57 protein-coding genes (1 of these 57 cut by a window edge) are annotated in these 56,518 nt (G+C 59.5%); 40 read left to right on the plus strand and 17 right to left on the minus strand.

The annotated features are described in order from the left end of the window. Both acnA and B2P82_RS10815 read left to right on the plus strand, forming a co-directional pair. A partial coding sequence (gene acnA / locus B2P82_RS10810) for an aconitate hydratase AcnA (RefSeq protein WP_290497022.1) occupies positions 1–1,997 on the plus strand: 1,997 nt, incomplete at its 5' end. A gap of 129 nt (positions 1,998–2,126) precedes the next feature. Further along, positions 2,127–2,765 carry a DUF1223 domain-containing protein gene (locus tag B2P82_RS10815; RefSeq protein ID WP_290497023.1) on the plus strand — a complete coding sequence of 213 codons (639 nt, stop codon included), beginning with the start codon at positions 2,127–2,129 and terminating at the stop codon, positions 2,763–2,765. Here the strand turns inward: B2P82_RS10815 and B2P82_RS10820 are convergent, their stop codons facing one another. From B2P82_RS10820 to purE, 7 genes are all read right to left on the minus strand, one after another. Then, positions 2,766–3,818: a DUF4340 domain-containing protein gene (locus B2P82_RS10820; protein WP_290497024.1), complete on the minus strand. Its 1,053-nt coding sequence runs from the start codon at positions 3,816–3,818 to the stop codon at positions 2,766–2,768. Next, positions 3,815–5,707 (minus strand): Gldg family protein, encoded by a 1,893-nt coding sequence (locus tag B2P82_RS10825; RefSeq protein WP_290497025.1) that lies wholly within the window; start codon positions 5,705–5,707, stop codon positions 3,815–3,817. Before B2P82_RS10825 ends, B2P82_RS10820 begins: the two co-directional genes overlap by 4 nt. 1 nt (position 5,708) lies before the next feature. Further along, positions 5,709–6,464 (minus strand): ABC transporter permease subunit, encoded by a 756-nt coding sequence (locus tag B2P82_RS10830; protein WP_051608033.1) that lies wholly within the window; start codon positions 6,462–6,464, stop codon positions 5,709–5,711. Next, positions 6,461–7,192, minus strand: a complete 732-nt coding sequence (locus tag B2P82_RS10835) for an ABC transporter ATP-binding protein (protein ID WP_034817328.1) — start codon at positions 7,190–7,192, stop codon at positions 6,461–6,463. The genes B2P82_RS10830 and B2P82_RS10835 overlap by 4 nt, the downstream gene beginning before the upstream one ends. Before the next feature lie 86 nt (positions 7,193–7,278). Beyond that, a complete protein-coding gene (locus tag B2P82_RS10840; protein WP_290480352.1) occupies positions 7,279–8,034 on the minus strand; it encodes a creatininase family protein in 756 nt (251 codons plus the stop codon). A 4-nt stretch (positions 8,035–8,038) separates the two neighbouring features. Further along, the gene (locus B2P82_RS10845; protein WP_290497026.1) at positions 8,039–9,118 is read right to left on the minus strand and encodes a 5-(carboxyamino)imidazole ribonucleotide synthase; all 1,080 of its coding nucleotides are present in this window, start codon (positions 9,116–9,118) and stop codon (positions 8,039–8,041) included. Then, positions 9,115–9,609 (minus strand): 5-(carboxyamino)imidazole ribonucleotide mutase, encoded by a 495-nt coding sequence (gene purE / locus B2P82_RS10850; protein ID WP_206991842.1) that lies wholly within the window; start codon positions 9,607–9,609, stop codon positions 9,115–9,117. The genes B2P82_RS10845 and purE overlap by 4 nt, the downstream gene beginning before the upstream one ends. A gap of 124 nt (positions 9,610–9,733) precedes the next feature. Between purE and B2P82_RS10855 the strand changes: the two genes are divergently transcribed. The 4 genes from B2P82_RS10855 (at position 9,734) to B2P82_RS10870 (ending at position 11,861) form a co-directional block, all read left to right on the plus strand. Then, positions 9,734–10,423 carry a GGDEF domain-containing protein gene (locus B2P82_RS10855; protein WP_206991843.1) on the plus strand — a complete coding sequence of 230 codons (690 nt, stop codon included), beginning with the start codon at positions 9,734–9,736 and terminating at the stop codon, positions 10,421–10,423. Positions 10,424–10,534: 111 nt separating this feature from the next. Then, the gene (locus tag B2P82_RS10860; protein WP_034817340.1) at positions 10,535–10,702 is read left to right on the plus strand and encodes a YdcH family protein; all 168 of its coding nucleotides are present in this window, start codon (positions 10,535–10,537) and stop codon (positions 10,700–10,702) included. 65 nt (positions 10,703–10,767) lie between these two features. Further along, positions 10,768–11,097, plus strand: a complete 330-nt coding sequence (locus B2P82_RS10865; RefSeq protein WP_290497027.1) for a hypothetical protein — start codon at positions 10,768–10,770, stop codon at positions 11,095–11,097. A 5-nt stretch (positions 11,098–11,102) separates the two neighbouring features. Continuing rightward, positions 11,103–11,861 (plus strand): SDR family oxidoreductase, encoded by a 759-nt coding sequence (locus B2P82_RS10870; RefSeq protein ID WP_206991845.1) that lies wholly within the window; start codon positions 11,103–11,105, stop codon positions 11,859–11,861. On the opposite strand, the gene B2P82_RS10875 is transcribed toward B2P82_RS10870, so the two are convergent. Beyond that, positions 11,858–13,567, minus strand: a complete 1,710-nt coding sequence (locus B2P82_RS10875) for an alkaline phosphatase D family protein (RefSeq protein ID WP_290497028.1) — start codon at positions 13,565–13,567, stop codon at positions 11,858–11,860. The genes B2P82_RS10870 and B2P82_RS10875 overlap by 4 nt on opposite strands. Positions 13,568–13,655: 88 nt before the next feature. On the opposite strand from B2P82_RS10875, the gene B2P82_RS10880 reads away from it, so the two are divergent. Further along, a complete protein-coding gene (locus B2P82_RS10880; protein ID WP_290497029.1) occupies positions 13,656–14,675 on the plus strand; it encodes an RluA family pseudouridine synthase in 1,020 nt (339 codons plus the stop codon). Positions 14,676–14,680: 5 nt separating this feature from the next. Here B2P82_RS10880 and B2P82_RS10885 read toward each other — a convergent pair whose 3' ends face one another. Next, positions 14,681–15,568: a DUF3108 domain-containing protein gene (locus B2P82_RS10885; protein ID WP_206991848.1), complete on the minus strand. Its 888-nt coding sequence runs from the start codon at positions 15,566–15,568 to the stop codon at positions 14,681–14,683. Between the two features lie 251 nt (positions 15,569–15,819). On the opposite strand from B2P82_RS10885, the gene rpmB reads away from it, so the two are divergent. The 4 genes from rpmB (at position 15,820) to cobT (ending at position 21,012) form a co-directional block, all read left to right on the plus strand. Next, on the plus strand, positions 15,820–16,104 hold the full coding sequence (rpmB, locus tag B2P82_RS10890; protein WP_034817354.1) for a 50S ribosomal protein L28: 285 nt from the start codon (positions 15,820–15,822) through the stop codon (positions 16,102–16,104). Between the two features lie 133 nt (positions 16,105–16,237). Then, positions 16,238–17,899, plus strand: a complete 1,662-nt coding sequence (locus B2P82_RS10895; RefSeq protein WP_290497030.1) for an amidohydrolase — start codon at positions 16,238–16,240, stop codon at positions 17,897–17,899. 104 nt (positions 17,900–18,003) lie between these two features. Next, complete coding sequence (cobS, locus tag B2P82_RS10900; RefSeq protein WP_290497031.1) at positions 18,004–18,987, plus strand: cobaltochelatase subunit CobS; 984 nt, start codon at positions 18,004–18,006, stop codon at positions 18,985–18,987. 27 nt (positions 18,988–19,014) lie between these two features. Beyond that, positions 19,015–21,012 (plus strand): cobaltochelatase subunit CobT, encoded by a 1,998-nt coding sequence (cobT, locus tag B2P82_RS10905; RefSeq protein WP_290497032.1) that lies wholly within the window; start codon positions 19,015–19,017, stop codon positions 21,010–21,012. A gap of 2 nt (positions 21,013–21,014) precedes the next feature. Here cobT and B2P82_RS10910 read toward each other — a convergent pair whose 3' ends face one another. Then, positions 21,015–21,911 (minus strand): hydroxymethylglutaryl-CoA lyase, encoded by an 897-nt coding sequence (locus tag B2P82_RS10910; RefSeq protein WP_290497033.1) that lies wholly within the window; start codon positions 21,909–21,911, stop codon positions 21,015–21,017. A gap of 29 nt (positions 21,912–21,940) precedes the next feature. Between B2P82_RS10910 and B2P82_RS10915 the strand changes: the two genes are divergently transcribed. From B2P82_RS10915 to B2P82_RS10930, 4 genes are read left to right on the plus strand one after another with little or no spacing between them, the layout of a single operon-like run. Further along, a complete protein-coding gene (locus tag B2P82_RS10915) occupies positions 21,941–23,134 on the plus strand; it encodes a CaiB/BaiF CoA transferase family protein (protein ID WP_290497034.1) in 1,194 nt (397 codons plus the stop codon). 48 nt (positions 23,135–23,182) lie between these two features. Further along, positions 23,183–23,578 carry a phosphoribosyl-AMP cyclohydrolase gene (hisI, locus tag B2P82_RS10920; RefSeq protein ID WP_206991853.1) on the plus strand — a complete coding sequence of 132 codons (396 nt, stop codon included), beginning with the start codon at positions 23,183–23,185 and terminating at the stop codon, positions 23,576–23,578. A 44-nt stretch (positions 23,579–23,622) separates the two neighbouring features. Beyond that, entirely contained in the window at positions 23,623–24,498 is an 876-nt protein-coding gene (locus B2P82_RS10925) for an N-acyl homoserine lactonase family protein (RefSeq protein WP_206991854.1), read from the plus strand. 8 nt (positions 24,499–24,506) lie between these two features. Then, positions 24,507–25,343 (plus strand): glycoside hydrolase family 16 protein, encoded by an 837-nt coding sequence (locus B2P82_RS10930; RefSeq protein WP_206991855.1) that lies wholly within the window; start codon positions 24,507–24,509, stop codon positions 25,341–25,343. A gap of 26 nt (positions 25,344–25,369) precedes the next feature. On the opposite strand, the gene B2P82_RS10935 is transcribed toward B2P82_RS10930, so the two are convergent. Further along, positions 25,370–27,070 carry an acyl-CoA dehydrogenase family protein gene (locus B2P82_RS10935; RefSeq protein WP_290497035.1) on the minus strand — a complete coding sequence of 567 codons (1,701 nt, stop codon included), beginning with the start codon at positions 27,068–27,070 and terminating at the stop codon, positions 25,370–25,372. Between the two features lie 213 nt (positions 27,071–27,283). On the opposite strand from B2P82_RS10935, the gene B2P82_RS10940 reads away from it, so the two are divergent. Continuing rightward, positions 27,284–28,135, plus strand: coding sequence for a hypothetical protein (locus B2P82_RS10940; RefSeq protein WP_290497036.1), 852 nt, complete (start codon positions 27,284–27,286; stop codon positions 28,133–28,135). On the opposite strand, the gene B2P82_RS10945 is transcribed toward B2P82_RS10940, so the two are convergent. Next, positions 28,132–28,941, minus strand: coding sequence for an SDR family NAD(P)-dependent oxidoreductase (locus B2P82_RS10945; RefSeq protein ID WP_290497037.1), 810 nt, complete (start codon positions 28,939–28,941; stop codon positions 28,132–28,134). The genes B2P82_RS10940 and B2P82_RS10945 overlap by 4 nt on opposite strands. A 66-nt stretch (positions 28,942–29,007) precedes the next feature. Then, positions 29,008–29,955 (minus strand): glutathione S-transferase family protein, encoded by a 948-nt coding sequence (locus B2P82_RS10950; RefSeq protein WP_290497038.1) that lies wholly within the window; start codon positions 29,953–29,955, stop codon positions 29,008–29,010. 133 nt (positions 29,956–30,088) lie between these two features. Between B2P82_RS10950 and B2P82_RS10955 the strand changes: the two genes are divergently transcribed. The 3 genes from B2P82_RS10955 to B2P82_RS10965 are packed head-to-tail and all read left to right on the plus strand — an operon-like array spanning position 30,089 to position 31,955. Beyond that, on the plus strand, positions 30,089–30,973 hold the full coding sequence (locus B2P82_RS10955) for a bifunctional helix-turn-helix domain-containing protein/methylated-DNA--[protein]-cysteine S-methyltransferase (protein WP_290497039.1): 885 nt from the start codon (positions 30,089–30,091) through the stop codon (positions 30,971–30,973). Positions 30,974–31,026: 53 nt separating this feature from the next. Then, positions 31,027–31,485: a hypothetical protein gene (locus B2P82_RS10960; protein ID WP_290497040.1), complete on the plus strand. Its 459-nt coding sequence runs from the start codon at positions 31,027–31,029 to the stop codon at positions 31,483–31,485. Then, positions 31,482–31,955, plus strand: coding sequence for a VOC family protein (locus B2P82_RS10965; protein WP_290480364.1), 474 nt, complete (start codon positions 31,482–31,484; stop codon positions 31,953–31,955). Before B2P82_RS10960 ends, B2P82_RS10965 begins: the two co-directional genes overlap by 4 nt. A 151-nt stretch (positions 31,956–32,106) precedes the next feature. Here B2P82_RS10965 and B2P82_RS10970 read toward each other — a convergent pair whose 3' ends face one another. Further along, on the minus strand, positions 32,107–33,831 hold the full coding sequence (locus B2P82_RS10970) for an alanine/glycine:cation symporter family protein (protein ID WP_290480365.1): 1,725 nt from the start codon (positions 33,829–33,831) through the stop codon (positions 32,107–32,109). A 156-nt stretch (positions 33,832–33,987) separates the two neighbouring features. Between B2P82_RS10970 and miaB the strand changes: the two genes are divergently transcribed. The 20 genes from miaB (at position 33,988) to B2P82_RS11070 (ending at position 53,412) form a co-directional block, all read left to right on the plus strand. Next, positions 33,988–35,364 (plus strand): tRNA (N6-isopentenyl adenosine(37)-C2)-methylthiotransferase MiaB, encoded by a 1,377-nt coding sequence (gene miaB, locus B2P82_RS10975; RefSeq protein WP_290497041.1) that lies wholly within the window; start codon positions 33,988–33,990, stop codon positions 35,362–35,364. 2 nt (positions 35,365–35,366) lie between these two features. Continuing rightward, entirely contained in the window at positions 35,367–36,344 is a 978-nt protein-coding gene (locus tag B2P82_RS10980) for a PhoH family protein (RefSeq protein ID WP_290497042.1), read from the plus strand. Positions 36,345–36,355: 11 nt separating this feature from the next. Continuing rightward, positions 36,356–36,805, plus strand: a complete 450-nt coding sequence (gene ybeY, locus B2P82_RS10985) for an rRNA maturation RNase YbeY (protein WP_034817476.1) — start codon at positions 36,356–36,358, stop codon at positions 36,803–36,805. A 13-nt stretch (positions 36,806–36,818) separates the two neighbouring features. Next, entirely contained in the window at positions 36,819–37,682 is an 864-nt protein-coding gene (locus B2P82_RS10990; RefSeq protein ID WP_290497043.1) for a transporter associated domain-containing protein, read from the plus strand. Between the two features lie 3 nt (positions 37,683–37,685). Continuing rightward, positions 37,686–39,329, plus strand: coding sequence for an apolipoprotein N-acyltransferase (gene lnt, locus B2P82_RS10995; protein WP_290497044.1), 1,644 nt, complete (start codon positions 37,686–37,688; stop codon positions 39,327–39,329). A 36-nt stretch (positions 39,330–39,365) separates the two neighbouring features. Next, complete coding sequence (locus B2P82_RS11000; RefSeq protein ID WP_206991866.1) at positions 39,366–39,791, plus strand: helix-turn-helix domain-containing protein; 426 nt, start codon at positions 39,366–39,368, stop codon at positions 39,789–39,791. Positions 39,792–39,824: 33 nt separating this feature from the next. Beyond that, complete coding sequence (gene trmB / locus B2P82_RS11005; RefSeq protein WP_290497045.1) at positions 39,825–40,523, plus strand: tRNA (guanosine(46)-N7)-methyltransferase TrmB; 699 nt, start codon at positions 39,825–39,827, stop codon at positions 40,521–40,523. 185 nt (positions 40,524–40,708) lie between these two features. Further along, positions 40,709–40,918, plus strand: coding sequence for a cold-shock protein (locus B2P82_RS11010; RefSeq protein WP_034817395.1), 210 nt, complete (start codon positions 40,709–40,711; stop codon positions 40,916–40,918). A gap of 192 nt (positions 40,919–41,110) precedes the next feature. Then, positions 41,111–41,710, plus strand: a complete 600-nt coding sequence (rimP, locus tag B2P82_RS11015; protein WP_034817397.1) for a ribosome maturation factor RimP — start codon at positions 41,111–41,113, stop codon at positions 41,708–41,710. Beyond that, complete coding sequence (gene nusA / locus B2P82_RS11020) at positions 41,707–43,476, plus strand: transcription termination factor NusA (RefSeq protein WP_206991869.1); 1,770 nt, start codon at positions 41,707–41,709, stop codon at positions 43,474–43,476. Before rimP ends, nusA begins: the two co-directional genes overlap by 4 nt. Then, complete coding sequence (locus B2P82_RS11025; RefSeq protein ID WP_290497046.1) at positions 43,448–44,125, plus strand: RNA-binding protein; 678 nt, start codon at positions 43,448–43,450, stop codon at positions 44,123–44,125. The genes nusA and B2P82_RS11025 overlap by 29 nt, the downstream gene beginning before the upstream one ends. 60 nt (positions 44,126–44,185) lie before the next feature. Continuing rightward, entirely contained in the window at positions 44,186–46,741 is a 2,556-nt protein-coding gene (gene infB / locus B2P82_RS11030; RefSeq protein WP_206991870.1) for a translation initiation factor IF-2, read from the plus strand. Positions 46,742–46,752: 11 nt separating this feature from the next. Next, a complete protein-coding gene (locus B2P82_RS11035; protein WP_290497047.1) occupies positions 46,753–47,280 on the plus strand; it encodes a YcxB family protein in 528 nt (175 codons plus the stop codon). Then, positions 47,280–47,684, plus strand: a complete 405-nt coding sequence (rbfA, locus tag B2P82_RS11040) for a 30S ribosome-binding factor RbfA (RefSeq protein ID WP_206991872.1) — start codon at positions 47,280–47,282, stop codon at positions 47,682–47,684. Before B2P82_RS11035 ends, rbfA begins: the two co-directional genes overlap by 1 nt. Positions 47,685–47,775: 91 nt before the next feature. Then, positions 47,776–48,423 carry a hypothetical protein gene (locus tag B2P82_RS11045; protein ID WP_206991873.1) on the plus strand — a complete coding sequence of 216 codons (648 nt, stop codon included), beginning with the start codon at positions 47,776–47,778 and terminating at the stop codon, positions 48,421–48,423. Positions 48,424–48,559: 136 nt separating this feature from the next. Then, complete coding sequence (truB, locus tag B2P82_RS11050) at positions 48,560–49,501, plus strand: tRNA pseudouridine(55) synthase TruB (RefSeq protein ID WP_034817408.1); 942 nt, start codon at positions 48,560–48,562, stop codon at positions 49,499–49,501. 233 nt (positions 49,502–49,734) lie between these two features. After that, a complete protein-coding gene (locus B2P82_RS11055) occupies positions 49,735–49,866 on the plus strand; it encodes a hypothetical protein (RefSeq protein WP_255342031.1) in 132 nt (43 codons plus the stop codon). 83 nt (positions 49,867–49,949) lie between these two features. Then, positions 49,950–50,945, plus strand: coding sequence for an aKG-HExxH-type peptide beta-hydroxylase (locus tag B2P82_RS11060; protein ID WP_290497048.1), 996 nt, complete (start codon positions 49,950–49,952; stop codon positions 50,943–50,945). 1 nt (position 50,946) lies between these two features. Next, positions 50,947–52,425 carry an oligosaccharide flippase family protein gene (locus B2P82_RS11065; protein WP_290497049.1) on the plus strand — a complete coding sequence of 493 codons (1,479 nt, stop codon included), beginning with the start codon at positions 50,947–50,949 and terminating at the stop codon, positions 52,423–52,425. A gap of 24 nt (positions 52,426–52,449) precedes the next feature. Then, positions 52,450–53,412 carry an ATP-grasp domain-containing protein gene (locus B2P82_RS11070; protein WP_290497050.1) on the plus strand — a complete coding sequence of 321 codons (963 nt, stop codon included), beginning with the start codon at positions 52,450–52,452 and terminating at the stop codon, positions 53,410–53,412. Here B2P82_RS11070 and B2P82_RS11075 read toward each other — a convergent pair whose 3' ends face one another. The 3 genes from B2P82_RS11075 to B2P82_RS11085 all read right to left on the minus strand — a co-directional run bounded on the left by B2P82_RS11075 (position 53,413) and on the right by B2P82_RS11085 (position 56,055). After that, positions 53,413–54,606: a BaiN/RdsA family NAD(P)/FAD-dependent oxidoreductase gene (locus tag B2P82_RS11075; RefSeq protein ID WP_290497051.1), complete on the minus strand. Its 1,194-nt coding sequence runs from the start codon at positions 54,604–54,606 to the stop codon at positions 53,413–53,415. A gap of 48 nt (positions 54,607–54,654) precedes the next feature. Further along, positions 54,655–55,209, minus strand: a complete 555-nt coding sequence (locus tag B2P82_RS11080; protein ID WP_290497052.1) for a hypothetical protein — start codon at positions 55,207–55,209, stop codon at positions 54,655–54,657. Positions 55,210–55,560: 351 nt separating this feature from the next. Next, positions 55,561–56,055 carry a GNAT family N-acetyltransferase gene (locus B2P82_RS11085; protein ID WP_290497053.1) on the minus strand — a complete coding sequence of 165 codons (495 nt, stop codon included), beginning with the start codon at positions 56,053–56,055 and terminating at the stop codon, positions 55,561–55,563. 343 nt (positions 56,056–56,398) lie between these two features. Between B2P82_RS11085 and B2P82_RS11090 the strand changes: the two genes are divergently transcribed. Next, positions 56,399–56,518, plus strand: the start of a protein-coding gene (locus tag B2P82_RS11090; protein ID WP_290497054.1) for a trypco2 family protein. Its footprint extends 204 nt past the window's final position; 120 of the gene's 324 nt are visible here — the first part of the coding sequence; it begins with the start codon at positions 56,399–56,401; the stop codon falls past the right edge of the window.

A 56,518-nucleotide genomic window follows, 5' to 3' on the forward strand; every position in this document is an offset into this window, starting at 1 on the left:
GCGGCATCGAGGCGGAGGCGGCCATGCTCGGCCAGCCGGTTTCGATGCTCATTCCCGAAGTGATTGGCTTCAAGCTGACCGGCAAGCTCAATGAAGGCGTGACCGCGACCGACATGGTGCTCACCGTCACCGAGATGCTCCGCAAGAAGGGCGTCGTCGGCAAGTTCGTCGAGTATTTCGGTAACGGCCTCGACAGTCTTTCGCTTGAAGACCGCGCGACCATTGCCAACATGGCGCCGGAATATGGCGCGACCTGTGGCTTCTTCCCGGTTGATGAGGACACCGTCAAATACCTCACCAATACCGGCCGTGACGCCGAACGTGTTGCCCTCGTCGAGGCCTATGCCAAGGCACAGGGCTACTGGCGTCCGGAACAGGCTGAGCCGATCTTCACTGATACGCTGGAACTTGACCTTGGCGCAGTTGTGCCGTCGATTTCCGGCCCGAAGCGTCCGCAGGATCGCGTCCTGCTGTCCGAAGGCGACACCGCCTTTGCCGAAGCCATGGCGAAGGAATTCAGCAAGGCAGCCGATGCCGCTGAACCAATCGCGGTCGAAGGCAAGGACTACACCGTCACGCATGGCGACGTGTTCATCGCGGCGATTACATCCTGTACGAACACGTCCAACCCGTCCGTTCTCATTGCTGCTGGCCTTGTGGCCAAGAAAGCGCGCGAATTGGGCCTGAACCGCAAGCCCTGGGTGAAGACATCCCTCGCGCCGGGCTCGCAGGTTGTCACTGACTATCTCGACAAGGCCGGCCTGTCGGATGAACTCGATGCGCTCGGGTTCAACCTCGTCGGATATGGTTGCACGACGTGTATCGGTAATTCCGGTCCACTCGAAGCCCCACTGGCGAAAGCGATCGCCGATGGCGATCTCGTGTCCTGTTCGGTGTTGTCGGGCAACCGTAACTTCGAAGGCCGGATCGGCCCGGACATCAAGGCCAACTATCTTGCCTCGCCACCGCTGGTCGTCGCCTATGCCATCGCAGGTTCGCTGCGCGTGAACCTGACCACGGATCCGCTGGGCAAGGACAAGAACGGCAATGACGTCTTCCTGAAAGACATCTGGCCAACCTCGCATGAGATTGCCGAGATCATGTCGAAAGCCGTGACGCCGCAGATGTTTGCCGAGCGCTATTCCGACGTCTTCAAGGGCGACGAGCACTGGCAGGGCATCGAAGTGTCCGGCGGCCAGACCTATAGCTGGCCCCCAGCCTCCACCTATGTTCAGAACCCGCCTTACTTTGAAGGCATGGGCCTGGATATCGACGCGCCGGCGGATGTCGAGAATGCGCGCGTCCTGGCACTGTTTGGTGATTCCATCACGACCGACCACATCTCTCCGGCCGGATCGATCAAGGCATCCAGCCCTGCTGGTGTGTACTTGCAGGAACACCAGGTCTCTCCGCTGGACTTCAACTCCTACGGCTCGCGCCGCGGCAACCATGAAGTCATGATGCGCGGCACCTTCGCCAACATCCGCATCAAGAACCAGATGGTTCCGGGTGTCGAAGGCGGCGTAACGGTACACTATCCGGACGCTGAGCAGATGCCGATCTATGATGCGGCCATGAAGTATGAAGCCGAAGGTACACCGCTGGTTGTGTTTGCTGGCGATCTTTACGGCAATGGGTCGTCCCGTGACTGGGCGGCCAAGGGTACGGTCCTGCTGGGCGTTCGCGCCGTCATCGCGGGCAGTTTTGAGCGGATCCACCGGTCAAACCTGATCGGCATGGGTGTTCTGCCACTCGAATTTGCTGACGGGGAGAGTGCCGCGTCGCTCGGCCTGACCGGTAAAGAGCAGGTGACCATCAAGGGAATCGATTCGATCAAGCCGCGCCAGACGCTCGCCGTGGAGATCACACGCGAAGACGGAACGAGCTTCACCGCCAATACGACGGTCCGCATCGATACCGAGAACGAACTCGACTATTACCGCAATGGCGGCATTCTGCACTATGTGCTGCGGAACCTCGCCCGCGCAGCAGCCTGAGAGGTTCGCGATTTCTGATCAGAAAGCCCCTGCAGCGTGCTGTGGGGGCTTTTTTGCAGCCCTCACATCCCTGTGACTGTCACGGGAGCGGAGTTGGCTCTATAAACTGGGACTGAAATGATACGAATTATGCTTTCCCTCCTGCTTGCCATGGAACTCATGGTGGCACCCGCCTTTGCCGAAGGTCCGGTATTGGTGGAGCTGTTTGCGTCCCAGAATTGCCGCGCCTGCCCAAAAGCCCACAAAACGTTGAAGGCGGTGAATGCCGAGCGCGATGACCTGCTCGTGCTGACCTGGTCCGTCGACTATTGGGACTATCTTGGCGACAAGGACCCGATGGCGATGACGGAGTCCAAGGATCGACAGCGGGGCTATACAGATCGCTTCCGATTGCGCGGCCCTTATACGCCGCAAACGGTTTATAATGGACAGGAACAATGCGCAGGCAACAAGCGCCAATATGTCGAGCGGGCGCTTGCGAAGATTCAGGACAAGTCAGATTTCGATGTCCAACTTGTGCGTACCGGCGACAAAATTCGTCTGTCGGGGCAAGTGCCGGATCTGGCTGATATCTGGCTTGTTGATTACCTGTCCGGTGAAGCCAACACGACCGATATGCTTCATCCGGTTACGCGGGTATCTGCACTTGGGCCATGGTTGGGAAATCCAGTCGAACTCAGTGTTCCGCATTGTGAGTCTGGTTGTGCGATTATTGTCCAGGAAGCTGGTTTCGGCCCCGTTCTCGAAACAATGGTGATCGCGCCCTGATCAGGGCTGGGCAGGCTGTCCGGTCTCGATAGCCATGACCGGCGCTCTCACAATTGAGGACACGCGCGGCGTGAATTCATTCCAGTCATACTCTGCCAGCTGATAGGCCCAGCCTTCGGCCTTGTCATTGATCGTGCTGCCGCGATGGGCGCCTTCGCCGGCTTCAATGGCCCGCAGGGTCACGAAATACCCATCAGGCTCCCTGAAAGCGCGAAGCTCGACTTCCAACCCGTCATGGGTCTCGGTGATATGGCGCGCGACAGTTCGCGTTTGCAGTTTGCTGGCTGGCTTCACCCCAATGGGTGCAAACCGCGTCAGGGCGAGGGCGGGCGTCGAGGCAGCAAGACGGCTGACCAATCTGAAGTCCTGAAAAGGCGGACCAGGGACAAAGCTGCGGTCGCTCGATCCGACAGAGCGCTGCAAATACAGACTTTCGCCCATGGAATCGAAGAGTCTCACGGCCGATATGGCGTCTGAATTGATATCCAGAATATCGAAATCGAGCCAAGCGTCATGACTATAGAGTGGCGGCAGGTCTCCATTGACCTGAAAGGCCTGTTCCTCGCTTGGCAGGCGACCATAGACGCGGCTGTCCTTGCGCCCCGTAATCAGGGCGGCCGTGATCTTGCCATCCTCATCAAGAATTTCGACCAATGCACCAGTGCCGCCATCTCGCGGGTCACCAAGACCGATACGATTCAGCTTGTCGGGATCGCGCGTGCGCCCTTCGCCCCAGCTCAGGCCTTCAAGGCCTGTTGCAAGTTCCGCAAGCCGGTCGGGGCGGATGGGATAACCGTCCCGGCCTCCCATTCTCCAGCCATCCTGCGTGTTGGCCAGCGTGTAGGCTTCATCAGACAAGGTCACACGAATCTCGCTGGCATCGGCGCGAATGGCGGCAAAATCGGGGATCACCCGCTGGCCGTCGCGTTCAGACGACCGCGCAGATGGGCCGTGAAGACTATGGGCAGTAAATGTCAGTGCAGTCAGGCCAATCGCAATGCCTCCCATAATCTGGAGACGACGAATCCGCTGTTTTGATCTCACATCGCTCATGCTGTCGCCTTCCGCTTCTGGCGATACCAGACGAATAGTCCGATTAAACAGACCAGAAATGGGCCGCCCCAGATATTGATGGCTTTGAGCGTGCCTTCGAGACGGTCGATGTCGCGCCGGTAGTTGCGCTCGATTTCCCGCAATTGGGCGCGCAACTCGACGATCTTCTGGCGGAGGTCCAAAAGTTCCGTACGCTCGGCTTCGGTCAGATCGGCCTCGAGGTCGCCAGAGAAAAATCCATCTGTTGCACCGATGGCCTGCAACTCTTCCAATCGCGCCTGCGCCGTCTGGAGATTGTCCTGCAGAGCTGATTGCTGGCGGAAATAAATCGCTTCGGCATTTTCCCGCATACGGTCTATTCGCTCCATGCGGCGCAGGCTGGGCGCACGCGACCGGAGGCGTGAGAGTTCTCCACTCCCAGCCAGTGCGTCCAACGCATTCAGGACCAGCGCGCCATTGTCGGCAACTACGATCTGTTCGTTGGGAATTATGTAGAAGTCATCTGCAATGAAATCGACATCAGCGACGAGGACGATTTGTGCATCGGTTTCACTTTGCGAAATGTGGGGCAGGGCCGCGGCGGCTTCAGCGCGAGCGATCTCTGCCAGCATTGGATCGGACGGTTCATCGAAAGCCGGCGCACCTTGCGGGAAGGCCGTGCTCAGCCTGCCGGACAGTCTTGCGGCTAGGACGAGCGGGGCTGGCTCAGTTTGATACTGACGCAGCACCTGCTGGGGCGCCATGTCGGTGATGGCGTCCGATGCATCAATGAAGGAAGGGCTTGGCCCTGTGGAGAGCAAGGGCGTCATCTCAAGCGTCGCGGCCAAGTCTTCAGTAGAGAAAGCTCCCGGTGCGCCGAAATTGACTGCTCGGCTGAGGTCTGCGGTAATCAGGTCATCCTGATTCATGTCTCCGGCTGGTATGCCGAGAAACAGCGGATGCGCCAGTTCCTCTATGCGTCCGCCACCGGTATCGACCGGAACGGGCAGGGCGCTGGCGGCGTCAGCGACTGCGGCGGTCGACAGTTCCACACCCCAGGCATCTCCCCAAGCCATGAGGGAGGAGGACGTGGCCGCGTCACTCATGTTGAACGGACCCGTGCTTGCGACCGTCTTGGCGGCGGGGTCCACGAGAAACACGGCGCGACCTGTTCGCAGGATAAACTGATCGATCAGCCATTCCTGGCGCGGGGAGAGGAGTGGCGGCTGAGCGATGAGCAAGACATCCAGGTCTTCCGGCAATGACTGAAAGGTCTCCGCGATTGGTTCGACATCGAACGATTTGTGTATGTCGCGCAGGAGCGTGTACCCGCCTTCTCCTCCGGGTGCGGTCATGCCGGGCAGGGAAGACAGGATCCCGACTCTGGGCGGGTCTGGATCGTCCAGCCTCGCAACCATACGGGTCAGGTCATATTCAAGTGTCACCTCCCGTTCCGGTGCGAGGAAGGGAATGACCCGCTGGTCGTCAATTGAGTTGCGACCGATGATGCCGAAATAGAGCGGATCACTGCCGTTTGTATCGATCGCAGTGATGCCCGCGGCGAGCGCCTGGTCTTCGGCTGGGGAGAAGGGAAGAGGGTCAATCTCTGTCACGCGGACTTTACCACCTGACTGACTCTCATAGACTTGCAGCAATTCGCGTACACGCGCGGCATAGGCGCGGATGGCCGGGAAATCCTGCCCGGCGCTACGTGTGTAGACAAAAGTCAGATCGACTGGTTCTGCCACGGTCTTCAATGTCGACTTTGTCGCGTCCGAGAGTGTGTAGAGATTGTTCTCGGTAAAATCGATGCGCGCGCCAGTGAAGACCTTCTGTACAAGAAGGTTTGCCGCAACGAAAATGATTGCCGTGAGCGCTGTTGCGATGATGAGGTAGTGTTTCGCCTTCATGTCAGCCGAGCCTCTGACGAGATGCCCACAGGCCGTTGAGGATGGTCCACAGCGTCATGAAGCCGACGAAGAACAGCACAGCGCGCAATTCCAGCACGCCGCGCTGCGCAGCCTCAAAATGCGACAGGAATGAGAACTGGGCCACCAGGTCGGCAAGGCCCGCGCCGAACAGGCTCTTCACACCGGACAAGACGAGGGGCCATCCAGCGGCTGTGAACACGAAGGCCACGACAACACTCATAACAAAGGCGGTGACCTGACTGCGGGTGAGGGCGGAGATAGCGGCCCCAATGGAGAGGTAGGAGCCAGCCATCAGAAGGCTGACAAAATAGGTCAGCGCGATGGCAGCATTGTCCGGATTGCCGAGATAATTGACGGTGATCCACATCGGTAGCGTCAGGACCAGCCCGACAGCCGCGACGGTCCATGCGGCGCAGAGCTTTCCCAGCACCAGGCCCGGCATGCCGAGGGGCAGGGAAAGCAGCAGCTCGTCGGTTCCGGCACTGGTTTCATCTGCCCAGAGGCGCATGGCGAGCGCTGGCAGGAAGATCATGTAGATCCAGGGATGCCAGACGAAGAAGGGGGACAGGTCTGCAGTGCCTGTATCAAAGAAGCGGGCGGCCTCCCATGTGAACATGCCGATCGAAAGCAGGAAAACCGCGAGGAAAACATAGGCCATTGGCGTTGCGAAGTATGCGCCAAGCTCACGCCGGAAGGTCGGCAGGAAACTGTCGAATTGTTGACGGAACCGGTTCATGCGGATTCGGCCTCCGCCTGGTCGGTCAGCCGCGTAAAGGCGCTTTCAAGCGTGCCATCTGCAGATTGCTTCAGCAGGCCCTCGGGCGTCTCGTCGGCTACGATACGGCCGCGGTCTACCACAATGGCGCGGGTACACATGGCCGGAACTTCGGTCAGCGTGTGCGTAGATATGACGATCGCCTTGCGCGGGGCCATGCGGGCGATCAGGGCGCGCACAGCCCGCTTCTGGTTGGGGTCGAGGCCATCGGTGGGCTCATCCAGCAGCAAGACGGGCGGATCATGCAGGATGGCCCCGGCCAGGCCGACACGGCGACGATAGCCCTTGGACAGCGATCCGATCCTTTGTCCGCAAACGGTGGAAATACGAGAGTCCGCAATGGCGCGTTCGATTGCTGATTTACGCTCAGACCGGGGGAGGGACCGGGCGGCCGCCATAAAGGCGAGGAATTCCGGCGGGGTCATGTCGTCATATAGCGGCGCGCCTTCGGGCAGGTAACCCAAAGCGGCCTGCGCCTCGCGACGGGCTGAGACGATTGACTTGCCGTCAATCGTCGCATCGCCGGAGTCCGGCTCCAATACACCCGCAATCATACGCATAGTGGTCGATTTGCCCGCCCCATTCGGGCCGAGAAAACCGAGCACGGTTCCCTTTTCTACGGTGAAGGACAGGCCCTGCACGGCCCGCTTTTCACCAAAGGATTTTTCCAGCTTCTGAATGTCCAGCATTCTTCGCGACAGATCCTTTCCCGGGAGCCTCGTGATACCGTTCTTCGGCGAGTCTGGCCAGTGGCCTAAAGTAGAAGCGACCCGCTCTATGCGGAGAAGCGGCGTACCTCGTCCAGCACCGCCTGCGCAGCGGCTGCCACGATCTTTCCGCCGTCTTCCACATTCGATTGCGTGGGGTCCGATCCGATACGGCCATCCGGGAAGTCGCGGCGATATTGCACGGCATCACCAATCTTGCCGTTCGGGGCGATTTTTGGCGTCATTTCCACATCTGTGCGGGCATGATCGGGGTAGCCGTAATATGTCACCGAAACTTCCGATGCGGTGGCGTGGCTGCCATGACCGACCGGGTAGAGCTGGTTGCACAAGGACATGACGGATTTGAAATCCCACCAGTCGCGACGTTTCAAACTCAGGCCGTGACGATTGTCCTCGCCGCGCGGGTCAAAGCTGCGCCGGGCGTGAATTTCAGAGAAGGCCGCTTCAATCGTGGCGATGTTTCCTCCATGGCCGTTCAGCCAGTAGATACGCTCAAAGCCGTGCCGCATCAGGCTTTCGGTCCAGTCCGCCATTGCAGCGATCATGGTTGAGGGGCGCAACGTGATCGTGCCGGGAAAGCCGAGATGGTGCTGGGCACAGCCGACACTGAAGGTTGGGCCGACCAGCATGTCCTCCGGCGCTAGCTTTTCGGCTTCGCGGGCAATGATTTCAGGGCACAGCGCATCCGTCCCGATGAAACCATTCGGCCCGTGCTGCTCCATGGAGCCAATCGGGATGACGATGGTCTTGGACGTCTTCAGCCAGGTTTCGATGTCAGTCCAGGTCGAAACGGGAAGCAGCATGCATTCAGTCCTTTCTGGGGGCAATCCGGCGCGTGATGTGTCCCATCTTGCGGCCGGGTCGGGCGTCTCTCTTTCCATACAGGGTCAGAGTCTCATCGGCGTTCAGCTTCGTCGGGTCAACCAAGCCTTCATTGCCGATCAGATTTCGCATCTCTGCGTCATGGAGGCGGCGGGTATCGCCGAGGGGCCAGCCGCAGATGGCGCGAATATGCTGTTCGAACTGGCCTGTCTGGCAGGCTTCCGGTGTCCAATGACCGGAATTGTGAACCCTTGGGGCGAACTCGTTGGCCAGAAGCGTCCCGTCTGAAAGTACAAAGAATTCAAGGGCGAGGACGCCGACATGGTCGAGGGCGTCGACCAGTTTCATGGCCTTTTCGCGGGCTTCGGTTTCAACGGCTTTGCTGAGACCGGATGGCGCGACCGACCGGGCCAGAATGCCGTCTTCATGCATGTTGCGTGGGGGTGCCCAACTCAGCGTTTGACCGGCGCTGGAACGGGCGACAATGACTGAAATTTCACACTCGAAGGGGATGGCTGCTTCCAGCACTGCTGGGGCCTCTCCAATGGCGGACCATGCCGCCTGGGCCTCATCAGCCGCACGGACCCAAGTTTGCCCCTTGCCATCGTATCCATCGCGGCGAGTCTTCAGCACGCCCGTGCCCCCGACACGCTTCAGGGCAGGAGGAATGTTACCTGCCGACTCAATGACTTCGTAGGGCGCTGTTGGAATGCCGATCCGGTTCAGGAATGCCTTCTCTTCGGCGCGGTCCTGCGAGATGGCGAGAGATCTGGGCCCGGGATGCACCGCGACTCCGCATGACGCAATCAGGTCTGTTGCTTCGACCGGGATGTTCTCGAACTCGAGTGTGACGACGTCGCAGGATTTTGCGAATTCACGCATTGCATCGGCGTCGAGGTAATCGGCATTCCAAGTCTTGCGCGCACCGCGCGACGCCGGGGAGTCCGTTTCCGGGCAAAAAATGTGGACATCAAAGCCAAGCTGGTTCGCGGCGCTAGCCAGCATACGGCCGAGCTGGCCGCCGCCCAGTATCCCGATGGTGCGACCGGGCGCGATCATCGTCATGCCTCTGGAGACTCGCCAATCTTGTCCGTCTGGGCCTGGCGGAACGCATCCAGCTTGTCTGCGACGACAGGATCCTGAAGGGCGATGATCGACGCAGCCAGCAGTCCGGCATTCGTCGCGCCAGCCTCACCGATGGCCAGCGTGCCGACGGGCACACCTTTCGGCATCTGGACAATGGAAAGCAGGCTATCCATGCCGGACAAGGCCCGCGACTGAACTGGCACACCAAGCACGGGAAGGGGGGTCATCGACGCGGCCATGCCGGGCAGATGGGCAGCGCCGCCAGCGCCAGCGATAATGACCTTCATGCCGCGTCCGCGCGCGGATTTTGCATACTCAACCAATCGGTCAGGTGTGCGGTGGGCGGACACGATGCGGGTTTCGTGCGTAACACCCAGTTCCTCAAGGATCTCAGCGGCCAACCTCATGATTGGCCAGTCAGACTGGCTACCCATAATAATGCCGACCTGTGGGGAATCTGTGTCCGTCATGGGAAGCCTCGCCGCTGGAAAGCGCGCAACATAAGTAAGCGGGTTGCGGCGTCAACTGCCAGCGTGTTGGCTCACGCGGCAGGAATGACTGTATCTCGGCGTAATATTTGCTTAACCTTCCGACATGGCGGACGACTTCTACACTCCAAAGGCGACGGAACGATTGGCATTGCTGAATGTGCTGGGCGTTGACCTGTCAGCATTGGATTTCAGGGCCCGCGCCGCCATTGAAGCCCTGTGTGATGAAGTGTTGGTTTTGCGCGAAGACGCAGATGAGTTGCGAGACGCGCTTGATGAGGCGGTTTCACTCGCCGACAATGACGCACTGTGTCCCGTCTTCAACCGGCGGGCCTTCGAACGAGAGATCCGGCGTGAAATCGCCCTTGCGGCGCGGTTCCGAACACCGCTTTCGATGATCTATATCGATCTCGACCACTTCAAACAGGTCAATGACGTGTTCGGTCATGCGGCGGGCGATGAGGTGCTGATCCGTATCGCGGAGCTGTTGCTGCGCCATACGCGCGAGACCGATATCGTGGGCAGACTAGGCGGGGATGAATTCGGAATCGTTCTGGCGCAGGCCAATGTGGACGACAGCCGGCTGAAGGCAGAGCAGCTCACACATGAAGTCGACCAGCTGGTGGTGCGGAGTGATGGCGATGATGCCCATCCGGGAGTCCGGATCGGCGCGTCCTGTGGTGTGGTCGAATGGCAGGTGGGCCAGAACGCTGAAAGCTTGCTGGCACTGGCCGACCAGGCGATGTTCGCCCAGAAAGCGCGCAGGAAAACCAGCCAGCAGGCAGGTAAACAATAATTCACGCGTTTGAGCGCGATTCCGGGGGCCGCCCCCCGTGACGCCCCCAACCTCTTGTGATTTACTGTTGCCGTTAAGACACAACAACTTAACAGCAAGAAGGAGACTGCCATGTCGCTTAAAGGCCGGATCAATGAGCTCGCCAACAAGCACCGCAAACTCGACGAGATTATCCACGAGGAACAGAAACGACCGTCGGCAGATGCCCTTCGATTAAAACGCCTTAAGCGCGAAAAACTGCAGATCAAGCAACAGCTTCACGTGTTGGAAGCGAGCTAGGGCCTCGAAACCTCGCCTTCATCTTTGTGCCCTAGCCTGAATTTCAGCAGGCATAAGGAAAGCGCATGCGCGAGATTTTTGATCAGGAAAGAGCGATGACGCTTGGAGCCGTCAAACAGGCTACGGGCGTCCTCGCCATACTGTTCCTCATAGCCGCAGCGTTCGCTGTGCTATCAGGGTTGGGGCAGATCTTCAGCGGCCATGTCTTCCATGGAATCGGACGTATCGTCGCCAGTTTGGCTGTACTCGGCTTTCTTTACATCGTCGTACGCTTGTTGGCCGAAATTCTGGCAGCGCTACACCGGCTGAACGACCGTCTGTCCGTGGTCGGATATGACATCCGCACAAGGCGTAGCCGACCTGTCGCTGATCCAACAACAGATACCAGGGCCTAGGGGCTATGGCTCAGCCCGTCACGGTCATCCTGGGTCTCGGCCGTGAGGTTGGAGACGCTGTCGCACGTCGGTTCAGCAAGTTTGGTCATCATGTCGTCGCGGCTGACCCTTCTGATGACCGGATAGCCGCCTCACGTAACGCTGTGCCAGACGAAGTATTGCTCCATCATGGTGAGTTGCATACGCGGCTCGGTCTGCGCAACGCGCTAACCGTAGCGGTCGAGGCGTTTGGCCGAGTCGACAATCTGATCGTCATTCCGGATATTGAAGCTGCAGATTCACTGGAAGACTTCGCGCAGGAGAAATTCGACAAGGCGGTGGCCAAGGCCACACGCGGCGCGGCCTTGGCATTGAAGGTCTTTTCCGAACGGATTTCTGAGCAAGAAGACCTGCCTGAGTCTGGTGTTGAACGCATCCGCCAGAAGGGGGCCGTCACGTTCGTCCTGTCCTATTCGGCCATGGCAACCATGCCAGGACGGTTCACTGAGACGATTACCCAATCTGCCGTACTGGGTGTCATCAAGGCCGGCGCTGTCGAGCTGGCTGAACAACAAATACGCGTCAACGGCATCATCGCCATCCGCCCTCGGGAAGAGCGTATTGAAAGCTGGACAACCCGGCGCACCCCGCTGGGACGTGCCGCAATTGCTGACGAAATTGCAGATGCTGCCCGGTACCTGTCTTCTCCAGAAGCCGCCATTGTTACCGGCGAGCTGCTGAAGCTGGACGGTGGGCGCTCCAGCCTCGCCGGTATCCTCGACTAGGCGACGCTTACCAGATCGCTCAGTGTACCATTTTCCTGGCTTGTTTCGTACACAGCTACTGTTTCAACCGCATAGTCGCGGCTCAGTATGTTCGACACGGTGCGATACTCTGCGCGCGCCGTGTCTTTCGACAGGGTGACTATTGTGTAGCCACGATTGAACGGATCGTGCCAATTCACTTCCGGGTTTGCGTCGGCGAATTGTTCGCCCAGATCGGGGATTCCCTTAATGTAGGCGCCTGTGCCCGGTGAAGTGATCGAGGTGCACCCGAACTCGACGCCGCGTTTGCCGCCCTCGGCGTCATAGAGTGTGTTCACCCAGGCCGTGTGTGTGTCTCCGGCCAGTGTGATCAGTTTCGCATCTGCCGCAGCGGCGCCCGCGTAGAGCCGTTCGCGAGCAGCAGGGAACCCGGACCACGCATCCAGATTGAATGGCAGGCCCAGCGCTGAAAAGCCAACCATGGTCTGGACAAAGCCGTTGTCCTGCGCGGCGAGTTGTTCAGGTGTCAGAGTTTCCTGGAAATTTGGCAGTTTTGTCCGGGCCATAACGACCTGGTTGGCGAGAACCTGCCAGGCCTTGCCGCGCTCGACCGAGCTTTTGAGCTCGCCGGCCAGCCAGGCTTCCTGCTCTGATCCAAGCATGGTGCGGGCTGGATCATTGATTGTCTCCAGGGTCTCGGCGACGCGTTGCATCATGACGTCCTGGTCGGTAACGCCGGTGAGCGCATCAAACCAGCTGACATCGGGTGAGCGCCCCGTCAGGCGGCTTTCCAGGGCATGGATGGTGGCGACATCGCCAAAGGTGAAACTCCGCCAGACGGCGGATGAGATTTCACCCGCAGCGGGCTCGCGCAATGGAATCCACTCGAAGTAGGCCTGGATGGCAGCCTGTTTGCGATCCGACCAATCGCCTTCGCCTTCTTCAGGATTGTGATTCTGGGCGCCCGTCCGATAGGAATTGTTTGTGCTTTCATGATCATCCCATGTGCAAATCCATGGCGCGAGCGCATGTGCAGCCTGCAGGGCAGGGTCGCTCCTGTATTGCGCGTGGCGCATCCGGTAATCGGAGAGCGTGACCATCTCCGTGATCGGATCATGAACGCGGCCAATCTCGGTCGCCACTTCAGCTCCGTAACCATCCACGCCATATTCGTACAGATAGTCACCAAGATGAAGAATGACGTCGAGGTCTTCTTCCATCGACAACGCTTCATAGGCGTTGAAATATCCAAACTGCCAGTTTGAGCAGGAAACTACGCCCATGCGCACGGGGGCGTCCCCATGAAGCGCCGTTGTTTTCAGGCGACCTTCCGGCGAGTCGACATTGCCCGCTTCGGTCGCAACGCTGAAGGCGTAGGAATAGGCCTTGCCCGGCTTGAGCCCGGCAACGTCGACCTTCACGCAATAATCTCGCGATGCACTTGCCATAGCTGTGCCGGTGATAGGTGGGGCGGAGGGATTTTCGGGATCGGTAACGCTGTAGGAGACAGGGATCGGGCCAGTGCCGGTCTTGGGGGTGGCGCGGGTCCAGATAATGACCCGATCACTGAGTGGGTCACCGGATGCGACTCCATGGAGGAACTCAACCTCGCCTGCATATGGCGCCGGCTTTGGCGCAACATTGTTAGCCGTGGTTGCGCAGGCGGCAACACTCAGGGTTCCGGTAGCAGCAGCGCCCAGCAGGCCGCGTCGAGTGATCTTGGTCATGGTTCTCTCCCGTGTTCCGAACCTCCCCTAGTCCGGTCTGTTGACAATAGCATGACGATTGGACGGAAGTTCGTCTATAAGCGCGACAATGGACACCCTGAAAATTACCGCTACTGCTGACGATACCGGCACCCGGCTTGATACCTTCCTCGCCTCAAAGGCTGAGCAATTGTCGCGCTCGCGCGTGAAAGCGTTGATTCTTGAAGGCGCGGTTACGCTCGACGGGGAGGCCGAGCTGGACCCGAAGCGCAGTGCCGTCGCCGGTGCCAGCTATCTGATAAAGCTGCCGGAGCCTGTTCCTGCAATCCCAGACCCGGAAGACATTCCGCTCGATGTCCTGTTTGAGGACGAGCACCTGATCCTCATCAACAAGCCATCCGGTATGGCAGTCCACCCGGCACCCGGCAGCTGGGACGGCACATTGGTCAACGCGCTGCTCCATCATTGCCGGGGACAACTCTCGGGAATTGGCGGGGTAGAGCGGCCGGGCATTGTTCACCGGATCGACAAGCTGACGACCGGCGTTCTGGTCGCGGCCAAGACCGAGGCGGCGCATCTCGGCCTGTCTGAACTGTTCCAGAAACACGATATTGAACGCAAATACCTTGCGGTGACGCGCGGCGCGCCGCGGCCATTGTCGGGTACGGTGGACATGCCGATCGCCCGGTCCACTGCAGACCGGAAGAAGATGGCGGTGGTGCGTAACCCGGAAAGCGGTGTTGGCCGCAACGCCGTCACGCACTACCGGGCACTTGAAACGTTCGGGACCAGAGACAAGGGCACTCGGCTGCCTGCAGCGGCGCTGATGGAATGCCAGCTGGAAACTGGCCGGACCCACCAGATACGGGTGCATATGGCGCATATCGGCGCACCGCTGATTGGTGATCCGGTTTATGGACGTCACAAGGGGATTACAGTCCATGGGCAAAGCGATGCGCACATTGCGGGAACCAATGCGGCGCGCGCCTTTCCCCGTCAGGCCTTGCACGCCGCTGTGCTCGGCTTTGTACATCCCATAACGAAAGAGGCGCTTCGGTTCGAAGCGCCTCTTCCAGAAGACATGTCTGAGCTGATCGATGCGCTGCGAAGCCTGCCCATCGAAAAGTAACGAGTTTAGCCGCCGTCAGAATTCAGCGCGGCTTCTGATGTTACAACTGGCTCAAAATAGAGTTTCGAGGCTTGAAGGGTGACTTTGCCGATCTTGTCTGTATCGGCCTGGATTTTCACCGGAACGGTCGCACCATTTGGCAGGGGTGCGAGCCACATGCGTAGCGGGCCGTCGATGCCTGACAGATTGTCATTGTCAGACTTGTCCTTCTTGTAGCCAGCGACCTTTTCCATCGTGATGTGACACTCGATGGCTTCACCAGACCAAGCCTTCACATCAATCTGTTTCGTGCCGGCATTTTCAAGGTGCAGATAGGTCAGCTGGCGACCATCGAACAGACGGATCGGACCGCCGCACGGGTCAGCACCTGGCGCGCGGGGCTCGAGCGCGAATGTGATGAGCGCGGTAATCGGGTCATTCGTCTTGAGGACCTGCTCAACCGTGGCCGGGGGCTCGCCCAGATTCCCGAAGACCGGATTGGCAGTCATCGAAAAATCGTCATCCGTGATTGTCAGATTGACCCGGCGGTTCTTTTTACCGTCCCGGTTCTGCGACACGTAATTATAGGTCTTCAGCTCGTCGCCGCGCGTATAGCCGGAGGCCTGCAGGTGCATGTCGTAATTCACGAACCAGTCGGCGATGCCGGTCACCTTGACGCGTGATTTGATATTGTAGGTATCGGGGCGCATCTCGACATCGAAATGGGCCCGGCCGGTTGCCGGGATGAACAGGACATAGGCTTTCGCCTCCAGTTCATAGACCATGCGTGTGGCCTCACCGGCCTTAACATTGGCAAGGACAGCGGGGGCCGCACTGCTTGGGGCCGTATCGGCAGCTGAAAAACCAGCGAGGGCGAGTCCTGCAGCAGAGGCAAGAAGGAAAGCGCGTTTCATCTGAACCAGAATCCTTTCCGGAGCACTAGGTTACAACATCCCCTATACCCCGTCTTCTCCAACACCACCTGAACAGCCATGCCCTGATCATGCCTCATTCGGATGGGGTTTGCATTCAACAAGTATGACAGCGGATGACACCTGCAACCGGAAAACTGCCGAAATGCCTGATCCTCAGAGTTGACACGGGGGCCATCTGCCCTGTAACGACGCGCCTTCGAGATCCCTATAGACCTATTCGGAGCGAGGCCATGTCCCGCGAATGTGAACTTACCGGCACCAAGCCGATGACTGGCCACAATGTGAGCCACTCGCAAATGAAAACCAAGCGGATTTTCCGCCCTAACCTCGTACAGGTTACGCTGCATTCCGATGCACTGGGCCAGAATTTCCGCATGCGCATTGCGGCGAAAGCCCTGCGCACTGTCGACAAACTCGGCGGCCTGGATGCGTTCCTGGCGAAGGCAAAGGAAGATGCCCTGTCTTCCAAGGCCCTGAAGATCAAGCGCGACATCGAAAAGAAAGCTGTCGCCTAAGGTCTGGCCCTTTTGGGCTGATGAGATTTGAAAGCGCGCGCGGCACAGGCTGCGCGCGCTTTTTTACGTCCATAATCTGGCAGCGGGCGCCCGTGCGTGCCACACATGGTCCCGTCTTGGAGGGAATGTGATCATGCGGGTATTCGGTTTTGCACTGGCGTTGGGGGTTCTGGCAGCATGCCAGCCGGGCGGGGCTCCGCAATCTGAAACGGATGAGACGCAAGCGCTTACCGTCTTTACCGGGGGCACAATTTACACCGGGGTCGCTGACCAGCCCACCGCTGACGCGGTGGTCGTCGGGCCTGATGGCCGGATCGTTGCCATTGTGCCGCCCGCCTCGGCCGACTGGAGCGAAGACGAGGTCACGATTGTTGATCTCGGAGGCGCAGTCATGTTTCCGGGATTCACCGATGCCCATGCGCACCTGATGGGGATTGGCCAGCGCGAACTGACGCTTAACCTGGAAGGCACCGCCTCCGTAGATGAACTTGTCACCCGCACCGAGGCAGAGATCCAGGGCAAGGCTCCTGGCGAAATCCTGTTCGGGCGCGGCTGGATCGAGACCGGCTGGCCGGAAGGGCGCATGCCCTCCGCCGCAGACCTCGACGCGGTCAGTCCAGATAATCCGGTGATCTATACGCGCGCGGATGGCCATGCCCTCGTGGCCAACACGTCCGCGCTGAAGGCGGCCGGCATTTACGATCTGACCGAAGACCCTTCGGGCGGCCGGGTGGAGCGGGATGACAGCGGCAAAGCGACGGGCATTGTGATCGACAATGCGATGGGCCCTGTCTTCCAGCTGCTTGCGGCCCCAACGGAAGAAGATGTCGAGACGGCCCTGGAGGTTGGCGCCAATACCTATGCCAGCCGGGGCTGGACGGGCGTTCACAATATGAGCGTCAGCGCATCCCAGGCGCCCATCATGGCCCGCCTCGACGGGGAAGGGCGCCTGCCGCTGCGCGTTTACAATGCCTTCGACGTGGACGCCTTCGAAGTGGCGGAGTCCCGGAAGTTCGAGACTGACACAGTCACAAATCGTGCTGTGAAACTCTATATGGACGGCGCCCTTGGCAGCCGGGGCGCCCTGTTGATCGCACCCTATTCAGACCAGCCGGACACCAATGGTCTCTCCTTGCTCGATACGGAGTCGCTCCACGACTTGATGATGAAAGCCAAGGGCGCAGACGTCCAGTTGGCCATCCATGCCATTGGGGACCTTGCGAACCGGCACATTCTCGAAACCTTCGAGGCGCTGGGGAATGGCGATGAGCTACGCTGGCGGATTGAACATGCGCAGATCTTTGCGCCGCAGGATGTCGCGCGCGTCGGAGAGCTGGGCCTGATTGCCTCCATGCAGCCATCTCATGCGATTGGCGATTTGAAGTTCGCCCCCTCACGTCTCGGTCTGGACCGGTTGGCCGGCGCATATGCCTGGCAGGACATGCTGGCCGGGGGCGCCGTGGTTGCTGGCGGCTCGGATGCACCGGTTGAAGTCGGCTCACCCCTGATCGAGTTTTATGCGGCGGTGGCCCGGCAGGACCTCGACGGCAATGCGGGGGAGGGATGGCATCCTGAACAGGCCCTCTCGCGAGACGAGGCGTTGGCCCTGTTCACGTCCGCGGCCGTCTTCGCAGCTTTCCAGGAGGATGACCTCGGCACAATCGAAGTCGGCAAGATCGCGGATTTCTCCGTCTTCGACCGGGATTTGATGACGATCCCTGCCGCCGAAATCCTTGAGGCACAGGCCCGGATGACCATCATTGGGGGCGAAATCGTGTGGCAAGCTGCTGAATGAGTTGCCGCGCGGCGCACCAAACCCACATTTGACCCTATGTCACGCTTGGCGGAAGCGTCAGGTGTGATAGGTCCATCAATGCAATAGATGACGAGACGGATGCCATGACTGTGATGAGTGATACCGATGTGCTGGAAGGCATGGAGCCGATCGAAGAAATCAATGTCCGCGAGGTATTCGGCCTCGATACGGACATGGTCGTGCATGGGTTCAAGACACGCACGGAATATGTGCCTGCGATCGACGAGGCCTATCGCTTCGATCCGCAGACGACAATGGCGATCCTGGCTGGATTTCAGCACAATCGCCGCGTCATGGTGCAGGGCTATCACGGCACAGGGAAATCGACCCATATCGAACAGGTGGCCGCGCGCCTGAACTGGCCGATGATCCGGGTCAATCTCGACAGCCATGTCAGCCGGATCGACATGGTCGGCAAGGATGCCATTGTCCTGAAGGATGGCGCGCAGATCACCGAATTCCGCGAAGGCATCCTGCCTTGGGCCTTGCAGCGCCCTGTGGCGATCACGTTCGACGAGTATGATGCCGGCCGGCCGGACGTGATGTTCGTGATCCAGCGCGTGCTGGAAGCTAGCGGCAAGCTGACCCTGCTCGACCAGAATCGCGTCATCGAGCCAAATCCGTATTTCCGCCTGTTCGCCACGACCAACACGGTCGGCCTCGGCGATACGACCGGCCTCTATCACGGCACGCAACAGCTGAACCAGGGCCAGATGGACCGGTGGAGCATCGTGACCACGCTGAACTATCTGGAACATGATGCTGAAGTGGAGATCGTGAAGTCCAAGGCCACGGGCGTGGATGATGACACGCTCGCCAAGATGGTGACGCTGGCCGACCTGACCCGGAACGCGTTCATGAGCGGCGACCTCTCCACAGTGATGAGCCCGCGGACCGTGATCACATGGGCTGAAAACTTCGCCATCTTTGGTGATCTTGGCCATGCGTTCCGGATGACGTTCCTGAACAAGTGCGACGAGCTGGAGCGGCCTCTGGTGGCAGAAATGTACCAGCGCTGCTTCGCCGAGGAACTGCCTGAAAGCGCCCTCATGGTGAGGGTCGCCTGAGCCGGAGCCCCGCGCTAAGTCACAGCCATGTCCAAAGACACCTCTCCTCAGGAATTGTTCAAGCAGGCGCTGGCCACCACCACGAAAGCGATGAGTGCAGACCGTAATGTCGAGGTCGGCTTTGGCAATGATGTGGGCGGGGACGGTGAGACGATCACTCTGCGCACGCCGCCACAACAGCTGGAACCCCATATCGCTGCGCGCATTCGCGGCGAGGCAGATGCCATTGCCCTGCGTCGTGCGCACCACAATGCTGAGGCACATTTCGCGCATCGTCCCGGCGGGGATTTGCCCCGCAAGGTCTATGACGCGGCTGAACAGGCGCGCATCGAAAGCCTGGGCGCCAATGCCATGCGCGGTACGGCCGACAATCTCGACGCTGTCCTGGACCATCGCTGCCAGTCCGGCGAGTTCGCGATGGGCGCAGAAGACGCTGAGGCGGTGCTCGCGCCGGCGCTCGAATTTCTGCTGCGCGAGAAGCTGACCGGGCGCACCTTGCCGGACAGCGCGAAACGCGTGGCCGATGTCTGGCGCGAACGGGTCGAAGCCGAAACTGGGGGCGCAATTGACCGTCTGATCGCGCAATTGCACGATCAACCCGGCTTTGCACGCACAGTACGCGATATGATCCGGGACCTGACCGCCTCCGATGCGCCGGGCGAAGACGTGGAAACGCAGGAACAGGACGATTCGGAACAGTCCGAAGAGAATGAACAGCCCTCTGAAGGCGATCAGGACATGGAGTCCGAAGAGCAGATGGGTTCTTCCGCCGAGCAAATGGATGCGGGCGACACCGAGGAAATGGAAGGCGAGGAATCCAATGTCAGCGTCGACATGGATGTCGACGCCGAGGCCGATGACACGCCCGATGATGAGGAAGATGGTACCAAGCCGCTGCGCCCGAACTTCAAGGATGGCGACGATCGCAACCGGTTCAACTACAATGTCTTCACGCGCGAAAATGATGAAGTGGCCAATGCACCAGACCTCTGTGACGCTGAGGAACTGACGCGGTTGCGCGCCTATCTCGATCACCAGTTACAGGGACTGCAGGGCGCGGTGTCCAAACTTGCCAACAAGCTGCAGCGACGTTTGATGGCACAGCAGAACCGCTCCTGGAGCTTCGATCTTGAAGAGGGCGTGCTGGATACGGCCCGGCTGACGCGTGTGATCACCGACCCGACAGCGCCGCTCTCCTTCAAGCAGGAAGATGATTCGGAGTTCCGCGATACGATTGTGACGCTATTGCTGGATAATTCCGGTTCCATGCGCGGCCGGCCGATCATGGTGGCGGCGCTGTGTGCGGACATTCTGGCCCGCACACTGGAGCGCTGCGGCGTGAAAACGGAGATCCTCGGCTTTACGACCAAGGCGTGGAAGGGTGGCCTTTCGCGGGAGGACTGGGTCAAGGCCGGCAAGCCCGCCGGACCGGGGCGCCTGAATGACATTCGCCATATCGTCTACAAACAGGCTGACGCGCCATGGCGCCGGGCGCGCCGGAACCTCGGCCTGATGATGCGCGAAGGTCTGCTGAAGGAAAATATCGACGGCGAGGCCTTGCTATGGGCGCATGACCGGATGCTGGGGCGACCGGAACAGCGCAAGATCCTGATGGTGATTTCTGACGGCGCGCCGGTGGACGATTCCACACTGAACGTGAATGTCGGCAACTATCTCGAACGCCATCTGCGGCAGGTGATCGAAGAGATTGAAACCAAGAGCCCTGTGGAGCTGATCGCCATCGGCATCGGCCATGACGTGACACGTTACTACAAACGCGCCGTTACGATTGTGGACGCCGAACAGCTCGGTGGTGCGATGACGGAGCAATTGGCTAGCCTGTTCGACGAGAACGCGCCAGAGCCCAAGGCGATGGCCATTCCGCCTCTGACGAACAAGACAGTGCGCGGCGGCAGCGCCGTCTCAGGCGCCACCAGCGGCGCGCCAAGCTATGGCAAGAAAGTCGATCTCGGCCGGGCCGTGAAGGCGACGACCCTTACTGAAGTGAAGGGCCCGAAGAAGTAGGGTCAAGTGGGAAATCCGCCCGCCTTGCTGAGTGACGACGCAATCGGGTGCCCCAACACTTTTTCCAGCCAATGCGATGTCTCGATCAGCTTGCCGAGGTCCAGCCCGGTCTCGAAGCCGCCACGCTCCAGCATGTAGACCACATCCTCGGTGGCCACATTGCCTGTCGCCGCTGGGGCAAACGGACAGCCGCCAATGCCGCCACAGCTGGCATCGATGACATCGACCCCGCAATCAATGGCGGCCGCGACATTGGCGAGCGCTGCGCCGCGTGTGTCGTGGAAGTGCATGCGCAAATAGACATCCGGTGCTTCCATGCGCACGCGCTCGATCCGTTTGCGGACATCCCACGGGTCGGCCACACCAATCGTGTCACCCAGCGCCAGTTCGCTGACGCCCGCGCGCTGGGCCTGCGCAGCGAGATTGCCGACCAACTTGATGTCGACTTCGCCGTCGAACGGATCCCCGAAGGCAACCGATATCGTGGCGGACAGAGGGATGCCTGCCTCAAGTACGAGCGGGGCAATCTGCAGCAGGGCGTCCGCGCTGTCCTGCGGGGTCATGCCCTGATTGCGCATGCCGAAGGCTTCCGAGGCCACGAGCACAAAATTGATCTCGTCAGCCTTGGCGTCGATCGCGCGACGAACGCCTTTTTCGTTCAGGGCCAGCGCGATATGGCGCGTCGGCTTTGATCGGTCGACGCCTGCAAAGACCGCAGCAGAATCCGCCATTTTGGGCACGGCCTTGGGGCTGACGAAGCTGCCGGATTCCATCCGCCGAACGCCGGCCTCTTCCAGCCGGGCAATGAATTCCAGCTTCTGTTCGGTCGTCAGGTCGGCCGGATCATTCTGCAGCCCGTCGCGCGGGCCGACTTCTACAATGTCGATGCGTCTTGTCATGATGCCTATGTAATGTGCATTGAGGACAAATGACAGACTCCAAACGCCCCCTGGATGGCCTGCGCGTCATCGAACTCGGTCAGCTGATCGCTGGCCCCTTCTGTGGACAATTGCTCGGTGACTTCGGCGCCGAAGTGATCAAGGTCGAGGCGCCCGGCTTGCCGGACCCGGCCCGGGGCTGGGGCGCGGTCAAGAAGGATGACATCGGCCTGTTCTGGCCGATCATAGGTCGCAACAAGAAATCCCTGACCCTGAACCTCCGCGTCGAGGCGGGGCAGGCGATCCTGCGCGAACTGGTGAAGACCGCCGATATTCTGGTCGAGAATTTCCGGCCGGGCACACTGGAACGCTGGGGACTTGGACCAGACGTGCTGCACGAACTCAATCCCCGCCTCGTGATCACGCGCGTTTCCGGCTATGGCCAGACGGGACCGGAAAGCCACAAGGCAGGTTATGCCAGCGTGGGTGAAGCCAAGGGCGGCCTGCGCTACCTGATCGGCGAGCCGGACCGGTTGCCGGCGCGGGCCGGAGTTTCGCTCGGTGACACGATGACGGGCACATTCGCTGCGCTCGGCACGATGATGGCGCTGTTTGCCCGCGAGAAATCGGGGAAGGGGCAGGTAGTCGATGCGGCAATCTACGAAACCGTCATGGCCTTCATGGAGAGCCTGATCCCCGAATACGCCCTGATGGGGCATACGCGCGAGCGCAGCGGACCGATCCTGCCGCGGATTGCGCCGTCGGGCGTCTATCCATGCAGCGATGGCATGGTCATCATCGGCGCCAATCAGGACTCCCTGTTCCGCCGCCTCTCGGCCATGTGCGGAACGAAATGGTCTGACGATGCACGCTACGCAACGCATGATGCACGCGGCGAGAACCAGTTGGAACTGGATGAAATGATCTCGAACTGGACGAAACAGCGCACAATGGCAGATGTGCTGGCAACTTGCGAAGAGAATGGCATTCCCTGTGGGCCGGTGAACCGCGCCAAGGAGATGCTGGAAGATGCACATATTGCGGCGCGCAATGCCATCATCCGCGTGGCCCATCCGGTTCTGGGCGACGTACCGATGCAGGGCGTCTTTCCTAAACTGTCCGATACGCCCGGCGGGGTGGAAGAAACGTCTCCAAGCCTGAGTGAGCACACAGAAAGCATCCTTGCAGGCCTTGGATTCAGCGCGGACCAGCAGGCGGCGCTGCGCGCGCAGGGCGTCATTTAGGGCGAATCTTGACTGGCTCACCGGCGTCATTTCGATTAAGCCGCCCACATGACCGATTATCCCGATCCCCTTTCCGGCAGTGCGCAGGACGAGACGCTTGAGCTGCGCCCGAAATTCAATGCGGACGGCCTGGTTGCCGCCATCGCGCAGGATGCCGGAACTGGCGAAGTGCTGATGCTCGCCTGGATGAATGCCGACGCGCTTGCGGCGACGATCGAGACCGGGCGGGCAACCTACTGGTCCCGTTCGCGCGGAGCGCTATGGGTCAAAGGTGAAACGTCCGGGCATGTTCAGGACGTCATCGAGATCCGTATTGATTGCGATCAGGATGCTATCCTGCTGAAGGTCAACCAGACAGGCGGTGCCTGCCATACAGGGCGACCCAGCTGTTTCTACAGGATTTTGTCTCCAGATGGACGCAGTCTGTCTGTTGCCAACAACTGATACTTGAGATTGAATTTGCTGGAAGACAGAAGGGGGCCTCTGGCATGCGTCTTATCACTATAACTGCGGCAGTATCCGCACTGGCACTCGCGAGCGCATGCGGGTCAGAATCGCCTGCATCTACCGAGGCAACATTAGAATCGCCACCCGAAACACAGCAGGAAGCGGCGCTGGAAGTCGATGTGCTGGATTGCGGAACGATTGAAGTGTCTGACCTCGACGCGTTTTCGTCTGCCGGCGACTATGCCGGTGAGACTGACACGTTCACCGATTCCTGTTTCCTCGTGAGGCATCCTGATGGCAACTTGCTCTGGGATCTTGGTTTGCCAGGAGTGCTGGCTATTGCGGGCCCGCAAACGCAGCAGATCTTCACGGTTTCGCTCGAGCAGACAATTACCGAACAATTGGCAGATAGGGGGATGTCCCCAGACGATGTCGACTACGTGTCCATCTCTCACAGCCACTTCGATCATATCGGCCAGGCCGATCAGGTCGCGGGCTCGACTTGGCTGGTGAGCCAGAAAGAACTCGACGCCATGTTCGGGGAAGGGGCCGAAATTGCCCAGGAGCAGCAGGCGCTGTTTTCATTGTTCGCCCCCATGGAGCAGAAAGTCTTCGAAGACGAACTTGATGTTTTTGGTGATGGGAGCGTTGTGATTTTCGAGACGCCCGGACACACGCCGGGCCATACATCCCTGCAATTGATGATGCCGGAAACCGGCCCGGTCCTGTTGACCGGGGACCTCTACCATCGCGCTGAAAGCCGCGAGCTGAAGCGCGTTCCCCGCTTCAACTCCGATGAGGCCATGACCGTGTCGTCAATGGAGGCATTTGAGGCGCGTGCGGATGCCCTGGGCGCAAAGGTCATCATCCAGCATGAACCTGCGGACATTGACCCCCTCGAAGGTAAAATTCGGTGAGATTTCGTTTGAAGTCGTTTCCAATCGTTGCGGCCATCGTAATGTTGGCGTCGTGCTCAACTGCGACCAATTCATACTCGGCGCTGGACCAGCCCAATTCGGGGTGGTCGCTGGTTTTCCGGGACGAATTCAACGGACACGGAAAGCCTGATCCTGAAAAATGGATATCGCAGGAGTATAATCGCAAGAAAAATCCTGACGGCCCGGATGGCTGGTGGCTCAAGGATAATGTCAGTCTGACAGGATGGGGCCAACTCGAAATCAGCGCGACACAAATCCCGAATCGCAATCCTGAAGAGGATGACGATCCCTATGACTACGCATCCGGCATGGTTTCCACCGAAGGCAAGTTCGAAACGACGTTCGGCAGGTATGAAGCCCGCATAAAATTGCCACAGGATCCGGGCTGGTGGCTTGCCTTCTGGCTGTTCGCGGATGAGGTCCACCGAGTGGATGGATCGGGAGAGGACGGAACCGAGATCGACATCGTTGAAGCCTTTGGCTGGACTGACAAGATCAGCTATGCGCTTCACTGGGATGGGTATGGAAAACGCCACAAGACCAAGAACAAGCGCGAGTTCCACCCGGGAATTCGGAGTGGGTGGCACGTCTTCGCGCTGGAATGGACTGAAACCGAATATACATGGTTCGTGGACGGAGAGCAGGTCTGGCAAAGCGCTGCGGGCGGCGTGTCGAAAGTGCCCTTATGGGTGAAGCTATCCGGCGAGATAAGCACGCAGTCGACAGTGGCCCACAAATGGTGGTCCAACGTGCCGGATAACAAACGCTTACCTGATCGTTTCCTGGTCGACTGGGTCCGGGTGTACGAACGAGAAGCGCCGTAGGGTGCGGGGCACCCTACGGATTCCTTTTAATTTCCGCTTTCGATCAGGCGACGGGCAATAACCATGGCCTGAACTTCGCCAGCGCCTTCGAAAATGTTCAGAATACGAGCATCTTGCAAGATGCGGCTGATTGGGTATTCCAGCGCAAATCCGTTTCCGCCATGAATCTGCAGGGCGTTGTCAGCTGCAGCCCAGGCGATCCGTGCGGCAAGCAGTTTCGCCATGCCGGCTTCAAGGTCGCAGCGCTTTCCGCCATCCTTCTGGCGCGCCGAGAAATATGTCAGCTGGCGAACACCCACCAGTTCTGCGGCCATCATGACAAGCTTGTTTGAAACGCGCGGGAAGTCGAAGATCTGTTTGCCAAACTGGTTGCGATCCAGCGCATATTGAAGACCGGTTTCAAACGCATTTTGCGCAACGCCAATGGCGCGGGCCGCAGTCTGGATGCGAGCGCTTTCAAAGGTCGCCATCAGGTGCTTGAAGCCTTGGCCTTCGACACCGCCAAGCAGGTTCTCGGACTTCACCTTGAAATCATCGAATCCGATTTCGTATTCCTTCATCCCGCGATAGCCGAGGACTTCGATCTCGCCGCCGGTCATGCCGTCAGCAGGGAAGGGGGTGTCGTCTGTTCCGCGCGGCTTCTCCGCAAGCAGCATGGAGAGACCAGAGAAATTGTTTGTGGCGGGATCAGTCCGGGCCAGCAGTGTCATCAGATCGGCTCGCACGGGATGCGTGATCCATGTCTTGTTGCCTGTGACACTGTACTGAGAGCCGTCGTCGGACTTCACGGCGCGTGTCCGCAGCGAGCCAAGATCAGAGCCGGTATTCGGTTCAGTGAAGACGGCCGTTGGCAGGATTTCTCCGCTGGCAATTTGCGGCAACCAATGGGTCTTCTGGTCGTCCGTTCCGCCAATCAGGATCAGCTCCGCCGCGATCTCTGACCGGGTGCCGAGAGAGCCGGTGCCGATGTATCCCCGAGACAGTTCCTCTGAGACTACGCACATGGCAATCTTGCCCATGCCAAACCCGCCAAACTCTTCAGGGATGGTCAGGCCAAACACACCAAGCTCGGCCATTTCATTGACGACCTCCATCGGAATGTACTCATTCTTCAAGTGCCACTCATGGGCATGGGGTTTGATCTTGTCGGACGCGTATTTGGAAAATTGTTCGCGAACCATCGACATGGTTTCGTCCAGACCGGTTTCTTCAACCGTGTTCCGGCTTAGGGCGTCAGGTAGGCATTCAGCCGCAGCAGCCATCACAGCAGGGGTTTTTCCATCAATAATCAGCTGCTGGACGACCGGCGTCGCGAACAGGGCATCAGCTTCCGCAACGATGCCCAATTCGTGAGGGCGGATCACTTCGCCCTGATTCATGGGTACTCCACCAATCAGTTGAGCGCAGTATTCGCTAAAGAGAATTTGCGTCAGGAGCGCTTCGGTCGTGCTGAATTTGCCCTCTTGCTCCAGACGCGCGGCCCATTCGGCTGTCTGGCGTAGCGTTTCAGCATATGTGCCCAGCCAAGACAGGCCGTGGGCCATATGTTGCTGGCGTTCGAGTGCAGCCCGGTCAGGACGGCCATCCGCCTTGGTCAGCGCTTCGCGGCATTTGCCACGTGCAACGTCTACATAGGCGTCGACGGCTGCGCTCGCATCCTTGATGACAGCAACAAGGTTTGGAATTATCGCAGAATTCAGGGCCGGACCCTCAACAGCACCATCCATTCGAATTTCCTCCACTGGACTTTATTTTCGTTGAGTATAGGGCGCAGGTGGCGGCAAGTCATATATATTTTGTGCGCTGCAACAAAACGTCTCGGTTCGATGTCATGTAAAATTGAAGGATCACACCGGGTATCCTTGCGTTAACCGAAACTTCGGTTCCGGCTTTCTAAATGGCCCTTTCTGCCGCCACTTCCTAACGGAGCCGCCTCACATATGAACCCTTATGAACGTTTCCGCATTGTCTCGGGCTTCCTGGCGTCCAGCGCGGTGCTGGCGAGTGTCCTGGCATTTGGCCCGGTTGTGCGCCAGACCATTGTTGACGCCGCCGGTTCCAGCCAAGTCGCACAGTGGGCCGGACTGATAGGCTCGGGTGTGGTGCTGCTCGTGATCTGGTCTGTTCTGTCGGGTGTCCTCCTTCCGGGTGTTCTAAAGATGGGGGTGCTGCGTCGATGGGTCCTCGGCCGTGCTTTCGTGGAAGGCAGTTGGATTCAGGCTGAACGCGGTGGCCCAAATGGTCCACGCCTGGCCATCGTTTCAATGAAGCCTGCATACCACGGCATCCTTGTGACCTCCTCGACCCTGACTCGCATGGGCGAGATTGAGAGCGGCCTGCATGCAGAATTCCACCAAATCAGCTGGCCCAGACTGGACTTCAAGTTCCGCGAAACCTTGCCGTCGGACTCGGGCCGACAAGCCGAGGGTTTTGGCGAGATTCAGTTTGACCTGACCGGAGGCGCCCCGCGCCGGTATGCCGGCTGCTTGCAAGTGGCGGGTATGGACAAGCGCATCAAGACAGAAGGCATCAAGCTGACATCCTGGAAAGAGCGCCGGCAGCTGCGCTCCCTTGAGGGCCGTCGGGACGTACTGTCCAAATACTGGTCAGCCTTTTTCGAGGGGCCAATCGTGACAATTGCCCGCGATAGCGACAGGTCCGATTCCGGAGAGGTCAAGCGGTCCGGCAAAGTCGAAATCCTGCGTCAGCGTGGCGCGAAGGACTGGCGCAAATCGGACACCACGCCGACGGCTGATCGCATTCGCGATGAGTTTTCAGCTTCTTCCGACTAATCCTGACGCCGGATCGTCCGGCTCTGGCGCCGCATGATGGCCCGACCGATGGGTTCCGGCATGATGCGGGTCAGCGTGGCAAGACTTTTGTTGACGAGCCCCGGCACCACAACCGGTTGGCCGCGATTGACCGCATCAATGCCGGCTTTCACGACAGGCGCAGCCTCCATCCACATTCGCTTGCTCATCTCGTTCATCTGCTCGCGCGTGCCGTTCACGTCATGGAATTCACTATAGGTAAAGCCGGGACAGAGTGCCGTGCAGTGAATGTCCGCCCCTTCAAACGCGTCGCACTCGGCATTCAGGCTTTCGGAGAACTTGATGAGGCCCGACTTTACGCTGGCATAAAGCGTGTGCCCATTGCTGCCGGCGGCGTAGCCCGCAAGGGAGGCGACATTGATGATCCGGCCATAGCCGCGATCTGCCATGCCTGGCAGCACTTTGTGTGCAAGCTCGATCGGGGCGGTGTAGAGTACGCGAATGAATTCTGCCTGTGACTTCCAACTCGTATTGAAGAAGGTGCCCGGCAGGCCATAACCCGCATTGTTGACCAGCGCGTCGACATGGCGGCCCTGCTCGGACAGCGCGGAGATGATCTTGTCCGCGGAATTGGCGCGCGCGAGGTCCTGCGCGATACAAATCGCGTGAATGCCAAACTTCTCTTCCAGCTCTGCGGCGAGGTTGGTTAGCCGATCTTCGCGGCGTGCGGTGAGCGCAACATCCCAGCCCAATGCGGCGTACTGGCGGGCAAACTCAGCCCCAATTCCCGCTGATGCGCCCGTGATAAGGCAAAGTCGCCGGTCCATGGCCGTCTCCGTCCGAATTGCTGATGCTGGCGAGACTAGCGGCGCGCGCCCGGCATGCAAGGCAGGCTAGACACGCTGGACTAGGAAGCCCGCGCGTGGGAAATGCACATGCACTGTTTCCGCCTCTGATGAAGTGCGTTGGAGAATGATGCGCTGGGAGTCGGCGTGGACGAGTTCCCCTTTCACCCAGACCTGGCCATAATCATCGGGCGCAACGGCGACGTTTTCGCCCGGAGCAAATTGTTGCGGTTCGTTGCGGGTGGTCGCCGCCACAAGACGCGGCGCCGCATTCAGGCCGATCTCGAGGGCTTCTGCAGAGCTGATCGTGTCCGGGGTTTGCCCTTCAAACTCCTTCAGCCGCTCAAACCAGGCCTTGGTCAGGTCCGCTGTCTCGAAACATTTTTCGACGAAGTCGGGCAGATTTTCATACATGAACCAGACATTCATGTAGGCGTGAATGTCCACAAGGCCCGGTTTCATGCCGACGAGATAGATGCCGGACCCAGCGCCCTTGCCGCCCTGCAGGCGCTCTTCCAGCAGCATGAGTCGGGCCCGCCATTGGTCGCGCATCATGGGGGCAACAGCTTTCATTGCATTGGTGTCGAAGGGACGACCCGACAAGGCTTCGCGGTCCTTCCGGAACGCATCCGGTACGCTGTCGCCTCGCTCACCAAAGATGACCGCGACCGAGCTTTGGAACCAGCGGCCATCGGTCCAGCCGGCGACCATTTGGGCGAGGCCCTCATGACCGGGCAATTTGAGTGCCGGCATGGGGAAGCGGGCTTCGAGCTCCCGCAGGATGATGGCGGTATCGCAAAAAATGTCGGCGCCGATCTGAAGGACGGGTGTCCGGCGATAGCCCCCCGTCAGCGGCATCAGGGCTGGCCGAGGCATGATGACTGGAATTTCGACCCGGCTATAGGCGAGATTCTTCAGGCGCAGCGCGAGGCGGATTTTCTCTGCATAGGGTGACGTGGGATATTCATGCAGGATAATACTGCGCGCATCTGCCATTCTATTTCTCCCAGCCGTCTTTTTATTGGTCCCTATTCTTGCCGGGCTTTTCAGGCGCTGGAAAGCCTCAATTGGTCTGACAAGCCGCAAGAAACGGGTGGCGACAGGCTCTGCGGCGCGGCATTATTCTTACATGACCAATCTAGTTTCGCCTCTTGATGAACGCGTTGTCGCCTATGAGCGCATGGCCAATGCCCTGTCCTATCTGGGGGACACCTGGCAGGAATGGCCGGATCTTTCGACTGCAGCAAAGGCCGTAGGCCTGTCACCAAGCCATTTTCAGCGCGAATTTACCCGCTGGGCAGGGATCAGCCCAAAACAATACCAGTCCGCACTTGCCCACGCTGCGGCAGGTGATCTGTTGAGAGAGGGCGCAAGTGTTTTGGACGCCACTCTGGAGGCAGGCTTGTCAGGACCGGGGCGCCTGCATGATTTGTTCATCGCGCATGAAGGCCTCTCTCCCGGTGAAGCCAAGGCAGGCGGCAAGGGAGCCGATCTGGCCCTTGGCCGGGCGCCGACCCCATTCGGGGAAGGGGCCTGGCTCATGTCATCGCGGGGCCTGGTAGCGCTAGGGTTTGTTGATGAGAACGCCCCGGAACGCACCGGTTTTGAGCACCAGGGACGCAATGAAGAGCAGGCCTTTGCCGATCTTGCGGCGCGGTATCCGGATGCCAGCATTCGCCGGGATGACCACGAGGCCGAGACTCTGGCGCGCCGGGTGTTTGAATCCGGTGAGCCGCTCCCGGTTGCGCTCTATGGTACGCCGTTCCGCCGCCAGATCTGGCGGGCCTTGCTGGAAATTCCTGTCGGTGCGGTGTCAACCTATGGGGCCTTGGCGAAGGCCAGCGGCAATCCGAAGGCGGCCCGCGCTGTCGGTGCGGCAGTGGGCGCAAATCCGATCAGTTGGTTCATTCCCTGTCACCGTGCCCTTGCGGCGGACGGCCGGCTCCATAATTATCATTGGGGTGTGGCGCGCAAGCGTGCCATGCTGACCCTCGAACGCGCCTGCGCAGCCTGAACCAGGCGGTGGGCAGTCGGCCCACGCCGCCCAAGCTGGATTCCGCACCGCCCATGATACTTTTCCTGATCATACTCGTTGGCCTTGTCGCCTGGGGGGCTCACCTTGCCTGGCGCTGGAAGCAGACGCGGGACTTCGCGCCGGAAGTATTGGCGGTGCGCAAGGCAGCCGGAGAAGTGCCGGAAGATGTCAGCGCTGCCGAGTTCACGGATCTCTATCTACGCAGTGAAGGCCCGCGCGCGGCGACCTATTTCTTCGCCTGCGCTGCGATCGTTTTTGTTCTGCTGGCACCTTTCGTGGCCGGCTTCAATCAGGTTTGGCGGATGATCTGGCGGCTGAGCGGCCAGTCACCTGTTTTCGAAACGGGGACGCTAATTCACACATTTTCGGTTTTCGTCGCCTTCATGCTGGCATCGATCGGCCTGCTTGCCATCGCTATGCGGCGGTACTACGCGCTGATGCCGCCTAGTTTCAAACATGTCATTCGGGACCTTAATGGAGGCCAGTCATGAGCATTCAATATCTGCACACAATGGTGCGCGTCAGTGACATTGACGCGTCGCTGAAATTTTTCTGCGATGGCCTGGGCCTGACAGAGGTCAGCCGGATGGACAGCGAAGCGGGGCGGTTCACGCTCGTTTTTCTGGCCACGCCGGAAGATGTCGAGCGTATGGGCGGCATGCCGGACGGCGTCAGCCCGACCCAGACCGACATTCCGATGGTGGAGCTGACCTATAATTGGGACCCCGAAGACTATGCAGGTGGCCGCAATTTCGGCCATCTGGCGTATATGGTCGACGACATTTACGGCGCGGTTGAACGGCTGCAGAAAATTGGCGTGACCATCAACCGGCCGCCGCGCGATGGCCGAATGGCATTTATTCGTTCGCCAGACGGCATCTCGGTCGAATTGCTGCAAAAGGGCGAGCCGCTGTCTCCGAAAGAGCCGTGGGCGAGCGCAGAGAATATCGGCGCCTGGTAGGTCCCGTCCCGAAGCGCTGGTCCATAAACCAGCCCATAAACTGTCCATAAAGTGCCCGCATATATGGGCTTTGTGTCCAAATACACCCGGACAGAAAAAGCCCCGCCTGGTCTGAACCGGGCGGGGCTTTTCATTTCGGTAGGGTCAGCGCCTATTCCTTTTCAGGATGGCGCTCCTCCTCTCGGTAGTCATGCACAGGATGACCCTTGTCCGGATCGCCATTCGATTTGTGCATGGCGGCGACGACGCCTGACAGGGCAAGGATGGCGATCAGGTTCGGGAACGCCATTGAGGCATTTGCGATGTCCCCCAGCAGCCAGAGCCAGTCAGCCGCGGCAACCGAGCCGAGGAATACGACCACGACCCAGATATAGCGGAACGGGTGTGTCGCCCATTCGCCGATCAGATACGTCACGGCCTGCTCGCCATAGTATGACCAGCCAATGATGGTGGTGAAGGCGAAGAAGAACAGTGCGACTGGCACGATCCACGGGCCCACCACCGGAATGGCGGCGGCATAGGCGCGCGTGGTGACGGCAGCCGAGTTCGCATCTGTTTCCCAGGCATGGTCCACATCCATCAGAACTTCCGGATTGCCGGACGCGTCGAGCGCTTGCTGATTGACTTCAACCTGACCAGATGCCTGGCAGGCCAGGAGGTAGGACTGGGCTGTCGGTCCCACTGCGGCGATCTTCGCTTCGCGGCCATCTTCGTAAGCAGAAGGGAACAGGTCCCCCACACCGTATTTGGCACCGTCAGTCGCACCCGGGTTCACCGGCATTTCAATGCCTGCATCAAAACAGGCATTGGCCGCCATCAGGGCAGGGCTTTTCTTGAAGTCGCCCTGAACTGTGAGGATGACCAGCGCAGTCATGGTGCAGATGATGATCGTGTCGATGAACACGCCAATCATGGCGATTTCGCCCTGCATGACCGGGTTCTTGGTCTGGGCGGCAGCATGGGCAATCGGGGCGGAACCCTGACCGGCTTCGTTCGAGAACAGGCCCCGGGCGATACCGTAACGAACCGCCTGCATGACGCCGTAGCCAGCCGCGCCGCCAGCAGCTTCTTTCCAGCCAAACGCCGTGCCGATGATCTGCATGAAGGCGCCCGGCACCTTGTCCGCATTGATCACAAGCACGATGAAGGCGACCAGCACATAGAGGCCAGCCATGACCGGCACGACCTTGCCAGCGAACGAGCCAATGGATTTGATGCCGCCGATAATGACCGCGAAGACCAGGACAGACAGGATAATGCCCACGCTCCAGTTCGGAATGCTGACGCCCATATGGGAGCCGGTTTCCAGCGCAGCTTCGGTGATGGAATTGGCCTGGATCATCGAGCCGGTTGCCATGGCGGAGAACAGCGTGCCGAGACAGAAAATGACGGCGAGCCAGCCCCAGCCTTTGCCGAGGCCATTCTTGATATAATACATCGGACCGCCATTGATGCGGCCATATTCGTCGGTCTCACGATACTTGATGGCCAGCGAGCTTTCCGAGAAGGCCAGCGCCATGCCGAACAGGGCAACCACCCACATCCAGAAGATCGCGCCGGGACCGCCCAATGTAATGGCCGTGGCCACACCGGCGAGGTTCCCCGTGCCGACCTGACCGGACAGGGCTGTGGAGAGCGCCTGCCAAGGTGTGATGGCGCCGTCTTCGCCTTGTGCCTTGCGGCCTCGCCAGACTTCGACCACCGCCGGCACGAACCGGAGAATCGGGCGCGCGCCCAGTCGAACCATCATGAACAGGCCAGTGCCCAGGAGGACAACGGCAAGCGGGCCGATCTGGCCCGGAATGACGACAGTATCTCCCCAGGTTCCTCCCCAGATGAATCCTGAGACGTTCTCGATAAGCTTAATGATATCCATGGGCCTCCCCGGCTCCTTTGATTGCTTGACCGCACCCTAGCTAGCTTTCCGGCGCTGTGAAGCTTTTGTCGCAGGATCGGGACGCGTTTGCTGCGGCTGCAGGCGAGGCGCACAAGGTTCTGGCAGCGACAGTCATTTTCAGGCATAAGCCCGCGCATGACCACACCAGAGGCGAAACAGAACACCAAGGGTCTCTTCATCAAGACCTATGGGTGCCAGATGAATGTCTATGATTCCGAGCGCATGCGGGACGTATTGCGTCCGCTCGGCTATGCGCCGGTTGATACGCCGGAAGCGGCAGACCTCGTTGTGCTGAACACGTGCCATATTCGTGAAAAGGCCACCGAAAAAGTCTATTCCGAACTCGGCCAGTTGAAGCGCATGAAGCGCAAGACTGGTCGCAACATGACAATCGCCGTGGCTGGCTGTGTTGCGCAGGCCGAAGGCGAAGAGATCATGCGCCGCCAGCCGCTGGTCGACCTCGTGCTGGGACCGCAGGCCTATCACAAGCTGCCGGAGATGATTGCACGCGCCAGCCGCGCTGTGGGTGACCGGCTGGAAACCGAATTCGATACGCTCGAAAAGTTCGACGCGCTGCCCAAAGTCCGTGAGGCGGATGGCCCGACCGCCTTCCTCTCGGTGCAGGAAGGTTGCGACAAGTTCTGCACTTTCTGTGTCGTGCCCTATACGCGTGGCGCTGAGCTTTCCCGCTCGGTGGACGACATCGTGATGGAGGCACGTAACCTGGCTGCGCAGGGCGTGCGGGAGATCACCTTGCTCGGCCAGAATGTGAACGCATTCCATGGCGCTGCGCCGGCCGTTGAAGGGGGAGACGACTGGACGCTGGGCCAGCTTTGTCGCCACATTGCGAAGATCGGCGGCATTGAACGTATCCGCTATACGACGAGCCATCCGCGCGACATGGAAGACGATCTGATCGCGGCACATGGCGACACGCCACAGATGCAACCCTTCCTGCATTTGCCCGTTCAGTCGGGGTCTGACCGTATCCTGAAGGCCATGAACCGTAGCCACACGGCAGACGCGTACAGGGAGATCATTCGCAAAGTGCGCGCGGCCCAGCCAGATATCGCCATAGCTTCAGATTTCATTGTCGGCTTTCCGGGAGAGAGCGACGAGGACTTCGAAGCGACCATGCAACTCGTGCGCGATGTGAATTATGCGGTGGCCTATTCATTCAAATATTCGCAGCGACCAGGCACGCCGGCGGCAGAGATGTTCGGTCAGGTGCCGGAAGACGTGAAGGATGTGCGCCTGCAAGCCTTGCAGAAACTGCTCCGTGACCAGCAGACCGAGTTCAACGAGTCCAAGATCGGCCAGACCGTGCCCGTGCTTGTCACAGGGCGTGGACGCCTTGAAGGGCAGGCGCATGGGCGGTCTCCGTGGATGCAATCCGTTCACTTTCAGGGACCGGAAGAGCTGACGGGTCAGATTGTCGATGTGAAAGTGAATGGCGCAACAATGAGTTCGCTCACCGGCGATCTTGTGCGTGAACATGAGGTGGCGCTTTGAGCGTGAAACGTCGTCCGTCCGCTTCGCCTGAAGCCCCTGTCAGTCGCATCTTCGAAGTCCGCAACGCGGAATGGCTGCGAGATATCTGTGGACCGCATCACCGCCACCTCCAGCTTTTGGAGACACGTCTGGCCGACTATGGCCTGAAGGCGGAAAGTCAGGGCGGGGGCATCCTGCTTGTCGGCAGGGCCGAGGGCGTGTCGATTGCCGAGGCGGTGCTTGCAGAGCTCGAGCGCCGATTGCGCACGGGCGCCGAAATTTCCGACATGGATGTCGATGGAGCTGTGGAAGCTGCGCAGACGCCGTCGCAGACCTTTGGAACCTTCCGCTCGCTGAAGAAGCCGATCACCCCGCAGACGCGTGGCCAGTCACGCTATATCGACCTGCTGGCCAATCCTGACAATGCGATGATCTTCGGGGTCGGTCCGGCCGGAACCGGCAAGACCTTTCTCGCGGTCGCGGCGGGGGTATCCGAACTTCTGTCCGGCACGCGCCAGCGCCTGATCGTGACGCGGCCCGCTGTCGAGGCTGGTGAGAAGCTCGGCTTCCTGCCGGGGACGCTGGAAGAAAAAGTTGATCCTTACATGCTGCCGATCTGGGACTCGCTGCGCGAGCTGATGGGACAGGAACAGATGGAGCGCCGCATGGCGCGCGGCGAGATTGAAGTTGCGCCGCTCGCCTTCATGCGTGGACGTACGCTGAAGAATGCCTTCGTCATCGTGGATGAAGCGCAGAACACAACCGTGCCGCAGATGAAGATGGTGCTGACGCGGCTGGGCCGTGACAGCCGCATGGTGATTACCGGCGATCCGGGCCAGGTGGATTTGCCGGGCAGCCAGCCATCGGGCCTCAAGCACGCCTTGCAAATCCTGTCTGATGTCGAAGGCGTCAATGTCCACACGCTCACCGCGGCGGATGTTGTCCGTCACGGGCTGGTCAGCCGCATCATTGATGCCTACGCCGCCCACGGAGAGGGTTGATCGCCGCGCGCATGATCGAACTTGATCTTATCATCGAAGAGGATCGCTGGTCGGCAATTCCTGATCTGGAAGCTGTGTGCCAGACGGCGTTCAAGGCTGGCGCGACTGTTGAGCCAGCGAAGGGTGTCGTGTCCCTGCTATTGGCTGATAATGACGCGTTACAGGCGCTGAACCTGCAGTTTCGGGCCAAGGACAAGCCGACGGATGTGCTCTCATTCCCGGCCGATCCGATGGACCGGCCCCTGCTGGGCGATATTGCGGTGGCCTTTGGCGTCGCCGAGGCTGATGCCAGAGCGCAAGGCAAGTCGCTTGCCGATCACCTGACCCATCTTCTAATTCATGGCTATCTCCACTTGTTGGGGCACGACCATGAAATCACCCATGATGCCGAGACGATGGAGGGCCTCGAAATAAAGGCGCTTGCATCGCTGGGCATTGATAATCCATATTTGATGAACTGAATCACCTGAGGCCATGAGCGACCCTGACCCTTCTGACGCGCCGCCAAGCGGCCGATTACGTAGCTTTTTCGGTTTCCGCCGGAAGCCAGCCCCTGTGGAATCGGTGTCCGCCGCCACCAATGGGGAAACGCCGCCGCACAATCCGCACGAGATGCGCCTGCGCCTTGCCGAATTCCAGGATTTGCGTGTGGAAGACGTCATGGTCCCGCGCGCCGAGATCAAGGCCGTAGAGGTCGGGATCGAGTTTCCGGAACTTCTGAAATATTTCGCCGAGGTCACGCATTCACGACTGCCGGTGTTCAGGGAGTCGCTCGATGATCCGATCGGCTTTGTGCACATGAAGGATGTGGTCAGCGAACTGGCCAAGGGCGAGGAGCCCATGAAGCGGCCGCTGGAAAAGCTGCACCGCGAAGTGCTCTATGTGCCGCCATCCATGAAGTTGACCGATTTGCTTGTGAAAATGCAGTCGACCCGTATTCATCTGGCGTTGGTCGTGGACGAGTATGGCGGTACGGATGGGTTGGTCAGCCTGGAAGACCTTGTCGAAGAAATCGTCGGTGACATCGAAGACGAACACGATGATGAAGAAGCCATGTTCGTGCGCCGGAGCCAGAGAATCTGGGAGGCGGACGCCCGCACGGAGATTGACGACTTTGCAGAGGAAACGGGCATTGACCTCGCACTTGAGGACAACGACACGGATTTCGACACGCTTGGCGGGGTCGCCTTCGCGCTGGCCGGAAAAGTTCCTGTGCGCGGAGAAGTGCTGGAGCACCCGACCGGTGTCGAGATCGAAATCATGGAAGCCGACGCCCGGCGTATTCGCCGCGTTCGCCTTCGCACCCCGGAAATGCCTGCCCCTGCACATCAGGAGTAAGTCATGACTCATCCGGTGCGAAGCCACGGGTTCACAGCGCTTGGGCCCCTGCATGAAGCCTTCGCCCGCCTGACCGGCTGGCCGGCAGTGATCACCAGCTTGTTGCTGGGCGCTTTTTCGGCGGTTGCATTTGCGCCGTTTCATTTCAGCGTGGTCCTGGTGATTTCATTCACCGGTCTGATCTGGATGCTGGATGGTGCCCGCAGTCACCGTAAATGGGGCAAGGCAATCTTCCTGCGCAGTTGGGCTTTTGGCGTCGGATTTTTCCTGATCAGCATGCATTGGACGGCGGCGCCCTTCCTGGTTGAGCCGGAAAAGCACGCCATTTTCCTGTGGATGCCGCTGATCCTGTTGCCGGGTGGGATGGCGATCATCTGGGGCGTGTTCGGCGCGATGGCGGGCGCATTCTGGTCTTCCTCACCCTCACGCATTTTCATTTTCGCGCTATTCTTTGCACTCGCCGAGTTCGTGCGCGGTCATCTGTTCGGCGGGTTTCCGTGGAACTTGCCCGGTACGACCTGGATTCCGGGCGGCGCCTTGTCCCAGACGGCGTCAATTGGAGGGGTCTACTGGCTGACGCTGTTGACGGTGTTCATCATGTCGGCGCCGGCCGCGCTTGTGGACACGCGAGAGTCCCGCCAATTGGCGGTGCGTATGGCGCCGTCCTTTGCCGCCGCGATCCTGATCGCGCTCGGCTGGACCTGGGGCGCCCAACGCATTGCCCAGCCCTCGGCCCAGTCAGATCAGTTTGTCGTGCTGATGGATTCGGGTGTGCCCCAAAGCGAGAAATGGGAGATCGGTCCCGATCCGATCCTGATCGAATATTTGCGCATGCTGTCGACGCAGGAAGGGGAGGCGGGCGATATTGTCCTCTGGCCGGAAGGGGCGTTGCCGACCACCTTGTTGCAGGATGCGAACGCCCTCGACGCTGTGGGCGCGTATCTTGGCCCCCGCAAGCTGATCGCTGGCACAACCCGGTACGAGATCACCGGCAAGGACATGCGCGATTATTATAACAGCCTGACCGTGATCGATGAGAATGCGATCCGCTCCGGCCCTGTGGCGCTGTATGACAAACATCGCCTGGTGCCTTTTGGAGAGCTGCCGGCCACGCGCATCATTCCGTTCGGGCAGGCCATGTCCGGCATCTTGCCGGGCGCAATACAGCGCATGGCCAGTGACGGGTTCCGGCCCGGCCTTGGCCCGGCAGTCATCTATGCCGATGACATTCCGCCTTTCGTCGCGATGATCTGCTATGAGGGGCTCTATCCGTCGATCCCGCGAAACGCCAATTTGGGGGCGCGGGCGGACTGGCTGGTCCTGATTTCGAACGATGCCTGGTTTGGGGGTGGCATGGGCCCGGCCCAGCACTATGCGCAAAACCGGTATCGATCGATCGAGACAGGCTTGCCCATGGCACGTGTTGCCAGCCGGGGGGCGTCGGCCATTGTCGATGGTTTGGGCAGGGAAGTGCTGCGTGCGGCGCCGGTCGCAGACGCCCCGAGTGGGTGGAATACCAGCTTTGGCCGTGGACGACTTCCATTGCCCGAGCCTGTTACCCTGTTCCAGACCCGGATTGGCCTAATCCTGTTCTGGCTGTCCCTGTTCCTGTTCGTCGGACTGGCCTTCCTTACGTGGCGAAGATAGAAAAAGTACAGGCGACATACAGAAACAGGGGGGGACATGGCCGACAACAAGCTACCCAGCGGTATTGATCGCGTCGTCGGCCAGCGCATCCGGTGGCGGCGCAAGGAGCTGAAACTGACCCAGGAAAAGCTGGGAGAGCTGCTCGGCCTGACCTTTCAACAGGTCCAGAAATACGAAAAGGGTGTGAACCGTGTATCCGCGGGGCGCCTGTTTGAGATGTCCACCGCCATGGGTGTCCCCATCACCTACTTCTTTGACGGGGCAGAGACCTTTCTTGATCATGATGCCGCGTATGTCGCTGAAGACGGCGACGCGATCCATGCGCCTGTGATGACGTCGGAAATCCTGGACCTGATTGCCGCCTTCCAGAAGATCGAAGACCAGTCGCTGCGCAAATCCCTGCTTGGAACCATTCAGGCCGCTGCAACCGCGTTTGACGGAAAGCAGCAGGACGAGGATTGATCCCCTTCGATCACTGAGGCATCAGACGCCGCGATGACCGACGATACCCCTTCCTTGAAATCACGCCCATTGCGCACGTTTGGCCGAACGGGTGGGCGGGCGCTATCCGCACGCCAGCAGGACCTGATCGACAATCTCCTGCCTGAGCTGGCAGTCCCGTCGGCGGATCCGGGCACGTTGAATCCGTCAGACATGTTCGGGGATGATCGCGACATCTGGCTGGAGATAGGCTTCGGGGGCGGGGAGCATCTTGTTGGTCAGGCCGGATTGCACCCGGAAGTTGGGTTCATCGGCTGTGAGCCCTTCGTGGAGGGCATGGCCAAGGCGCTGACGGGTATCAAGGATCATGACCTCGGCAATGTTCGGCTCGTCATGGACGATGCGCGGCCGGTTATGGCTGCGCTGAAGGATCAGAGCATTGCGCGCGCCTTTATCCTTTTCCCGGATCCGTGGCCGAAAAAGCGGCAGCAAAAGCGCCGCCTGATCCAGCCGGAATTTCTGGATGAACTGTATCGTATCTGTCGTCCCGGCGCGCAGATCCGGTTCGCGACTGACGTCAAGAGCTATGCTGACGAAGCGCTTGCCCGGTTTCTGGAACATGGAGGATTCGACTGGGGGGTGAACTGTGCCGATGATTGGCGGCGTCCGCCAGAAGATCACCTCACAACGCGCTATGAGCGCAAGAAATTGGGCGATTGCGCCCCGGTTTGGCTGGACTTCGTTCGCAGCTGACACAAGACATTCACTTGACCGATTGTCGCACCCATGCGTTTATATTGCCATCGAATTCGGTCGGTCTGAAACTTCAAGACCCCGTCAGACCGGCGGCCATGACTTTCTTCCTACCCGTTTCGATAAGTGGATCTGGTTCAAATCCGAACCGGGACGCTTCTATCTAACGTAAAGGACTACAAGTAATGGCAACTGGCAAAGTGAAATGGTTCAACGACCAGAAGGGCTTTGGCTTCATCAAACCTGATGAGGGCGGCGCGGACGTTTTTGTACACATTTCGGCCGTTGAGCGCTCCGGCCTGCGTACGCTGGCTGAAGACCAGGCAGTATCTTACGAACTCTTCAAGGACGAACGCCGTGGCAAGACCTCGGCTGTGGACCTGAAGGTTCTGTAAGCACGAATTACCCTTTCTGGGTTCAAGGCGGCGGTTCCGGCAACGGGACCGCCGTTTTTCCATGCTTACCGCACCCCATCTCTCGACAGGCCGCACTGCAGGGAGTATATGCACTCCCAAGTCGAAACATATCGGCGGCGGTTCCGGCAACGGGGCCGCCGCTTTTCTTTACCGGAATAGTCCCTTTCTCCGATGATTGCCCTGACCGAACAGGAACGCCAGATTCTCGCGCTCGTCACGCCCGTGGCCGAGTCGCTTGGCATGGAAATCGTTCGCCTGCGCGTGCAGGGCGGGCGGCGCCCACAGCTGCAGATCATGGCAGAGCGCGCCGGCGGCGCCCCAACCAATGTCGAGGATTGCGCCAGCTTGTCGCGCGCAATCGCGCCCCTGATGGATGAGGCTGACCCGATCAGCGAGGCCTACACGCTGGAAGTGTCCACGCCTGGCATCGACCGTCCCCTGACGCGGGAAGGGGATTTCGGGCGCTGGATTGGCCATGCGGCGAAGATTGAACTGTCACGGCCGATTGATGGCCGTCGGCGGTTTTCCGGTGTGATCCGGGGCGAGGACGAGGATGGCGCGCATATCGAGCTGGACGACGAGACTGAACTCGTTGCCCATGTCCATGAGATGAGCCGCGCCAGCCTGATCCTGACCGACGAATTGATTGATGCAGCGCGCGCGGCTGGCACCTTGCCGCCGCAGCCAGACGAAGACGACCTTGGCGATCTGGAGATCGACGAGACGGACGAAGACACCGATACAAACGAAGAGACGGGAGACGTCACATGAACACCATCGGCGTTTCAGCCAACAGGCTGGAAATCCTGCAGATCGCGAAAGCGGTCGCCGAAGAGAAGGCAATTGATCAGTCGATTGTCATCGAGGCCATGCAGGAAGCAATCGAGAAGGCCGCAAAAGCGAAATACGGCCAGGAGCACGACATTCGTGCGAAGATCGATTCTGTGACAGGCGAGCAGACGCTGTGGCGCATCCAGACCGTTGTGGCGGACGAGGAGTTCGAGGACGAGTCCAAGGAACTGCGCCTGTCCGAGGCCAAGAAGATTGATGAGAACCTGGTGGCAGGTGACGAGCTGAAGGAAGAGCTTCCGCCTTTCGATTTCGGCCGTGTTGCTGCCCAGACGGCCAAACAGGTCATCATGCAGAAGGTTCGCGATGCCGAGCGCGAGCGCCAGTACAATGAGTACAAGGACCGTGTCGGCGAAGTCATCTCCGGTGTCGTCAAGCGCGTCGAATATGGCCATGTCATCGTGGACCTCGGCCGCGCCGAAGGCATTATCCGTCGCAATGACGGTATCCCGCGCGAGAACTTCCAGACCAATGACCGTGTCCGCGCCTATCTCTACAAGGTGAGCCGCGAGACCAAGGGTCCGCAAATCTTCCTGTCCCGCTCTGCGCCTGACTTCATGGTCAAGCTGTTCGCTCAGGAAGTGCCGGAAGTTTATGAGGGCGTGATCGAGATCAAGGCCTGCTCGCGCGATGCGGGCAGCCGCGCCAAGATCGGCGTGATCTCCAATGATTCCTCCATCGACCCGGTCGGGGCCTGTGTCGGTATGCGCGGTGCGCGTGTGCAGGCTGTGGTCGGCGAACTGTCGGGTGAGAAGATCGACATCATTCCCTGGAACTATGACGATGCGACCTTCATCGTGAACGCCCTGCAGCCGGCCGAAGTGTCGAAAGTGGTGCTGGACGAAGAAGAGCGCCGCGTTGAAGTCGTGGTGGCTGATGATCAGTTCCCGCTGGCCATTGGCCGTCGGGGCCAGAATGTGCGCCTCGCCTCCCAGCTGACCGGCTGGCAGATCGACCTCGTGACCGAGAGCGCCGATTCCGAGCGTTACCAGCGCGAGTTCCAGGAACGTACCGACCTCTTCATGAAGGCGCTTGATGCCGACGAAACGCTGGCCCAGCTGCTGGCGTCCGAAGGCTTCGAGACGGTCGAAGAGATCGCCTATGTTGCGCCGGAAGACTTCATCACGATTGAGGGCTTTGACGCTGACGTGGCGGAAGAGCTTCAGGAGCGCGCCCGGGAATTCCTTGACCGTCTTGCCGCTGAGAATGATGCCAAGCGCAAGGAACTCGGTGTTGAGGACCCTGTGATGGAATTGGAAGGCATGACGCCTTCCTTCGCGGTCCGCCTCGGCGAAGAGGGTGTTCAGACGCTGGATGATGTGGCGGGTCTTGTGCCGGACGACATCACCGGTTGGCGTGAGCCCGGCCCTGACGGCAAGCCGGTCTGGGTCGAAGGTGTTCTGAAGAAGGGCGAGATGCGCAAGGATGACGCGCAGATGTTCATCATGCGCGCACGGGTTGCCGCAGGGTGGATCGAGCCGGACGCCATTGAGCAGATGCTGGCCGAGAAAGCCGAAGAAGAAGCCCCTGAACTTACCGAGGAGGAGCGTGCGCTCCTGGCACTTGGTGAACTCGGTAACAACCCATCACCGGATGCGGTGGACGAAGCTCTTGAAGAGCTCGAGTTTGATCTCGATGCCCTGGCAGCGGAGGGCGGTGATGATGAAGAGGCCGCACCGCAAGAGTGAAGCGCGGGTAACCGCTACTGAAGGTCGTGTTGCGGACGGGGAAAGCCCCGTCCGGCAATGCGCCGTAACCCGGGAAAAGCTTCCGCAGGATGCGATGGTGCGATTTGCGCTGTCGCCAGACAATGTCGTGACCCCGGATATTTCAGGCAAGTTGCCTGGCCGGGGCGTCTGGGTCCATTCGGACCGTGAGACGTTGGAAACGGCCGTGAAGAAGGGCGCCTTTGCGCGCGGCTTCAAGCAACAGGTCATTGTCCCGGAAGGACTTTCTGGCACTGTAGAGACTTTACTGTTGCAGAGGCTGACCGGCCTGCTGGGCATGGGGAAGAAAGCAGGGGATATCGTGCTTGGCTTCGACCAGGTGCGAGATGCGTTGCAGAAGAAGCGGCCTGGCTTGCTTCTGGAAGCCGCTGATGGTGCAGAAGATGGCCGTTCAAAGGTGTATTTCCTCGCCAAAGCATTATATAGCAACGTGAAAATGGCCGGTGCGCTCAGTTCAGAGGAATTGGGCGTGGCTTTTGGACGTGAGCGTGTGATACACGGTCTCGTCCGCAAGGGTCCAATTGCGAAGGCGACAGAGCTTGCTTATCAGCGGCTAGCCGGATTTCGAGCAAGGCCCGAACTGGACTGGTTCCCGGATCAGGATCGGTAGCGGAAAACAAGGCCGAGGCGCATGGGCGCGGATCGGTAAGAAACGTGGTATGAAGAACGTATGAGCGATACGAAAGACACTGGTGGTAATACGGGCGGACGCAAGCCGCTCACTGTTGCACGGAAGTCATCCGGCACGGTGAAGCAGAGCTTCAGTCACGGCCGCTCCAAGCAGGTGGTTGTTGAAACCAAGAAGCGCCGGTCTGTAGGACCGAGCGGTTCGGCTGCTGCGCCAGGTGGTGATGCTTCGAAAGCGGCTTCAGACTCCCTCGAAGCCCGCCTCGTCGCGACCGCCAAGAAGCTTGGTATCACGGTCAATGAGCTGAAAGCCCGCCAGAAAGCGCTGTATGAGCGCAAACAGGAAGAGGCCAGCCGCGCCAAGGAAGAGCAGACCCAAAAGGCTGCTCAGGATCGCTTGCGCTCGGAGCAGGAAAAGAAGATCCAGGAAGTAAAAGAACGCGAAGAGGCTGAAGCTCGCCGCAAGGCTGAGGAAGAAGCCCGCAAGGTCGAGGAAGCCGCCGCGAAGGAACGTGCGGATCGCGCGCCCAAGGCTCGAGGGAAGACGGATGCAGCCGCGCCAGCGGCGACCCCACCCGTTGATGACAGCCCGGCACGTGCCAAGCGCGGCAAGTCCGGTCGTGATGACCGTGATCGTGCCAGCCGCGACTCACAGAACCGCAGTTCACGCGGTGGCGGTGGTGGCGGCGAACGTCGCCGTGGCAAGTTGACGATTTCTTCTGCGCTCGGTGATGACGCTGATCGTCAACGCTCGCTTGCCTCGCTGCGCCGCGCCCGGGAGCGTGAACGTGAGCGCCGTACAGGCGGTAATGACCAGCGCGAAAAGATGTCCGTCGAGGTCACCCTGCCAGAGACCATCACGTTGCAGGACCTTGCCCAACGCATGAACGAACGCGTCGGTGACGTTGTGAAGTTCATGATCCAGCAGGGTGAAATGCTCCGCGGGAACGACATTATCGATGCCGATACGGCTGAACTGATCGCCGAGGAATTCGGCCACACCGTGAAACGCGTGTCTGAAGCCGATGTCGAGATCGGCCTGGAAGGCGGCGAGGATGATGCGAAAGACCTGAAGCCGCGCGCGCCGATCGTGACGATCATGGGCCATGTCGATCACGGCAAGACGTCGCTTCTGGATGCCTTGCGCAAGACAGATGTTGTGGCAGGCGAAGCTGGCGGCATTACGCAGCATATCGGTGCCTATCAGGTGAAGCTGAAATCCGGTGACAAGATCACCTTCCTGGATACGCCGGGCCACGCAGCCTTCACGGCGATGCGTGCCCGCGGCGCGACCGCAACCGATATCGCAATTCTTGTGGTCGCAGCCGATGACTCGGTGATGCCGCAGACGATTGAATCCATCAATCATGCGAAGGCTGCTGGCGTTCCGATCATCGTCGCCGTCAACAAGAGCGACCTTCCGGATGCGAATGCCGACAAGGTGCTGACCGATTTGCTTCAGCATGATGTGCAGGTTGAAAGCATGGGTGGTTCGACCCAGGCCGTGAAAGTATCCGCGCTGACCGGCGCCGGACTGGACGAACTGACGGACGCCATCACGCTCCAGGCTGAACTTCTGGAATTGAAGGCCAATCCGGCCCGTCCTGCGGACGGTACCGTGATCGAAAGCCAACTCGACAAGGGTCGCGGCCCGGTCGCGACGGTTCTGGTCAAGCGCGGCACGCTCAAGCGGGGCGACATTGTTGTTGCCGGCGCTCAGTGGGGCAAGGTCCGTGCGCTCGTCGACGAGCGTGGCCAGCAATTGAAAGATGCCGGTCCGTCGCTTCCTGTCGAAGTGCTCGGCCTGGATGGCGCGCCAGATCCGGGTGACCAGTTCGTTGTGGTCGATACCGAAGCGCGTGCCCGTGAAGTCACCGAGTATCGTGTTCGCCAGAAGCGGCAGGTCTCCGGCAAGGCTGGCGCAGCCGCGCGGGCATCGCTCGATCAGCTGCTCAGCAAGTTGAAGGACGGGTCTGTCGAGACGTCGGAACTGCCGGTGGTCGTCAAAGGTGACGTCCAGGGTTCCGTCGAAGCGATCAGTCAGTCTCTGGACAAGATTTCGACCGACGAAGTTCGTGCACGGGTTATTCACGGGGCGGTCGGCGGTATTTCCGAAAGCGATGTTCTGCTCGCCCAGTCCTCCGAAGCTCCGATCTTTGCGTTCAATGTGCGTGCAAACAAGCAGGCACGTGACCTCGCAGAGAAAGAAGGCGTCGAGATCCGCTATTATTCCGTGATCTACGACCTGATCGACGATGTGAAATCCACGCTGTCGGGCATGTTGGCCCCAGAGAAGCGCGAGACCTTCATCGGTTATGCCGAAATTCTGGAAGTCTTCAACATCACCAAAGTCGGCAAGGTTGCCGGTTGCCGTGTGTCCGAAGGCAAGGTTCTTCGCGGTTGTGGTGTTCGCCTGCTGCGCGATGACGTTGTCATCCATGAAGGCAAGCTGAAAACACTGAAGCGCTTCAAGGATGAAGTAACCGAGGTCAGCTCCGGCATGGAGTGCGGTATGGCGTTCGAGCGTTACGACGACATGCGTGTCGGCGACAAGATCGAGTGCTTCCAGGTTGAGGAAATCGCAAGGTCGCTTGAATAAGCCAGGAACGGATGATTGCGCCTGATCACATCTCCGGCCTTCTGGGTGAAAAAGACCAGAAGCGCCTGATCCGTCTTTCAAGGCGAGGCGCAGTCGGGCCGACCGCAATATATTATGCGGGCGTGACGGCACCCATCATATCGGCCAGCATGTCGGTCATGATGCGCAATGCGACCGAAATGGCCGGCCTCAGCCCTTATTGGCAATGGTTCCTGTCGGCGCTTGTCGCCGCGTTTGCCGGGATTTCATGGTATCTCATTTTCATTCGCTGGTCATACCGGTCTCCGGTTGATGTGTTTGGAGCCTCGGCTCTGGAAACCGAAATCAGTGTGATGGACGCATATCTGAAAGTCCGACGAGGCGGTATCGAAACCCGAATTGACTGGGCCAGCGTTGCAGCCGTCAAATCCAGTCGCGGGTTCACATCGGTACAAATACAAGGCGCAGATGCGCTGATCATTCCCGACGAATGGTTCAACAAGGACAAGCAGGCGCGCCGCAATTTCGTGGAGCGCCTCAAACAGAAAGCAGGTGTCTGATGGCACGCAAATCATCCTCTCCGGGGCTTCCGAGCCAGCGCCAGTTGCGCGCAGGCGAACTTGTGCGTCATGCGATCTCGGACATTCTTGCCCGAGAAGACTTTCGCGACCCGGACCTTGTCGGCGTCATTGTGACAGTCGGCGAAGTGCGCTGCTCTCCCGACCTGCGCCATGCAAACATTTTTGTATCACCGCTGGGCAATGACAGCGAAGAGGGGCGTACCAAACTTGCGGAAGCCCTGAACCGCGCGGCGAGTTTCCTGAGAGGAAAACTTGGCCGGGAAATCGAACTGAAATTCACGCCACAGCTCCATTTCATTGCCGACAAATCCTATGATGAGGCGACCGCGATTGACCGCTTGCTGGCAGATCCTCGCGTGAGACGCGATCTAGACCAGGAATAGCACCTGGTCAGCTGTCTCTGGACAGGTTGTAAGTTGACTCGCCTGCACCAGATTGCGAGCGTTGATTGATCGCAATCAGGGGCCCGCACGGATGGATCGCCAGACGCTCGACATGGAAGGGGCTCGCCGGGGAGAGATTTCTGCGGCGTCGCTTCAGATGGGCGAAGACACGATCGCCATCCAATGCATAGCCACCATGTCCGTGGAGTCGAAGGAGTTTGCGCCATGGGAGACGCCCGCGAACAAGCGAACCCAGAGCCTTTATGCGTCCTTCTTCGTAATCAATCTGTTCTTCGGTCTGATGGCGCTCGCCTGGGGCGGCCTGTTTCCGGGGAACGGCTCCAGCATGGTCGCGCTGTTGGTGGGCGGCGTGCTGACGTTGCTGGGGTTTATCCTTGGCATTCGCGCGGCGTTGATCGCGCGTCGCATGAAGACGCGCCAGCCTTATTACCGGCTCGTGATCGGCGCATCGGATGGGCGGCAGATCCCGCTGGTGGACAATAATCGTGACGTGTTGATGCGTATTCGGGACGTTGTCCGTCACAAGATGGATTCCGGTGAGCGTGCCATCCGCGGCGAGTTTGATCTCGATCTGGATCTTGTGGACCTTAGCTTGCCGACCGAGCCACAAAAGACGATTGCGTCGCCAAGAGAGCCAGTCGTTCCGGCTGGACCCTCCGAGACCGAAACCGAGGTCTTGTTCGATCATGATCCCGAGATCGTCCGCGACGCTTCCTGACCTCCATTGTCGCAGGGCTGGCCGCACTGGCTTGACGCACATGAGCGGGCTGCGTATGGCCGCGCCTTAATCCTTTTCCGACACACCGCCGCCCGCGTTCGAACCGCGTGCTGGCGCAACCAGAGAGTTCTGAAACTTGGCCCGTCAAAGAAAGCGCAAAGGCGACCCGATCAACGGGTGGCTCAACCTGTTCAAACCTGTCGATATCACATCAACTCAGGCCGTCGCGATCCTGAAGCGGAAGTATAATGCTCAAAAAGTTGGCCATGGCGGGACACTGGACCCGCTGGCCGACGGTATCCTGCCAATTGCTTTCGGCGAGGCGACCAAGACGGTGCAGTGGGCGATGGATGCCCAGAAGGAATATGTCTTCACCATTCGCTGGGGCATCTCGACGGAAAGTCAGGATGCCGAAGGCGAAGTGACCGCCACATCCGAAGCGCGACCAACGCGGGAACAGGTGGAAGAACTTCTGAAAGGCTACCTGGGGACCATTGAGCAGGTGCCGCCGAAATTCTCTGCGATCAAGGTAGATGGCCAGCGGGCCTATGACCTCGCACGGGAAGGGGAGGAGTTCGAACTTACCTCGCGCGAAGTCGACGTGTTCACGGCCAGTGTGATTGGTATGCCGGACGCAGACCATACCGTGATCCATGTCACGTCGGGCAAGGGATTCTATGTCCGCGCCATGGCACGGGACCTGGCATTTGATCTCGAATGCGAAGGCCATATCAGTCAGTTGCGGCGCACACGTGTCGGCCAGTTCGGCGCCCCTGCGGCGATCCCGCTGGCAATGATTGAGGAAGCTGAGGATATGGAAACCCTGATGGGGTTTCTTCAGCCGATCCATGCCATGCTCGAGAATGTGCCAAGTGTGGACATCACACGCGAGGAAGCAGGAAACATCCGCCACGGACGGACGATTGTTCTATTGCCGCACATAATTGAGCGATGGAAGGAAGAAACGTCTGACGATCCAGACGACCGGGCAGCGATCGCCGTTTGCGACGGAAAAGCTGTGGCCTTGGGGGATGTCCGCGCCGGGCGTTTCGAGCCAAGTCGCGTATTTACGTCATAATTTCAGGCGTTTTACGAGTTTTCCAAGAACTGTGTCAGGTCTCTCTCAGCGCGGAGACGGGGCCCATTCCTGCGGGAATTCGTGAGATTCGTCACATGCAGATGTACATCCATTAATGTGGCTATTTGATTCATTAACTTTTTCGCGCCTAGCGAGATTCTGCTGGAAAGTTGCACGGAATCTGCAAGATGCGTAGTCCCGTCAATGACGGCGGGAAACAAGGGAGTACTCTTATGAATCTCAAGAAAGATATGCTCCTCGGCTTCAGCAACCTTCGTGACGCGAAAAACGACACGATGGTCGGCTGCAAGGGAGGTCGCAACAAACGCCGGCGCGGCGGAAGAAAATTCTTCAAGTTTTGGTAGTATACCAGCGCTAGCGAACGTGCACCGCCTCTCGCGAGGCGGTGCACATACTTAAACAGCGTATGCCGGGAGATTCGTTGAAAATGCCGTTCCGCTTCATTCCGAACTCCAGCGACGCCATCACGACCAATCAGGCCATGCATGATGGCCTGTATGACAGCCTTCGATATCTGGCAGGCGAACTGAGCGACAAAGCGCCGACACTGCCCGCTGCATTTGAAGCCTGGCGCGAGAAAATCGGACCAGCTCAGCGCGTATCATCAGCGGTATTCGGAACCTACTACGACGCTGTGGAAGCTCTCCAAGCCGGTGAGACCGACACAGGTGTGGCGCTTATTCAGCGCATTCTAACGGAACATCCCGTGGCGCGGAGCACGAAGATCACTGTTCTGGGACGTGACTATACAGACGCTGACAGTCGCCGAATTCAAACTTTCATGGGCGCTCCCGAAACGGGCGCTGCAGGCGTAACTCGGCCAGACCCGTCGCAAGCCGACCGCTTCTCCGCGAAGCTGGAAGAGGCAATTGGCTGGATAGAGCACAACCTGCCCGAGTTGCACGATGAGATGAATGCACTGCTGGGGGAGTTGGTCCTGGTGGGGCCGGCGGAAGGCTCGCTCGAGTTTGAAGGCGGCACCTGTTTCCGCCTCTGGGGTGCAATTGCCCTGAATGCAGAGCGTAAGGCGTCTGTGGCCGATCTGATTGTCACACTGGCGCACGAGGAAGGCCATGCGGCCCTGTTCGGTGCCTGCAAGAATGAAATGCTTGTGGAAAATCCGGATTCAGAATTGTTCTGGTCGCCCATCCGCCGAACCGAACGCCCGCTGGAAGGTATTTTTCACGCATCATTTGTATCTGCCCGGATGATTTGGGTGTTGAAGCACATGCTGACTGGCGATGAATTCGGTTGGTTCGAGCGCCGCCGACTCAGGAAAATCCTGAAGGAAGCCGAAGCCATCCAGCGGGACTCTGCAGACATTGTCCGGCGCGAGGGACGTTTGACCGAGACGGGCAAGAGCGTGCTGCAGGCGATGACTGATTTCATGGATGGGTCAGGCAAGTTGCCGATTTCCGTCTGACATGACGGCCTCCTTCATCATACGCCGGGCCATGCGCAACCTTGTATGGATGTTCGCGCATTCCTGGGGTTCGGCGATCTTCGGCCTTGTCAGCTTCGCGATCATGGCGCGCATTCTGGGACCGGAGCCGTATGGCATCATGGCGCTCGCCAGTCTGATATTTGGCCTGGTGGGCATCTTTGTCGGCCCGCCTTTGACCGAAAGCCTGCAGCAACGAGAAGACCTCAGTGATGCACACCTGGATACGACCTTCTGGTTGAATTCAGGTCTGACGGTTCTGTTTTCCATCATCATCGCCTTGCTGGCAAAACCTCTCGCCAACCTGATCGGCGCTCCCGCCGTAGCGGATGTCCTGCCTGCGCTCAGCCTGCTCATGGTATTGGGTAGCGTTGAGGGGGTGCCTGGAGCACTGCTCCAGCGGCGTCTGGAAAATGATAAAGTGGTTTTGATCGAGACGGTTTCGGAAGTGGTCTCAACCGGCGCGGCACTTGTGTTGGCAATTCTCGGCTTCGGCGTTTGGGCGCTTGTCCTCAGTATGGCGGTTGGCACGGTGATCTCGGCAGCGGGCATCATCTATGCCGCGAAGTGGCGACCCGGATTTGCCGTGAGCCGGGACGCCTTTCGAGAATTGTTTGCGTTCAATCGCGATACCGTACTGACCTATCTGCTCGGCTATATTGATGATGCCATTCCGCGCTTCCTGCTCAGCATGATCGGCGGCGAACGCGCGGTCGGCCTGTTGGCGATGGCTGGCAATGTTTCCGGCATGCTGACGGAACTGTTGATGGGACCATTCAATGAGATCGCGATGAACGTGGTGGCGCGTCTGCAGTCCAGTCGCAAGACGGTGCATGATCTGCTGGACCGTGTATTCGCCATGACGACAGCAGCCATCTATCCGGCGACCCTGGGCCTTGCAATGGTGGCACCTTTGCTTGTGCCGCTTGTCGTGGGGGATGAATGGGTGGCGGCGGTGTTGCCGATACAGATTTTTCTTGTTCTGGGGATCCGGGACGCCACAGGCAATTTCAATATTGCGATCCTGAGGGGTGTAGGCGACAGCAAGTCTCCTCTGTTGATCCTTTCGATAGGTATCGTCCTCTTGGGCGCAATGGCGCCGTTCCTGATGCCATATGGTGTTGTCGGTATTGCGGCCCTGATCGCCCTGCGAACTTTTCTCACATGGCCGCTCTCGGCCTTGCTGGTGCAGCGAGCCGCAGGCTACTCGGCGCTGCACCAGCTGACCGTTGGCTGGCAGGCACTGCTCAGCGCGATCGGCATGGTCGGCGCGGTGTGGACAGTCCAGAAATTCCTGCCGAGTGAATGGTTCGATGTCGCCATCATTGTTGCAATGGTTGCGACTGGTATTGTGGCCTATGGTGCGCTCATGTTTTTGATTGGAGCGCGGCAAGTCAGGGAAATCCGGGAGGGGATGACCTGGTTCCGAAACCATCATGACAGCGTCGAAGACGCGATCTGAAATCTGACAGACGGGGACGAATAATTGATCTGCTTTATCACATCCGGATCGCACAAATACGCTGTGCGCGAGCTGCGCGACGTTCCCGGCATGCCGAAGATCGATCTGATGTCGTACAACCAATTGCTTCGCAAGAAGTCCTTGCCTCGCGCCACCTACGTCTTCACCGATTTTGACCGCATTGATTTTTGGACGCGCGAACTGGCCGCCAAAGCCTATCGCTACCTCACGGCCAACAATGCAAGGGCGCTGAATGATCCGGCCAGCGCGCGCACTCGGTTGCCAATGCTCAAGAAACTCCAAGGCGAAGGCCTGAACAGCTTTTCGGTATGGGACGCGGAGATGGATGGCTTGCCGGATCGGTATCCGGTATTCCTGCGCACACGCGCGGCGCATCGCGGTACGCAGACCGAATTGCTGACGACGCCGGAAGAGGCTCGGTCTGCGCTCGACGAACTCGTCAGAACGGGGCTTTGCCTGTCAGATCTGATGTTTGTGGAATATTGCGCCGAGCCTATTGAGGATGGCTTGTTCCGCAAGCTTGCCGCGTATTGTGTGGGCGATGAAGTCATAACCGGAATGTCCGTCCACGATGAAAACTGGCACGCCAAGTATGGCAAGGAAGGTGTGGCGAGTGAGGCGCACTATCTCGACGAGATGCAGGCGGTGAAGGAAAACCGCCATGCTGCGGGGATTGCCGGGCATTTCAAGGCAGCAGGCATTTCCTTCGGACGGGCGGATTTCACACTGGTGAAAGGAAAGGTCGAGGTCTACGAGATCAATACGAACCCGAACAATTCCCTGATTCTGGACCATCCATTCCCCTTGCGGGTTGAGACAGACGCCTTGTTCCATCAGCGTCTGGCCGAGGCGATGCGGGCCATTGATACGGAAACAGGTGGTGATCCCATCTTGATGGACCATCCAGACCTGGTCTCCCAGCGCAAGCGCGATGGCTATTTGACACGGCCGCGCTGGACTCCTTGATCACAGTATTGCGGCGGCGTGTGCACTGGCCCAGGCCCATTGGAAATTATAGCCACCCAGCCAGCCAGTAACGTCCACGCATTCTCCAATGAAATGCAGGCCCGGAACATGGCGGCTTTCCATCGTCTTCTGGTCCAGGCCGTCAGTGGCGATGCCGCCCACGGTGACTTCGGCGGTGCGATAGCCTTCCGTGCCCATTGGGGTCACGCGCCAATCCTTGAGGAAGGCTGCGAATTCGTCGATGGCGACGTGGGAGAGGTCGGCCAGCCGGGCATCTTGTGCGATCGGGCCGAGATCTGCGATCAGGTCGGCGAGGCGGGCAGGGAAGTGGGCTTCCAATGCCTTGGCGAGCGTCTGTTTCGGCGCAGCCTGCTTGGCGGCGCGCAGGGCATCGCCCAGATCTGCCTTCGTCAGAAGGCTGAGCGACAGGGGGTCGCCCTGATGCCAGTAAGAGGAGGTTTGGAGCGCTGCAGGGCCCGAGAGGCCGCGATGGGTGAAGAGCAGGTCTTCATCAAAGCGCGCGCCGGGGACGCTGGCGAGCACGGGGGTAGCGACGCCGGAGATCGAGGCGAATTTCTCGCCGAGTTCGCCCGAAAAGGTGAAGGGGACAAGGCCGGGCCGCGTTTCCACGATGTCATGCCCGAACTGGCGGGCGATGTCATAGGCAAGGCCGGTCGCGCCCATTTTGGGAATGGAAAGCCCGCCTGTGGCCACGATGAGCCGCTCTGCGCTGGCCGCGCCGCTGCTGGTCTCGACCGTGAACCGTCCATCCGTATGGGTCACGCCGGAAACTTCTGTGGAGAGGCGGATCTCCGCGTCGCCCTTGTCGCATTCGTCCAGCAGCATCTGGATGATGGCGCCGGATTTCTGGTCACAGAAAAGCTGGCCCTTGTGCTTTTCGGTATAGGTCAGGCCGTGGGCGGCCATGAGGGAAATGAAATCCCAGGCCGTGTAGCGGGCCAGCGCCGATTTCGCGAAATGCGGGTTCTGGCTGAGAAAGCGGTCGGCGCGCGTTTCGAGATTGGTGAAGTTGCAGCGTCCGCCGCCGGAGATGCGTACCTTGTCGGCGGGGCGTTTTGCATGGTCTAGCACCAATACACGCCGTCCGCGTTGACCGGCAAGGCCCGCATGGAACAGGCCCGCCGCGCCCGCGCCCAGGACAATCGTTTCATAGGATGTCGGCGCATTTGGCATGCGCGGGCTTTAGCGGGTTTGGACTGCGCGGGCTAGGCAGGCAACTGTCTACTCTGTCGCCGGAGGGAGAACAGCACCGCCAGCGGGCCAGTCTGTATCGCCCGTACGTGTGACTTCCATGCGGAATATTTCCATCGGGTCTCCGCTGGCTGGATGGTAGTGGCCGATCTCGGTCCAGACATCACCGTCCAGGGTCGCGACATATTTGACTTCGGCCTCCGGGCCAGCAGGGATGGTCCAAATGAACCCGGTCTCGGTTGGCACCAGTTTGAAAGACCCGGTTCGATCGGGCAGATAGCTGTTCATGTCGCACGCCTCGGCGTCTTCGGAACAGGACACGACAGCGAAGGCGTTGAAGGCCAGTGAGCCGTCGTCGCGATAGCCGCGCCCTTCGATCACCGCGATCACGCCGTCCAGCATGAGACCGACACGCTCTGTCTGTGTGACAGTATAGGGCTGCCTGGCCTCGTCATAGCCGCTCGCCGTGCCCACCCATGTGCCATAGAATGGGGTGAGCGGATGGGCAGGGGCGGCGGCCTCTTGCGCCAGTGCACCAAGGGCGAGGGCGAAGGTCGCCGCGGTGAGGGAGAGCGTGCGGACCATGACAAGTTTCCTTTTTGCAGAATACTTTGAAAAGCAAAGTGAATGATCAAGAGACCTGTGTCAAGTTTGGCGTGAGTGGAATAGTGGGACGCGAGAAGTCACGGCCCATGCGCAAGGCGAACTGGCGCGGGCCATCCGGGTCTCTCATGGTCAAGCACAAGCCCTGCGTTTGCGCTTGGGCCTTCTCGGGTAAATCGCCGTGCGATTTGTGCTCCCTCGAAGAGCAACCTCTCGCTCACAAAGACCGTATCCCCGGCGCATGCCGGGGTCGCCTGCAGAAACTAAGCTGAGCCAGCCGCGCGAGACTCCGGCATGCGCCGGAGAGGCGGGGATGACAGGAAGGGACGTGCCTCAGACCGGCCTTGCATAATAGGCGACGGCATAGTCCGGCGTGTAGCGTTTCTCGCCAACACGGACGAAGCCCATACGGGCGTGGAATCTGTGCGAGCCCGGATTGTCCGGGTCTGTGTTCACTTCCGCGCCGAGCCATTGGCGACCGCGGGCGAGGTCGAAGGCGGCTGCATAGAGGCGCTGGCCGAGGCCCTGTCCGCGCGCGGCCTTTGATATAGCGATCCGGTCAACATAGAGCAGGTCGCAGTCTTGCTCCGCCTGCCACGCCTCGAACCAGCGGAGATTGGCGCTCTCATAGGCCAGCGTGCCGGGCTCGATCAGCGTGATGAAGCCGAGCGGCGCGCCGTCCGCATCTGTCGCGACGAGGCAGGTGGCGAGATCAATCCAGCGCTTCAGGCCCTCAGCCGAAGCCTCATGCCCCACACCGGGCGTCGAGGCTTGGTTGATCGCGTAGAGGGCAGGGAGGTCTGTGGGAGTGTAGGGGCGGATGGGCATGGTGGGGATTTGGCGCATAGGCCGGGGATTGGCAACTACCGTTGCCGCAAACACCGAACTCATCCTGAGCGAAGTCGAAGGATGAACGGCGGAGTGCGAAAAGGGCAACCCGATTTTCAGTGCACCGCCAGCAGGCGCTCATCCGCCCGGTTATTCGCTATCGGTCTCCCTTCCGTTTGGCTGTGGGGAAAGGATGGCAGGGAGGGGTGGCAAGTTCCGCGATGCGGAGAAGGTGTGCTTCCAAGTTGCTCCGCAGACGAATAATTGGGAGGAAGCGTGAGCCAATTTAAAATTGAAAATTATCCCATATAGAGGTATAAAAAGCGAAAGAAAGGTGGTCTCTATGGCTGACGGAATTGAAATTTCTGAAATTATTACATCGCTTACTCAAGGCATTCGGCACGCGGCTGCAACTTCCAAAAAAAGCGGTTTCGACCCCATAATTCAACTCTCAAATTGTGAA

This window comes from Hyphomonas sp. UBA4494, from assembly GCF_002388935.1.
Lineage (GTDB): Bacteria > Pseudomonadota > Alphaproteobacteria > Caulobacterales > Hyphomonadaceae > Hyphomonas.

Coding starts and splice junctions, on each gene's coding strand:
- B2P82_RS10815 (WP_290497023.1), top strand. CDS start 2,127: ATGCTTTCCCTCCTGCTTGCCATGGAACTCATGGTGGCACCCGCCTTT.
- B2P82_RS10820 (WP_290497024.1), bottom strand. CDS start 3,818: ATGAGCGATGTGAGATCAAAACAGCGGATTCGTCGTCTCCAGATTATG.
- B2P82_RS10825 (WP_290497025.1), bottom strand. CDS start 5,707: ATGAAGGCGAAACACTACCTCATCATCGCAACAGCGCTCACGGCAATC.
- B2P82_RS10830 (WP_051608033.1), bottom strand. CDS start 6,464: ATGAACCGGTTCCGTCAACAATTCGACAGTTTCCTGCCGACCTTCCGG.
- B2P82_RS10835 (WP_034817328.1), bottom strand. CDS start 7,192: ATGCTGGACATTCAGAAGCTGGAAAAATCCTTTGGTGAAAAGCGGGCC.
- B2P82_RS10840 (WP_290480352.1), bottom strand. CDS start 8,034: ATGCTGCTTCCCGTTTCGACCTGGACTGACATCGAAACCTGGCTGAAG.
- B2P82_RS10845 (WP_290497026.1), bottom strand. CDS start 9,118: ATGACGATGATCGCGCCCGGTCGCACCATCGGGATACTGGGCGGCGGC.
- purE (WP_206991842.1), bottom strand. CDS start 9,609: ATGACGGACACAGATTCCCCACAGGTCGGCATTATTATGGGTAGCCAG.
- B2P82_RS10855 (WP_206991843.1), top strand. CDS start 9,734: ATGGCGGACGACTTCTACACTCCAAAGGCGACGGAACGATTGGCATTG.
- B2P82_RS10860 (WP_034817340.1), top strand. CDS start 10,535: ATGTCGCTTAAAGGCCGGATCAATGAGCTCGCCAACAAGCACCGCAAA.
- B2P82_RS10865 (WP_290497027.1), top strand. CDS start 10,768: ATGCGCGAGATTTTTGATCAGGAAAGAGCGATGACGCTTGGAGCCGTC.
- B2P82_RS10870 (WP_206991845.1), top strand. CDS start 11,103: ATGGCTCAGCCCGTCACGGTCATCCTGGGTCTCGGCCGTGAGGTTGGA.
- B2P82_RS10875 (WP_290497028.1), bottom strand. CDS start 13,567: ATGACCAAGATCACTCGACGCGGCCTGCTGGGCGCTGCTGCTACCGGA.
- B2P82_RS10880 (WP_290497029.1), top strand. CDS start 13,656: ATGGACACCCTGAAAATTACCGCTACTGCTGACGATACCGGCACCCGG.
- B2P82_RS10885 (WP_206991848.1), bottom strand. CDS start 15,568: ATGAAACGCGCTTTCCTTCTTGCCTCTGCTGCAGGACTCGCCCTCGCT.
- rpmB (WP_034817354.1), top strand. CDS start 15,820: ATGTCCCGCGAATGTGAACTTACCGGCACCAAGCCGATGACTGGCCAC.
- B2P82_RS10895 (WP_290497030.1), top strand. CDS start 16,238: ATGCGGGTATTCGGTTTTGCACTGGCGTTGGGGGTTCTGGCAGCATGC.
- cobS (WP_290497031.1), top strand. CDS start 18,004: ATGACTGTGATGAGTGATACCGATGTGCTGGAAGGCATGGAGCCGATC.
- cobT (WP_290497032.1), top strand. CDS start 19,015: ATGTCCAAAGACACCTCTCCTCAGGAATTGTTCAAGCAGGCGCTGGCC.
- B2P82_RS10910 (WP_290497033.1), bottom strand. CDS start 21,911: ATGACAAGACGCATCGACATTGTAGAAGTCGGCCCGCGCGACGGGCTG.
- B2P82_RS10915 (WP_290497034.1), top strand. CDS start 21,941: ATGACAGACTCCAAACGCCCCCTGGATGGCCTGCGCGTCATCGAACTC.
- hisI (WP_206991853.1), top strand. CDS start 23,183: ATGACCGATTATCCCGATCCCCTTTCCGGCAGTGCGCAGGACGAGACG.
- B2P82_RS10925 (WP_206991854.1), top strand. CDS start 23,623: ATGCGTCTTATCACTATAACTGCGGCAGTATCCGCACTGGCACTCGCG.
- B2P82_RS10935 (WP_290497035.1), bottom strand. CDS start 27,070: ATGGATGGTGCTGTTGAGGGTCCGGCCCTGAATTCTGCGATAATTCCA.
- B2P82_RS10940 (WP_290497036.1), top strand. CDS start 27,284: ATGAACCCTTATGAACGTTTCCGCATTGTCTCGGGCTTCCTGGCGTCC.
- B2P82_RS10945 (WP_290497037.1), bottom strand. CDS start 28,941: ATGGACCGGCGACTTTGCCTTATCACGGGCGCATCAGCGGGAATTGGG.
- B2P82_RS10950 (WP_290497038.1), bottom strand. CDS start 29,955: ATGGCAGATGCGCGCAGTATTATCCTGCATGAATATCCCACGTCACCC.
- B2P82_RS10955 (WP_290497039.1), top strand. CDS start 30,089: ATGACCAATCTAGTTTCGCCTCTTGATGAACGCGTTGTCGCCTATGAG.
- B2P82_RS10960 (WP_290497040.1), top strand. CDS start 31,027: ATGATACTTTTCCTGATCATACTCGTTGGCCTTGTCGCCTGGGGGGCT.
- B2P82_RS10965 (WP_290480364.1), top strand. CDS start 31,482: ATGAGCATTCAATATCTGCACACAATGGTGCGCGTCAGTGACATTGAC.
- B2P82_RS10970 (WP_290480365.1), bottom strand. CDS start 33,831: ATGGATATCATTAAGCTTATCGAGAACGTCTCAGGATTCATCTGGGGA.
- miaB (WP_290497041.1), top strand. CDS start 33,988: ATGACCACACCAGAGGCGAAACAGAACACCAAGGGTCTCTTCATCAAG.
- ybeY (WP_034817476.1), top strand. CDS start 36,356: ATGATCGAACTTGATCTTATCATCGAAGAGGATCGCTGGTCGGCAATT.
- B2P82_RS10990 (WP_290497043.1), top strand. CDS start 36,819: ATGAGCGACCCTGACCCTTCTGACGCGCCGCCAAGCGGCCGATTACGT.
- lnt (WP_290497044.1), top strand. CDS start 37,686: ATGACTCATCCGGTGCGAAGCCACGGGTTCACAGCGCTTGGGCCCCTG.
- B2P82_RS11000 (WP_206991866.1), top strand. CDS start 39,366: ATGGCCGACAACAAGCTACCCAGCGGTATTGATCGCGTCGTCGGCCAG.
- trmB (WP_290497045.1), top strand. CDS start 39,825: ATGACCGACGATACCCCTTCCTTGAAATCACGCCCATTGCGCACGTTT.
- B2P82_RS11010 (WP_034817395.1), top strand. CDS start 40,709: ATGGCAACTGGCAAAGTGAAATGGTTCAACGACCAGAAGGGCTTTGGC.
- rimP (WP_034817397.1), top strand. CDS start 41,111: ATGATTGCCCTGACCGAACAGGAACGCCAGATTCTCGCGCTCGTCACG.
- nusA (WP_206991869.1), top strand. CDS start 41,707: ATGAACACCATCGGCGTTTCAGCCAACAGGCTGGAAATCCTGCAGATC.
- B2P82_RS11025 (WP_290497046.1), top strand. CDS start 43,448: ATGATGAAGAGGCCGCACCGCAAGAGTGAAGCGCGGGTAACCGCTACT.
- infB (WP_206991870.1), top strand. CDS start 44,186: ATGAGCGATACGAAAGACACTGGTGGTAATACGGGCGGACGCAAGCCG.
- B2P82_RS11035 (WP_290497047.1), top strand. CDS start 46,753: ATGATTGCGCCTGATCACATCTCCGGCCTTCTGGGTGAAAAAGACCAG.
- rbfA (WP_206991872.1), top strand. CDS start 47,280: ATGGCACGCAAATCATCCTCTCCGGGGCTTCCGAGCCAGCGCCAGTTG.
- B2P82_RS11045 (WP_206991873.1), top strand. CDS start 47,776: ATGGATCGCCAGACGCTCGACATGGAAGGGGCTCGCCGGGGAGAGATT.
- B2P82_RS11055 (WP_255342031.1), top strand. CDS start 49,735: ATGAATCTCAAGAAAGATATGCTCCTCGGCTTCAGCAACCTTCGTGAC.
- B2P82_RS11060 (WP_290497048.1), top strand. CDS start 49,950: ATGCCGTTCCGCTTCATTCCGAACTCCAGCGACGCCATCACGACCAAT.
- B2P82_RS11065 (WP_290497049.1), top strand. CDS start 50,947: ATGACGGCCTCCTTCATCATACGCCGGGCCATGCGCAACCTTGTATGG.
- B2P82_RS11075 (WP_290497051.1), bottom strand. CDS start 54,606: ATGCCAAATGCGCCGACATCCTATGAAACGATTGTCCTGGGCGCGGGC.
- B2P82_RS11080 (WP_290497052.1), bottom strand. CDS start 55,209: ATGGTCCGCACGCTCTCCCTCACCGCGGCGACCTTCGCCCTCGCCCTT.
- B2P82_RS11085 (WP_290497053.1), bottom strand. CDS start 56,055: ATGCCCATCCGCCCCTACACTCCCACAGACCTCCCTGCCCTCTACGCG.